Origin of the sequence: Trinickia symbiotica (genome assembly GCF_003028655.1) — a bacterium.
Classification (GTDB): domain Bacteria; phylum Pseudomonadota; class Gammaproteobacteria; order Burkholderiales; family Burkholderiaceae; genus Trinickia; species Trinickia symbiotica_A.
In genome coordinates this window covers 459,190-515,307 of record NZ_PYUC01000001.1, presented here as the reverse complement: position 1 = coordinate 515,307, position 56,118 = coordinate 459,190, and the positions used below count along the sequence as shown (strand labels likewise).

General features: G+C 63.0%; 52 protein-coding genes (2 of these 52 cut by a window edge). 32 read left to right on the top strand and 20 right to left on the bottom strand.

Annotated features, from left to right (window positions below):
* Positions 1 to 631 carry the 5' portion of an IlvD/Edd family dehydratase gene (locus C9I57_RS02275; RefSeq protein ID WP_107149003.1) on the bottom strand. The gene continues 1,109 nt to the left of window position 1, outside the view, so 631 of the gene's 1,740 nt are visible here — the first part of the coding sequence; the start codon lies at positions 629 to 631; its stop codon lies off the left edge, out of view.
* Between the two features lie 125 nt (positions 632 to 756).
* On the opposite strand from C9I57_RS02275, the gene C9I57_RS02270 reads away from it, so the two are divergent.
* The gene (locus tag C9I57_RS02270) at positions 757 to 1,698 is read left to right on the top strand and encodes an SMP-30/gluconolactonase/LRE family protein (protein ID WP_107149002.1); all 942 of its coding nucleotides are present in this window, start codon (positions 757 to 759) and stop codon (positions 1,696 to 1,698) included.
* 22 nt (positions 1,699 to 1,720) lie between these two features.
* On the opposite strand, the gene C9I57_RS02265 is transcribed toward C9I57_RS02270, so the two are convergent.
* A complete protein-coding gene (locus C9I57_RS02265; RefSeq protein ID WP_107149001.1) occupies positions 1,721 to 2,047 on the bottom strand; it encodes a helix-turn-helix domain-containing transcriptional regulator in 327 nt (108 codons plus the stop codon).
* Positions 2,048 to 2,271: 224 nt separating this feature from the next.
* Between C9I57_RS02265 and C9I57_RS02260 the strand changes: the two genes are divergently transcribed.
* Entirely contained in the window at positions 2,272 to 3,135 is an 864-nt protein-coding gene (locus C9I57_RS02260) for a glycosyltransferase family 2 protein (RefSeq protein WP_107149000.1), read from the top strand.
* A gap of 297 nt (positions 3,136 to 3,432) precedes the next feature.
* Positions 3,433 to 4,080: a glycine zipper 2TM domain-containing protein gene (locus C9I57_RS02250; RefSeq protein WP_181321693.1), complete on the top strand. Its 648-nt coding sequence runs from the start codon at positions 3,433 to 3,435 to the stop codon at positions 4,078 to 4,080.
* A gap of 35 nt (positions 4,081 to 4,115) precedes the next feature.
* Here C9I57_RS02250 and C9I57_RS02245 read toward each other — a convergent pair whose 3' ends face one another.
* Both C9I57_RS02245 and C9I57_RS02240 read right to left on the bottom strand, forming a co-directional pair.
* Positions 4,116 to 4,295, bottom strand: a complete 180-nt coding sequence (locus C9I57_RS02245) for a hypothetical protein (protein WP_107148997.1) — start codon at positions 4,293 to 4,295, stop codon at positions 4,116 to 4,118.
* A 156-nt stretch (positions 4,296 to 4,451) separates the two neighbouring features.
* On the bottom strand, positions 4,452 to 5,087 hold the full coding sequence (locus C9I57_RS02240; protein WP_107148996.1) for a LysE/ArgO family amino acid transporter: 636 nt from the start codon (positions 5,085 to 5,087) through the stop codon (positions 4,452 to 4,454).
* A gap of 116 nt (positions 5,088 to 5,203) precedes the next feature.
* Between C9I57_RS02240 and C9I57_RS02235 the strand changes: the two genes are divergently transcribed.
* A complete protein-coding gene (locus C9I57_RS02235) occupies positions 5,204 to 6,103 on the top strand; it encodes a LysR family transcriptional regulator ArgP (RefSeq protein WP_107148995.1) in 900 nt (299 codons plus the stop codon).
* 30 nt (positions 6,104 to 6,133) lie between these two features.
* Here the strand turns inward: C9I57_RS02235 and C9I57_RS02230 are convergent, their stop codons facing one another.
* Complete coding sequence (locus C9I57_RS02230) at positions 6,134 to 6,985, bottom strand: DUF72 domain-containing protein (RefSeq protein ID WP_107148994.1); 852 nt, start codon at positions 6,983 to 6,985, stop codon at positions 6,134 to 6,136.
* 211 nt (positions 6,986 to 7,196) lie between these two features.
* Here C9I57_RS02230 and C9I57_RS02225 point away from each other — a divergent pair, with 211 nt between their 5' ends.
* The 3 genes from C9I57_RS02225 to C9I57_RS02215 are packed head-to-tail and all read left to right on the top strand — an operon-like array spanning position 7,197 to position 10,112.
* Complete coding sequence (locus C9I57_RS02225) at positions 7,197 to 8,021, top strand: MipA/OmpV family protein (RefSeq protein WP_107148993.1); 825 nt, start codon at positions 7,197 to 7,199, stop codon at positions 8,019 to 8,021.
* 10 nt (positions 8,022 to 8,031) lie between these two features.
* Positions 8,032 to 8,706, top strand: coding sequence for a response regulator transcription factor (locus C9I57_RS02220; RefSeq protein WP_107148992.1), 675 nt, complete (start codon positions 8,032 to 8,034; stop codon positions 8,704 to 8,706).
* Positions 8,703 to 10,112 (top strand): sensor histidine kinase, encoded by a 1,410-nt coding sequence (locus tag C9I57_RS02215; RefSeq protein ID WP_308835384.1) that lies wholly within the window; start codon positions 8,703 to 8,705, stop codon positions 10,110 to 10,112. Before C9I57_RS02220 ends, C9I57_RS02215 begins: the two co-directional genes overlap by 4 nt.
* Before the next feature lie 54 nt (positions 10,113 to 10,166).
* Here C9I57_RS02215 and C9I57_RS02210 read toward each other — a convergent pair.
* Positions 10,167 to 10,984 (bottom strand): IS5 family transposase gene (locus tag C9I57_RS02210; RefSeq protein WP_107148991.1). Its coding sequence is split into 2 segments (ribosomal slippage): positions 10,167 to 10,636 and positions 10,636 to 10,984, totalling 819 coding nucleotides; the frame shifts between segments, so codons are not numbered across the junction.
* 580 nt (positions 10,985 to 11,564) lie between these two features.
* Between C9I57_RS02210 and C9I57_RS02200 the strand changes: the two genes are divergently transcribed.
* From C9I57_RS02200 to C9I57_RS02175, 6 genes are all read left to right on the top strand, one after another.
* Positions 11,565 to 13,196, top strand: coding sequence for a peptide ABC transporter substrate-binding protein (locus C9I57_RS02200; RefSeq protein ID WP_107148990.1), 1,632 nt, complete (start codon positions 11,565 to 11,567; stop codon positions 13,194 to 13,196).
* A gap of 13 nt (positions 13,197 to 13,209) precedes the next feature.
* Positions 13,210 to 14,151 (top strand): ABC transporter permease subunit, encoded by a 942-nt coding sequence (locus C9I57_RS02195; RefSeq protein WP_107148989.1) that lies wholly within the window; start codon positions 13,210 to 13,212, stop codon positions 14,149 to 14,151.
* Between the two features lie 9 nt (positions 14,152 to 14,160).
* A complete protein-coding gene (locus C9I57_RS02190) occupies positions 14,161 to 15,066 on the top strand; it encodes an ABC transporter permease (RefSeq protein ID WP_107148988.1) in 906 nt (301 codons plus the stop codon).
* A 1-nt stretch (position 15,067) separates the two neighbouring features.
* Positions 15,068 to 16,060: an ABC transporter ATP-binding protein gene (locus C9I57_RS02185; RefSeq protein WP_107148987.1), complete on the top strand. Its 993-nt coding sequence runs from the start codon at positions 15,068 to 15,070 to the stop codon at positions 16,058 to 16,060.
* Positions 16,009 to 17,064 (top strand): ABC transporter ATP-binding protein, encoded by a 1,056-nt coding sequence (locus C9I57_RS02180; RefSeq protein ID WP_107149251.1) that lies wholly within the window; start codon positions 16,009 to 16,011, stop codon positions 17,062 to 17,064. The genes C9I57_RS02185 and C9I57_RS02180 overlap by 52 nt, the downstream gene beginning before the upstream one ends.
* Before the next feature lie 179 nt (positions 17,065 to 17,243).
* Complete coding sequence (locus C9I57_RS02175) at positions 17,244 to 18,743, top strand: OprD family outer membrane porin (protein ID WP_107148986.1); 1,500 nt, start codon at positions 17,244 to 17,246, stop codon at positions 18,741 to 18,743.
* A 106-nt stretch (positions 18,744 to 18,849) separates the two neighbouring features.
* On the opposite strand, the gene C9I57_RS02170 is transcribed toward C9I57_RS02175, so the two are convergent.
* A complete protein-coding gene (locus tag C9I57_RS02170) occupies positions 18,850 to 19,095 on the bottom strand; it encodes a hypothetical protein (RefSeq protein ID WP_026230355.1) in 246 nt (81 codons plus the stop codon).
* 314 nt (positions 19,096 to 19,409) lie between these two features.
* Positions 19,410 to 19,979: a TetR/AcrR family transcriptional regulator gene (locus C9I57_RS02165; protein ID WP_107148985.1), complete on the bottom strand. Its 570-nt coding sequence runs from the start codon at positions 19,977 to 19,979 to the stop codon at positions 19,410 to 19,412.
* 513 nt (positions 19,980 to 20,492) lie between these two features.
* Here C9I57_RS02165 and C9I57_RS02160 point away from each other — a divergent pair.
* The 3 genes from C9I57_RS02160 to C9I57_RS02150 all read left to right on the top strand — a co-directional run bounded on the left by C9I57_RS02160 (position 20,493) and on the right by C9I57_RS02150 (position 22,149).
* Positions 20,493 to 20,768 carry a hypothetical protein gene (locus tag C9I57_RS02160; protein ID WP_107148984.1) on the top strand — a complete coding sequence of 92 codons (276 nt, stop codon included), beginning with the start codon at positions 20,493 to 20,495 and terminating at the stop codon, positions 20,766 to 20,768.
* A 67-nt stretch (positions 20,769 to 20,835) separates the two neighbouring features.
* On the top strand, positions 20,836 to 21,126 hold the full coding sequence (locus C9I57_RS02155) for an H-NS histone family protein (protein WP_107148983.1): 291 nt from the start codon (positions 20,836 to 20,838) through the stop codon (positions 21,124 to 21,126).
* Between the two features lie 57 nt (positions 21,127 to 21,183).
* Positions 21,184 to 22,149, top strand: a complete 966-nt coding sequence (locus C9I57_RS02150) for a nucleoside hydrolase (RefSeq protein ID WP_107148982.1) — start codon at positions 21,184 to 21,186, stop codon at positions 22,147 to 22,149.
* 241 nt (positions 22,150 to 22,390) lie between these two features.
* Here C9I57_RS02150 and gmd read toward each other — a convergent pair whose 3' ends face one another.
* Together gmd and C9I57_RS02140 are read right to left on the bottom strand one after the other, a co-directional pair.
* A complete protein-coding gene (gene gmd, locus C9I57_RS02145) occupies positions 22,391 to 23,431 on the bottom strand; it encodes a GDP-mannose 4,6-dehydratase (protein ID WP_107148981.1) in 1,041 nt (346 codons plus the stop codon).
* Positions 23,432 to 23,473: 42 nt separating this feature from the next.
* On the bottom strand, positions 23,474 to 24,547 hold the full coding sequence (locus C9I57_RS02140) for an acyltransferase family protein (protein ID WP_107148980.1): 1,074 nt from the start codon (positions 24,545 to 24,547) through the stop codon (positions 23,474 to 23,476).
* Positions 24,548 to 24,798: 251 nt separating this feature from the next.
* On the opposite strand from C9I57_RS02140, the gene C9I57_RS02135 reads away from it, so the two are divergent.
* From C9I57_RS02135 to C9I57_RS02125, 3 genes are read left to right on the top strand one after another with little or no spacing between them, the layout of a single operon-like run.
* The gene (locus tag C9I57_RS02135; RefSeq protein ID WP_107148979.1) at positions 24,799 to 27,048 is read left to right on the top strand and encodes a hypothetical protein; all 2,250 of its coding nucleotides are present in this window, start codon (positions 24,799 to 24,801) and stop codon (positions 27,046 to 27,048) included.
* Positions 27,041 to 28,507 (top strand): flippase, encoded by a 1,467-nt coding sequence (locus tag C9I57_RS02130; protein WP_107148978.1) that lies wholly within the window; start codon positions 27,041 to 27,043, stop codon positions 28,505 to 28,507. Before C9I57_RS02135 ends, C9I57_RS02130 begins: the two co-directional genes overlap by 8 nt.
* Positions 28,504 to 30,957 carry a glycosyltransferase family 4 protein gene (locus C9I57_RS02125; RefSeq protein ID WP_107148977.1) on the top strand — a complete coding sequence of 818 codons (2,454 nt, stop codon included), beginning with the start codon at positions 28,504 to 28,506 and terminating at the stop codon, positions 30,955 to 30,957. The genes C9I57_RS02130 and C9I57_RS02125 overlap by 4 nt, the downstream gene beginning before the upstream one ends.
* Positions 30,958 to 30,965: 8 nt before the next feature.
* On the opposite strand, the gene C9I57_RS02120 is transcribed toward C9I57_RS02125, so the two are convergent.
* Positions 30,966 to 32,171: an acyltransferase family protein gene (locus tag C9I57_RS02120; protein WP_258187454.1), complete on the bottom strand. Its 1,206-nt coding sequence runs from the start codon at positions 32,169 to 32,171 to the stop codon at positions 30,966 to 30,968.
* 250 nt (positions 32,172 to 32,421) lie between these two features.
* Between C9I57_RS02120 and C9I57_RS32610 the strand changes: the two genes are divergently transcribed.
* From C9I57_RS32610 to C9I57_RS02100, 5 genes are all read left to right on the top strand, one after another.
* Positions 32,422 to 32,583 carry a hypothetical protein gene (locus C9I57_RS32610; protein ID WP_181321715.1) on the top strand — a complete coding sequence of 54 codons (162 nt, stop codon included), beginning with the start codon at positions 32,422 to 32,424 and terminating at the stop codon, positions 32,581 to 32,583.
* A 78-nt stretch (positions 32,584 to 32,661) separates the two neighbouring features.
* A complete protein-coding gene (gene galU / locus C9I57_RS02115; protein ID WP_107149249.1) occupies positions 32,662 to 33,543 on the top strand; it encodes a UTP--glucose-1-phosphate uridylyltransferase GalU in 882 nt (293 codons plus the stop codon).
* A 273-nt stretch (positions 33,544 to 33,816) separates the two neighbouring features.
* Positions 33,817 to 34,143 (top strand): hypothetical protein, encoded by a 327-nt coding sequence (locus C9I57_RS02110; RefSeq protein ID WP_107148976.1) that lies wholly within the window; start codon positions 33,817 to 33,819, stop codon positions 34,141 to 34,143.
* 155 nt (positions 34,144 to 34,298) lie between these two features.
* On the top strand, positions 34,299 to 36,407 hold the full coding sequence (locus C9I57_RS02105; protein ID WP_107148975.1) for a phosphocholine-specific phospholipase C: 2,109 nt from the start codon (positions 34,299 to 34,301) through the stop codon (positions 36,405 to 36,407).
* Positions 36,408 to 36,685: 278 nt separating this feature from the next.
* Positions 36,686 to 37,132: an HU family DNA-binding protein gene (locus C9I57_RS02100; RefSeq protein WP_107148974.1), complete on the top strand. Its 447-nt coding sequence runs from the start codon at positions 36,686 to 36,688 to the stop codon at positions 37,130 to 37,132.
* A gap of 100 nt (positions 37,133 to 37,232) precedes the next feature.
* Here the strand turns inward: C9I57_RS02100 and C9I57_RS02095 are convergent, their stop codons facing one another.
* From C9I57_RS02095 to C9I57_RS02075, 5 genes are all read right to left on the bottom strand, one after another.
* Positions 37,233 to 38,699 carry a cytochrome-c peroxidase gene (locus tag C9I57_RS02095; RefSeq protein ID WP_440130168.1) on the bottom strand — a complete coding sequence of 489 codons (1,467 nt, stop codon included), beginning with the start codon at positions 38,697 to 38,699 and terminating at the stop codon, positions 37,233 to 37,235.
* A 162-nt stretch (positions 38,700 to 38,861) separates the two neighbouring features.
* Positions 38,862 to 40,550, bottom strand: a complete 1,689-nt coding sequence (locus C9I57_RS02090) for a phospholipase C (protein WP_107148973.1) — start codon at positions 40,548 to 40,550, stop codon at positions 38,862 to 38,864.
* A 289-nt stretch (positions 40,551 to 40,839) separates the two neighbouring features.
* A complete protein-coding gene (locus tag C9I57_RS02085; protein WP_107149247.1) occupies positions 40,840 to 42,021 on the bottom strand; it encodes a porin in 1,182 nt (393 codons plus the stop codon).
* Between the two features lie 298 nt (positions 42,022 to 42,319).
* Positions 42,320 to 43,240: a YihY/virulence factor BrkB family protein gene (locus C9I57_RS02080; protein ID WP_107148972.1), complete on the bottom strand. Its 921-nt coding sequence runs from the start codon at positions 43,238 to 43,240 to the stop codon at positions 42,320 to 42,322.
* 104 nt (positions 43,241 to 43,344) lie between these two features.
* Positions 43,345 to 44,226: a LysR family transcriptional regulator gene (locus C9I57_RS02075; RefSeq protein WP_107148971.1), complete on the bottom strand. Its 882-nt coding sequence runs from the start codon at positions 44,224 to 44,226 to the stop codon at positions 43,345 to 43,347.
* A gap of 92 nt (positions 44,227 to 44,318) precedes the next feature.
* Between C9I57_RS02075 and C9I57_RS02070 the strand changes: the two genes are divergently transcribed.
* Positions 44,319 to 44,555 carry a hypothetical protein gene (locus C9I57_RS02070; RefSeq protein WP_146166161.1) on the top strand — a complete coding sequence of 79 codons (237 nt, stop codon included), beginning with the start codon at positions 44,319 to 44,321 and terminating at the stop codon, positions 44,553 to 44,555.
* A 107-nt stretch (positions 44,556 to 44,662) separates the two neighbouring features.
* On the opposite strand, the gene C9I57_RS02065 is transcribed toward C9I57_RS02070, so the two are convergent.
* Positions 44,663 to 45,727: a LacI family DNA-binding transcriptional regulator gene (locus tag C9I57_RS02065; RefSeq protein ID WP_107148969.1), complete on the bottom strand. Its 1,065-nt coding sequence runs from the start codon at positions 45,725 to 45,727 to the stop codon at positions 44,663 to 44,665.
* Positions 45,728 to 45,980: 253 nt separating this feature from the next.
* Here C9I57_RS02065 and C9I57_RS02060 point away from each other — a divergent pair, with 253 nt between their 5' ends.
* Both C9I57_RS02060 and C9I57_RS02055 read left to right on the top strand, forming a co-directional pair.
* Entirely contained in the window at positions 45,981 to 47,321 is a 1,341-nt protein-coding gene (locus C9I57_RS02060) for an MFS transporter (RefSeq protein ID WP_258187453.1), read from the top strand.
* 19 nt (positions 47,322 to 47,340) lie between these two features.
* Positions 47,341 to 48,288 carry a dihydrodipicolinate synthase family protein gene (locus C9I57_RS02055; protein WP_107148967.1) on the top strand — a complete coding sequence of 316 codons (948 nt, stop codon included), beginning with the start codon at positions 47,341 to 47,343 and terminating at the stop codon, positions 48,286 to 48,288.
* 28 nt (positions 48,289 to 48,316) lie between these two features.
* On the opposite strand, the gene C9I57_RS02050 is transcribed toward C9I57_RS02055, so the two are convergent.
* Genes C9I57_RS02050 through C9I57_RS02040 form a run of 3 tightly spaced genes read right to left on the bottom strand, consistent with a single transcriptional unit; the run spans position 48,317 to position 50,800 of the window.
* Positions 48,317 to 48,994 (bottom strand): DUF1028 domain-containing protein, encoded by a 678-nt coding sequence (locus C9I57_RS02050; RefSeq protein ID WP_107148966.1) that lies wholly within the window; start codon positions 48,992 to 48,994, stop codon positions 48,317 to 48,319.
* A 10-nt stretch (positions 48,995 to 49,004) separates the two neighbouring features.
* On the bottom strand, positions 49,005 to 49,436 hold the full coding sequence (locus C9I57_RS02045; protein WP_107148965.1) for a RidA family protein: 432 nt from the start codon (positions 49,434 to 49,436) through the stop codon (positions 49,005 to 49,007).
* The gene (locus C9I57_RS02040) at positions 49,436 to 50,800 is read right to left on the bottom strand and encodes a flavin-containing monooxygenase (protein WP_107148964.1); all 1,365 of its coding nucleotides are present in this window, start codon (positions 50,798 to 50,800) and stop codon (positions 49,436 to 49,438) included. Before C9I57_RS02040 ends, C9I57_RS02045 begins: the two co-directional genes overlap by 1 nt.
* Before the next feature lie 255 nt (positions 50,801 to 51,055).
* On the opposite strand from C9I57_RS02040, the gene C9I57_RS02035 reads away from it, so the two are divergent.
* The 5 genes from C9I57_RS02035 to C9I57_RS02015 all read left to right on the top strand — a co-directional run.
* On the top strand, positions 51,056 to 51,976 hold the full coding sequence (locus tag C9I57_RS02035; RefSeq protein ID WP_107148963.1) for a LysR family transcriptional regulator: 921 nt from the start codon (positions 51,056 to 51,058) through the stop codon (positions 51,974 to 51,976).
* Between the two features lie 123 nt (positions 51,977 to 52,099).
* The gene (locus tag C9I57_RS02030; RefSeq protein ID WP_107148962.1) at positions 52,100 to 53,251 is read left to right on the top strand and encodes an SRPBCC family protein; all 1,152 of its coding nucleotides are present in this window, start codon (positions 52,100 to 52,102) and stop codon (positions 53,249 to 53,251) included.
* A gap of 44 nt (positions 53,252 to 53,295) precedes the next feature.
* Positions 53,296 to 54,501, top strand: coding sequence for an ABC transporter ATP-binding protein (locus C9I57_RS02025; protein ID WP_107148961.1), 1,206 nt, complete (start codon positions 53,296 to 53,298; stop codon positions 54,499 to 54,501).
* 2 nt (positions 54,502 to 54,503) lie between these two features.
* The gene (locus C9I57_RS02020) at positions 54,504 to 55,556 is read left to right on the top strand and encodes an ABC transporter substrate-binding protein (RefSeq protein ID WP_107148960.1); all 1,053 of its coding nucleotides are present in this window, start codon (positions 54,504 to 54,506) and stop codon (positions 55,554 to 55,556) included.
* 48 nt (positions 55,557 to 55,604) lie between these two features.
* On the top strand, positions 55,605 to 56,118 hold the 5' portion of the coding sequence (locus C9I57_RS02015; RefSeq protein ID WP_107148959.1) for an ABC transporter permease subunit. It continues 743 nt past the right edge of the window; the window shows 514 of its 1,257 coding nt (coding positions 1–514); it begins with the start codon at positions 55,605 to 55,607; its stop codon lies beyond the right edge, outside the window.

Genomic DNA, 56,118 nt, shown 5'->3' with positions numbered 1-56,118 from the left:
TGCAGGCCATCGTGCTGGCCGTGCCCATCACGGAACAGGTTCCGACAGTCGGGACGAGTTGGTCGTTCACGTCCTCGATTTCGCGCGCGTCGATTTCCTCGCCGCGAAAGCGCGCCCAGAAGCGACGGCAATCAGTACACGCGCCAACCCGTTCGCCGCGATGCGAGCCTGTCAGCATCGCTCCGGTGACGAGCTGAATGGCCGGTACGCCCGCCGCCGCCGCGCCCATCAGCTGCGCTGGCACCGTCTTGTCGCAACCGCCGATGAGCACGACCGCGTCCATCGGCTGCGCGCGAATCATTTCCTCGGTATCGATCGACATCAAATTGCGCAGATACATGCTCGTCGGATGAGAGAAGCTCTCCGCAATCGAGATCGTCGGGAATTCGACAGGCAAGCCACCCGCCAGCATCACGCCGCGCTTGATGGCTTCGATGAGCTGCGGCGCATTGCCGTGGCACGGGTTATACGCGCTGCCCGTGTTGGCAATCGCGACGATCGGGCGCGAGAGCGCATCGTCCGTGTAGCCGGCCCCCTTGATGAACGCTTTACGCAAGAAGAGCGAGAAGCCCTCGTCGCCATAGCTCGTCAACCCCTTCTTGAGCCCAGCGTCTTTCACCGATTTGCTCATGGCATTGTCAACAAGATTATCGATAATATTGACGTCGATCGTATCGACTTTTATAGTGAGCCGCAAGCGGAGCGGGCGGTAACCTGTGCCGGCGATGGGTTTTCAATAAGCGAGGGCTTGATCCGATGTGGCAACAGAGCGAGCGTTATCCCGATCCGCGGGTTCAGGTGCTCGATCCCGAATTCGAGCAGTTCAGGCTGCCCGCCGCGGCGGTCGAGCGCATCGCAACGGGTTTTCGCTGGTGCGAAGGTCCGGTTTGGTTCGGTGACGGACGTTATCTGCTCTGGAGCGACATTCCGAATAACCGCATCATGAAGTGGGAGGAAGAAACCGGTGCGGTGAGCTTATTCAGGAGTCCTTCCAATTTTGCGAACGGCAATACGCGCGATCGCCAGGGGCGCCTCGTAACATGCGAGCATGGTGGCCGGCGCGTGACGCGGACCGAGTATGACGGGTCGATCACCGTCGTTCTCGATAGCTTTGACGGCAAGCCGTTGAATTCGCCGAACGACGTCGTGGTGAAGTCGGACGGGTCGATCTGGTTCACCGATCCACCGTTCGGAATTCTCGGGCACTACGAAGGGCACAAGGCTGAGCCGCAATTGCCGCAAAACGTCTACCGCGTCGATTCGGCGACGGGGGAGGCCAGTGTCGTAGCGGGCGACGTGTTGGGGCCCAACGGGCTTTGCTTTTCGCAGGACGAGAGTCAGCTATACATCATCGAATCGCGTGGCAAGCCGAATCGCAAGATACTGGTTTACGACGTGGCGCCCGATGGGAAGACAATCTCCAACGGCCAAGTATTTCTCGATGCGGGCGCCGGCACGATCGACGGATTGCGCTGTGACATCCACGGCAATCTCTGGTGCGGGTGGGGGATGGGTAGCGACGAGCTCGACGGCGTGATGATCGTATCGCCGCGGGGCAAGCTGATCGGGCGTATCGCGCTGCCCGAGCGCTGCGCGAATCTCTGCTTCGGCGGGCTCAAGCGCAATCGGTTGTTCATGGCTTCGTGTCAGTCGGTCTATGCGCTTTATGTCAATACGCAGGGGGTGGCGGGGGGGTGAACTGTCAACGCGGACGCACAGGCTATGTTGTGGCGTGGTCCGGCTCCACGGAAAGCCTCATTCCGACCGTCTTCAATACGGCAATCAGGGTCTTCAATGTCGGGTTACCTTTCGGCGAAAGCGTTCGGTAAAGTGTTTCCCGGCTTATCCCCGCGTGTGCCGCAACCGCCCCGAGGCCGCCATAGGCTTCGGCAATCGCACGCAGCGCTAGCAGCGCGCCGCCGCGTTCGTCAGGGTCGTCAAGTCCTTCCATCGCCGCCTTCAAATATTCGACGGCCAATTCACGATCCGCTCGAAGCTCGGCGACTTCTCTATCGTGGTGAGACACCGCGCCCTTACGCTTGCTCAAGTTACACCCTCCTTTCCTGATGCCGAAAGACGCTGATACTGGCTGTCATTGCAGACAGACGGACAACACGCCCACAAAATCAGACCCATGGCCATTGCCCGGGCTGGCCGCGTGCTTGGTTAGCGATGGGCAAGTTCGCCGATTCGGATATTTTTGTGGCTTTTTGTACGGGTTAAGGTGACGCGGATGTTGGGGCAATCGATTCAACGACCGTGGAGGAAGGTATGACGACCGTCAGCGTGGTGATTCCCACACGCAATCGCCCTGAGAAGTTGCAGCGCTGTCTGGCAGCGCTATCGGTCGCACGATCGCGGATGCCATTTGACGTCGTCGTCTGCGATTCGACTCCCGATCGAGATTTGCAAGCGAAAGTCGTCGAAGTCTGCAGCCAGCACGACTTCGTCAAACTTCGCTTTCACGACGGCAAGAACGTCGCCGCTGCGCGGAATTTCTGCGCGCGCTCTGCCGATACCGACCTCATCGTCAATGTCGATGACGATATCCGTGTCGAGCCCGATGCGATTCAACGGCTTTTCGAGGCTTACGAGGCTGCCTCGGGCCATCGCGTCGTTGCTGGAAGCGTCCAGTGGGGCGACTCCTGGAGCAGCCCCGTCGTCATGCGTTCGATCGGATATGGACGGGCCGCGCGTCCCGGCGAGTCTCCCGATTTCCTGATTGGCGCGTTTTTCGTCTACGCACGCAAGCTTGCACTTGCGAAGCCATGGAACGAGGGTATCCGAACATCTGATGACCGTTTCATGGGAGCGCTATGGCGCAGCAGCGGGGTGAAGCTGCTGTTCGAGCCCGGTGCGCGCGCCGTGCACGACCATGAGCACGTGAGCTACGGCGTCGAGCATCAAAGCTCGCACATCTACGTCAATCTCTTCGACGCGGTAATCGCGAATCCCAGGCCGCTTCGGGCGCTCTCGTATGAGTTCCTGGGTTTCGTCTGGGGTGCCAAAAAAGCGGTGTCGTCGGGGCCGCATCTGTTCCGCTTTTTATCGGCTTGGGGGAAGGGGCATAGCGCACTGCTGCGCGACTATCGCTATTTGAGCCGTCTCGTGGCTGATCGACTGCCGCCGGCATGAGCGAGTGGCAGACCTGCGCGCGCTGCGGCGATCAAGGCTGTCGGGAACGCCAAAGCCGTCGCTTGTAACCACTCGTAAAAGATGCGATGAAAAGCGCCGCGTATCGCGAGGTAGCCGCGGTTGACGATCAGGCGCCGGTCGCACTGACGGCCGACCTTCGGCAGAGACCGCGCGAATTCACTCGTCGGCGTCACCATGCGGAAAACACACGGCGTTACAACTCGATAAAGATTCCGATCCTTTGCTGACGCACACTGCGATCCAACGATAAAGATGTACCACCGCTTGGAGATCGCAATGGAAACGACAACGCAACAATCCAACCGTATTCATCCTCTCGTGGCGACGGCGGCCGGCGCCGTCATCGTCGCCAGTGCCGTTGCAGTGGCCGCAATGACCGGCATCCTGCCGAAAGCGCACGGCAACGACAATCCTTCGGCTCAAGCGGTTATCGCCCAGGCTGCATCTGCTTCGGCACCCGCGGCTCTGCCGGTCCAACAAGGCGCCGTCCAGGTCGAGTCGCGTGCGCCGACGCGTCCGCGAGTCGCGACTCGCCCTGCGCGCGCCGAGCCTCGTTATATGGGCGAGGGTCAGCAGCAGGCCGCGGTCGACCGCAACGTGGGAACGGTGGAGGCGATCACGCCTGTCACGCAGCAGGGTCACGGTACAGGTATAGGTGCGGTCGGAGGCGCCGTAGCGGGCGGGTTGCTTGGCAACCAGATCGGGCGCGGCAACGGACGTACCGCCGCGACGATCATCGGTGCGTTGGGCGGTGGCGTTGCCGGTAACGTCGTCGAACAACACTTGCGAAGCGAGACGGACTACGAAGTCAGCGTGCGAATGGGGGACGGCTCCGTCCGCACGATGACCTATCACCAGCAGCCCAACCTCGCCGTTGGCCAACGCGTCCGCGTTGATGGCGATACGATCGTCGGTGCGGTTTGACGTCGGCGGTTGGGCGCAATCCCAGAAGAAGTCGCTTACTGCTTCGTGGAAATGCTCGGCGCGGCGGCGGTTACGGTCGACCGAACGCCGCTGTCGGGCGCCTGGCCCCGCACGCTGATGTCGTGCCTGATGATGCTGTCGCGCAAGATCGCACACATGGCGATCAATAGCGCAAGGGCGACCGCCCAAAGCGCACAATAGCCCACGATTTTCATGACCGCGCCCCCCGGAATAAAGACGACTGTCTGCGCAATGCATGTCGCTGCGCGGCCACATATATACCACGCGGGACGCGGCTTTCAAGTGAAGGCTAGTTGAAAGCTTCCGGGGCCGATGCCCTCTGATCGCACGATCGAAGCGGGCGGCGATCGTCAACGCAACTGTGCGGCCGCCACGAGCAACACCATGCTGCCGATCGCGCCGTCCAGCAGCCGCCACGCCGTCGCCTTGCGAAACAACGGCGCAAGCAACTGCGCACCATATCCGAGGCCGGCGAACCAGATCGGACTCACCACCATTGCCCCGAGCGCGAACGATTCTCGCGCTCCCTGTGGCTCACGCGCACCCGCCGTGCCGATCAGCAGGACGACGTCGACATAGACGTGTGGATTGAGCCACGTGAATGCAAGTGTCATCAGCACGACGGACCACGCCGTCTGGCGGGCCCCCGGAGCCGCGTTGCCGCGCGTTTGCGATCCGTCGACGTCCATGACCGCATGCCCCGATCGCAACGCACGCCGCAACGCCGAGAGCCCGAACCACGCGAGATAGGCGAGGCCCGCATAAAGGACGAACTCGACGAACCGCGGATAGCGGGCGGCAAGCGCCGACGCGCCGCCGACGCCGGCAGCGATCAGGATGAAGTCGGAGAGACTGCAAATCGCCACGATCTTGCCGATATGCGAGCGCATGATCCCCTGGCGCAGCACGAACGCGTTCTGCGCGCCGATGGTGACGATCAATGACGCCGAAAGGGCGGCGCCGTGCGAGAAAGCGGTCCAGTTCATGAGAGCGAGCGATGCGATGCGGTAAGCGATGGACGAACGATGCGAATGCGCGTAGTCTGCCGTCTCGTGCCATCGTAAGAGAAGCTAATTTTCTTAAACGGGATTAAGAATCGCTAATGTTCGACTACGCTCTGCTCGATGCGCTTGCCGCCGTCGTCCGACATGGCTCGTTCGATCGCGCCGCGAGCGAACTCAACGTCACCCCTTCCGCGATTTCACAGCGCGTCAAGCTGCTCGAGGAGCGCATCGGCAGCGTGCTCGTGAAACGGGGTCAGCCCTGCGTGGCCACCGCTTCGGGTGCGCTGCTGTGTCGCCATACGGAGCGCGTCCGCTTGCTCGAGGCGGAGCTGTCGGGACGCATGCCGCTGATGCCGGGCGGCGCCGCGCTCGCCGACGTCTGGCCGACGCTGCGTGTCGCCGTGAACGACGACAGTGTCGGCAGCTGGTTCGTCGATGCGGCATCGGCGTTCTGCGTCGATCGACAGGTGCTGCTGGATATCGTGATCGACGATCAGGACTACACGGCGCAGCGCATTCGCGATGGCAGCGTGCAAGGCGCCGTGACGACGCAGGCCGAGCCGGTACAGGGCTGTCGCTCGACGCGGCTCGGCACGATGCGCTATCGGGCCGTCTGTGCGCCGACGTTTTTCGAGCGGTATTTCGCCGACGGCGTGAACCGGGAAGCGTTGCGTCGCGCACCTTGCGTTGTCTTCAACGCGAAGGATGCATTGCAAACGCGCTTCATGCGCCGCATCACGCGCGCGCAAGTGGATCCGCCCGTGCACTGGGTGCCGCACGTCAGCGGTTTTTTGCGCGCCTGCATGGCGGGTCTTGGCTGGGGAATGTGTCCGGCGCAGACGATTGCCGCGCCGCTCGCGGCCGGCGATCTCATCGAATTGCTACCGGGCCGGCACCTCGATATCGACCTTTACTGGCAGAGCTGGCGGCTCTCGATCGGCTTGCTCGACGAGTTCACCGCCGTATTGAAGAAGCGTGCGGGACAATACCTGAGTTGAGCAGGCGAACGCCCTGTCGATTCTTGCTGCTCACTCACTGCCGCTCGCAACGGTTCGGCCGACGCGCTCGATGAGCGCCATGCTCGCCAACGGATTGTGTGCTTTGAAGCCGCTGATCACGTAAAGGTAGACATCCCTTGCCGACTTCTTCGCTCGATGCGCTTCGTTCGGTTCGGCGACGGTTTCGAGCCCCGTCGGCGCGCTGCCGGACGCCCAGTGCCGTATATGGTCGGCCCAAAGGTCAAGCTCGCTCTCCGAGTATCCACAGCGCTCGGATTCTCGCGTCCCCATGATTCGCGCGTAGACGAAAGGCGCCGTCAGATCGGCGATCTGCGGATACTTGCTGTCGCCCGCCACCACCACGGCCACGCCATGCTCGCGGGCCAGCGCGACGAACTCGGCGCTGCGAAAACTCGGATGCCGCACTTCGACCGCATGACGAACCGGTTGACCGTCGACACGATCGGGCAGCAGTCGCAGGAATGCGTCGAAATCGTCGGCATCGAATTGCTTCGTCGGGGCAAACTGCCAATTGATCGGGCCGAGCTTCTTCTTCAACCCCATCACGCCACTCGAGAGGAAACGCTCGATCGAATCGCCGGCTTCGCCGAGCACGCGCCGATGAGTGGCGAAGCGCGGCGCTTTGACCGCAAACACGAAGTCGTCGGGCGTTTCGTCGTGCCACTTCGCAAACGTCTCGGGCTTCTGCGTGCCGTAGAAGGTACCGTTGATTTCTATGGACGTCAGCTTGCGGCTCGCGAATTCAAGCTCGCGCTTTTGCGCAAGTCCCTCCGGGTAAAACGGCCCGCGCCATGGTTCGTACGTCCAGCCGCCGACTCCGATGCGGATTTCGGCACGGGCTTTGCGATCTGCTCGATTCATCGCCGTTTTCTCCGGTTTCGAAATACCAGACGTCACTGTAGTCGATGGACGTCGTTCGTGAACAGTGCGCGCGTCGCTTGTCGAGTGCGCCACTTCGCCTGTTGCCGCCGATCGCCGCGTGGCGGCCGGGACACTTTTTTGGCCGGTAAGTGAGCGGTAAGTCGATCGGCTTTACATTCGGCGTCGTTTTGTCCACCGCCCTCCCAGGAAAATGATCGTGAAAAAATCGCGCGGCCGCGAACGCCAATCATTGTTGCTCTTCGTTTGTTTGCTGTCATTGTCGGCCCCGGCGTGGGCTGACGGTGAAGGCGCCGGCCAGCCCGAAGCCGACGGTACCGGTTTGGCGATCTTGAACAACGCCACGAATGTGACACATTGGGGCCTTGGCGCGGGAGTCGGCATCGAGCAGTCGCCGTACAAGGGGTATGGCAGCAAGGTATCGCCCATTCCGTTACTCTACTTCGACGACAAATGGGTGCACGTTCTCGGCACGACGATCGATTTGAAAATCGGGAGTTGGCGCGGCGTCAGCGTCGCATTGCGCGGGCAGTTCGCGCTTTTCGACGGATACAAGGGCTCCGATGCGCCGATCCTGAACGGCATGCAAAACCGTAACGGCGCATTTTGGTACGGGCCGGCGCTCGCATGGAACACGAGCTTCGGCACGCTGTCGGGCAACTTTCTTCTCGGAGGAAATAAGGGTGAGCGAGCGAAAATCGACTATGGAAAGACCTTCGCGTTCGGGAGCTTTGCGATCGAGCCGCACGTAGGGGTGGAATGGCTGGGCAGCAAATACGTCGATTACTATTACGGCGTCCGGCAATCGGAAGTGCGGTCGGGCCGCCCCGCCTACAACGGGACGTCGACCTGGAACGTATCGGTCGGAAGCCGCGTCGGCTATGCACTGACTCGACATCAGAAGATCATCCTGGACGTCGGCGTGTCGCATCTCGGCAGCGGCATTACCGATAGCCCGCTGGTCGGGAAGCGATTCATTCCGGAGGCCCGGATCGGCTATATGTATCAGTTCAAATGAGCGTACCGTCATGCCCCGAGTTGCCATCATCGAAGACCACGAGCGCCTCGCCGGCATGTTGCGCCAGGCCTTGGCCGGAGCAGGGATCGAGGCCGATCTGTTCGGCAATGTTGGGGAAGCGACTTACGGCCTGCACCGTGCGGACTACGCGGCGCTGATCATCGACCGCGGCCTGCCGGATGGAGATGGTCTCGCGTTGTTGCGGACGTTGCGCGCGGCGGGACGAATGACACCATGCCTGATGCTGACTGCGCGCGATGCGCTGCATGACCGCATCGACGGACTCGAGAGCGGCGCGGACGATTACGTGACCAAGCCGTTCGAAATGAGCGAGCTCGTTGCACGCGTGCGCACGCTGATGCGCCGGCCCGCTGTACTTGCTACGCTCATCGCATCGTTCGCCGACATCACGGTGGATCCTCTGCAACGCGCGATGAGCTGTGACGGCCGAACAATCCTGCTCGCGCCTGCCGAACTCCAAGTCATGCTATGCCTCATAGAGGCGGCGGGCCGGACCGTGCGGCACTCGATACTCGAGCACGCAGCCTGGGGCCTGGGCGAAGCGGTGACGCCGAATGCACTCGAAGTGACGGTGCACCGCCTGCGCAAAAAGCTGGCGTCGATCGGTGCAACGACGCGGCTCACAAATATACGCGGGGCCGGCTTCACGCTGAGGGAAGCGTGAAGCCGGTTCGTCACCGCACGCATGCTGCCGCCAAGACGCGCAAAAAAGCCATCATGCTCAGTCAGTGGGTCCGGAGCCTTTCGACGCGACTATGGGTGACGAACGTCGCGGCGTTCGCGATCAGCTTGGCCTTGCTTTCCGCCCTGGCAATCTATGTCCTGGATCATTACCCGGAGGTCTTCGGGCGGCGGATGCAGACGGAAATCACCCGCCATATCGCGGCCGGATTGAAATTCGACAACGCGGGCCGGCCCGTTTCGGTACAGCTCAACGATCGCATAGCGTTGGTCCTCCGGCTGTTACCTAACGAGGTGAAGTACCGCGTGCTGGATGCGTCGGGGCACCCACTGCTGTCGTCCGCCGCTGTCAGGGACGATGGTCCATGGTTGAAGGAAGGGCCGGCTCGAGCGGCGGGCACGATTGTGCATGCGACGATCGAAGGCAAAGAATACGCGGTCGCCACCCAACTTGTATCGAGAGGAGAGGCTCATTTCTACGTGCAGCTTGCGACGAGCAAGCAATTCGTCGATGTGCTCGTCATTTCAAAGCTCGAGCCGATTCCGGGTACGGCGCGGTCCGTGCTCCTCATTGCGACGATCATTTTCGGGCTGACGCTGCCGCTCACGATTCGCCACGTGCTGAGGCCGTTGCGAGAGGCGTCGAGCGCGGCGACACAAATCGAGCCGCGCAACTTGAAAACGCGGCTTTCGACGAGAGGCATTCCGAGCGAAATCAAGCCGCTCATCGACGCCTTCAACGAAGCACTGACCAGACTCGAAAACGGCTTCATCGTTCAGCAACAGTTCCTTGCCGCGGCCGCGCACGAGTTGCAGACGCCGCTGACGCTGGTAAGAGGGCAGATCGAGTTGCAGCCGGAAATCAGGCAAAAGGAGCTCTTGCTTCGCGAGATCGACTTGATGGCTCGTCATGTCAGGCAACTGCTGCACTTGGCCGAAGTCAGCGAAGCACAGAACTACAGCTTCGATCAGGTCAGCAGCGTCGAAGTCGCGCGGGAAGTCGTCGACTATTTGGACGGCAAGGCCAATTCGAAGCAGGTGACGCTCCATGTGGAAGCGAGCGACGCGCAGCCGAACGTATGGGCGGATCGCAGCGCGCTCTTCGTTCTCCTAAAGAATCTCGTCGAAAACGCGATCAACGTTTCACCGGTGAGCGGCGTGGTCGTCCTGACGATCGAGGAAGCGTCGATCCGGGTCGAGGACGAAGGGCCCGGTATCCGGCTGGAACATCTGCCGTTCCTCTTTGATCGATTCTGGCGAGCGCCGGATTCCCAATACGATGGGGCAGGCCTCGGCCTCGCGATCTGCCGGGAGATCGCGGTTGCACACCAATGGCGATTGACGGTCAACGTGCTGAGAACGGGCACACGGTTTAGTGTCTGGCTGTAGCCGGTGTTGATTGAAACATCCGATAATTTCCAATCGCCTTACTTAGAGACGGTTTCATAAAGACTGTTGAACTCGCTGAAGGGTATTCCAGCAGATCAAGCAACAGCCGAGTTTGAGGAACGCTTCGTGAACGTCGGCGCGACGTTCAAAACGAATACGTAGACGGCGGAAATGATGCAGCCAAGCAGGAGTACGTTCGACAACCCAACGGACTTTTCCGAGGCCACTACCGTGAGGGTGGCCGCGCCTTGCAATGCTGGTTGGGATGTTGCGCTCGTGAAGGATGCGCCGGTGTTTGTCGTAGTCGTAACCACGGTCAGCGTAGACGCGGCCGGGGCGGCTCAGAGGCCGCCCACGCACGCCGCCAATCGGCACGATGGCCTCAACCAGCGGAATGAGTTGTGTGACATCGTGGCTGTTGGCGCCAGTCAGGATTGCCGCGATCGGCGTTCCGTTGGCGTCGGTGGCGATGTGGTGCTTGGAACCGGGTCGCGCTCGATCGGTGGGGTTCGGGCCAGTTTTTCGCCCGCCCCAACCGCGCGAATCGACGAAGAGTCGACGACCACGCGTGAGAAGTCGATCTTGTCGGCTGCTCGCAGTTTGGCTAATAGCACTGCGTGCAGTCGATCCCACACACCGGCTTGCTGCCAATCGCGCAGCCTGCGCCAGCAACTTACGCCGGAGCCACATCCCATTTCGGACGGCAAGTCGCGCCAACGAATGCCCGTCTTCAGCACAAATAGGATGCCCGTCAATGCCGCGCGGTCCGCTACTGGCTTGCGACCGGGATACTTGAAACGGCGCGGCTTTGGCGGTGGTAGCAGTGGTTCGATCAGTGCCCACAGTTCGTCATCAATGATTGGCTTACCCATCTCCTTGACCCGTCTGTCACGACGGCCAAGGTTAACAGGATGCTGAAAAAGTTAACAGCCCCTCTGGATCTTTTCGAAACCGTTTCTTATAACGAAAACGCCTCGCGCATTAAAACACGACCGCTATTACATCTGCGATTCTGCGACGAGCGCCAATACCCTGCCCGCATCCGCCGGCTGCGTGAGTTATGCAACAAGACGATGCGATTCACGTTTCCGGAATTTTGATCAAGGCCGTCGCTGAACTACCCTAGCAGGGGCGTCAAAAACATGGCGCGCCGCGCTGATCGCGCTTTCCGCCCATTTAGAAATACGAAAAACCCAATTGAAACCGGCGACGGTGGTCATTCTTTGACGGCTGGCCGATGGCTATGCGGCGCGACTCGCGAACTTGTCCACACACCGATCGTCCTCGATCCGGGCGATGCGAGGCACTCCGACGCGCGCGAACGACGCACCCCCTCATTGTTGATAGCTGCACACGGCAAAGCCCGCGTGCTTTGATGCGGGCTGTCGCGACCGAACCGTCACGGTTTCGTGGCAAACACAAGTTCCCTTCACATTGCGCCGCTCATCGCTTATGAAAGCTTCGCGTTTTTCCTTGTTCGCGGCCGCGTTGGCCGTGCTCGTATCGGTGTCGATACGGGTGCCCGGCGCTGCACGCGCCGCTGAGATTCCGGCCGGCGTCGAACTTGCGCCCGTTCAAGAACTGACCCGGCAAGTGCCGTCCGAAGTCGAATCGCTCGACCCCGCGCATGTCGAATCATGGAGCGCGAATACCATCGCCCTCGACCTTTTCGAAGGGTTGACGCGCATCGACGCGGCCGGCCACGTCGCCCCCGGCGTCGCACAGACTTGGACGCGCACGGCGCCCGATACCTGGGTTTTCAAGTTGCGCGACGACGCGCGATGGAGCAACGGCCAGCCCGTGACCGCCGACGATTTCGTCTACGCGTGGCGGCGCGTCGTCGATCCGAAGACCGGCTCGAAGTACACGATCCTTGTCGAATTCGTCAAGAATGCCAAGGCAATCATCGCTGGGAAGGTGCCGCCTTCGAGTCTCGGCGTGCGCGCCGTCGATCGTCACACGCTCGAGGTGAAAACCGAAATACCCGCGGCGTTCTTCCCGGAGTTGACGGCCATGGCGACGATGGCGCCCGTCTTGCGCGCAGCTGTCGAGAAAGGCGGAGACCTTTGGACGCGCCCGGGCTCGTTGGTCGGAAACGGTGCCTATCTGCTTGCCGACTGGCGGCCGAACGACCGGCTCGTTGCCGTGAAGAACGACAAGTACTGGAATGCACATCACGTCGTGATTTCCAAAGTGACGTACCTGCCCGTCGAGGACGACCAGACCGCGATGCGCATGTATCAGGCGGGTCAGGTCGACTACACCTATCGCATTCCTTCCGGCATCCATGAGCTGATCGCTCGTCAATTCGGCGGCGAATTGCGCAGAGGGCTGCAAATCGCAACCTACTTCTACAGCATGAACAACGACGATCCGGCGTTCAAGGATGAGCGCGTGCGTGAAGCGCTGTCGATGGTGATCGACCGCGATCTTCTGACGTCGAAGCTGCTGCAAGCGGGCGAGCTGCCGCTATACGGGCTCATTGCAAAGGGCACGAAAGGTGCCCTGCAATTCCGTCCGGAATGGGCGGATTGGCCGATGCCAAAGCGCATCGAGCGCGCACAAGCGTTGATGCGCGAAGCCGGGTATTCGGCTGCGAAGCCGTTTTCGTTCACGCTCACCTATAACACCAACGATCTGAACAAGAAGGTGGCGCTATTCGTGACGTCACAGTGGCATACGAAGCTCGGCGTGAATGCGAGACTCGAGAACGTAGAGTTCAAGGTATTGCTGAAGGAACGTCACGAAGGCACGCTGCAGGCATCGCGCGACGGCTGGTTCGTCGATTACAACGACGCGATGTCCTTTTTCGATCTGCTTCGGTGCGGCGGCGTGCAAAACGATCAGCGGTACTGCAATCGCCGCGTCGATGCGCTTGTCGACGAGGCGAACCGTCAACTCGACGATGGCCGCCGAACCGAGCTGCTCACGCAGGCTCACGCGCTCGCGATGCGCGACTACCCGCTGATTCCGCTCTTCCAGTATTCGGCCGACCGTCTCGTGAAATCGTATGTGGGGGGCTACCTGCCCACGAACTACGTGGACATGCGGGCCTCGCAGGACCTCTACATCGTCAGGCACTGAGCCGGAGGCAGCGATGCTTGCGTATACGTTGCGGCGAGTGCTTTGGGCGATCCCGACGGTACTCGCGGTGATCACGATCTGCTACCTGCTGCTGCACCTCACGCCGGGCGGCCCGTTCGATTCGGAGAAGGGCCTGTCGGCGGCTGCGCAGGCCAACCTCGAGGCGAAATATCATCTGCGTGAGCCGCTTTGGCGGCAGTACCTGCTCTATCTATCCTCGCTCGCCCACGGCGATCTCGGGCCGTCGTTTCGCTATGTCGACTGGAGCGTCAACGACCTCGTGGCCAAGGCACTGCCCGTCAGCCTGCGCGTCGGCGGCGCCTCGATTCCTCTCGCGCTCGCACTAGGCGTGGCGCTCGGCGTCATCGCGGCAGTGCGCCGCAACGGGGTGATCGACCGAACGGTCATGCTGCTCGGCAACGTCGGTAACGTGCTGCCGCCTTTCGTGCTCGGGCCGCTTTTCGTCTGGGTCTTCGCCATCCTGTTGAAGACGAGCGGCGGCGCGCACGGCTGGCTGCCCGCCGGCGGATGGGGCGACGGCGACTGGCGCTACCGTGTGCTGCCGATCGCACTTCTGACGGTCATCAACCTGTCGACGATCGCGCGCGTCATGCGCGCGAGCATGATCGAAGTCCTCTCGAGCAATTTCATTCTGACGGCGCGCGCGAAGGGGCTCCCGACTCGCCGAATCGTCGTGCGTCATGCGTTGAAGCCGGCGTTGCTGCCCGTGGTCTCGCTGCTTGGCGCCATCGCCATTTCGTCGATCACGGCGGCCGTCGTGACCGAGTCGGTCTTTTCGCTGCCGGGGCTGGGTCAGCTTGTCGTCAACGCGGCGATCAACCGCGATTACACGTTGATGCTCGGCCTCGTCATCTTGACCACGGTCGCGGCCGTCCTCTTCAACCTCCTCGTCGATCTCGCCTACGCGGTGCTCGACCCTCGTATTCGATATTGATCACGGATCATGGCTATTACGACCTCACTCGCGCGAGACACCGATGACGGTTTGCTCCATGCCCCCACCGCGCGCAGTCCCCTTGGGCAAGCACTGAGCCGGTTCGTCCGCAATCGGGCTGCGCTCGCCAGTCTGGCGATCCTCACGTTGATCGTCCTCGCCTGCTATGCGGGGCCGCCGCTCCTCGGACGCGATCCGGCGGCGAGCGACTGGGCGGCAATCGCCGTCGCACCGACGCTCGCTTCCGGCCATTGGTTCGGCACCGACGAACTCGGCCGCGATTTGCTCGTGCGTACGCTCGTCGGCGGGCGCGTTTCGCTCGAGATCGGCTTGCTCGGAACGCTCGTGGCCGGGGGAATCGGCGTCGGCTACGGCGCTTGCGCGGGCTACTTCGGCGGCCGGGTCGATGCGGTCATGATGCGCATCGTCGACATGATGTACGCGATCCCATACATGCTGATCGCGATCCTGATGATGACGCTTTTCGGCCGTGCGTTTTATTTGGTAGTCCTGACGATCAGCGCTTTCTCCTGGCTCGACATGGCCCGCGTGGTACGCGGCCAGACGCTGTCTTTGCGCACGCGCGAGTTCGTCGACGCCGCCCGGGCGATCGGCGTAGCCCCATCGTCGATCGTCATGCGGCATATCGTGCCCAACCTCGTGGGCGTGGTGGCCGTCTACCTCACTGTCATGGTGCCCGGCGTCGTTCTGACCGAGTCCGTGCTTTCGTTCCTCGGGCTCGGCGTGCAGGAGCCGATGACGAGCTGGGGCGTGCTGATCGAAGACGGCGCCCAGAAGCTCGAGGCCATGCCCTGGCTGCTTCTCGCGCCGGCCTCGATGCTTTGTCTCTCGCTCTACTGCATCAACTTTGTCGGCGACGGTCTTCGCGACGCCTTCGATACTAAGGACTCCTGATATGCCTCTGTTGGAAATCGAACATCTGAGCGTACGGTTTTCGCGGGCCGACGGTCCGGCGATCGATGCCGTGGATGACGTCTCGTTCACGCTCGATGCGGGCCGGGTACTCGCTATCGTCGGAGAATCGGGCTCGGGAAAGAGCCAGACCGTGTTATCGCTGATCGGCCTGTCGGCGCGCCATGCCCGCGTGAGCGGCGTCGCACGCTTCGAAGGGCGCGATCTGCTGACGCTCGACGAGCGGGCGCTGAACCGGTTGCGCGGCAATCGGATTGCCGTCGTCTTTCAGGATCCGATGACGTCGTTGAACCCGTTTTTGACCGTCGGGCAGCAACTGATCGAGTCGTTGATACTGCACCGGAGAATGTCGCGCCGCGATGCGCGCAGACGCGCCGCCGAAGCGCTAGAGCGCGTGCATGTGCCCGATGCGGCGGGGCGCCTCGACATGTATCCGCACGAGTTCTCGGGCGGGATGCGGCAGCGTGTCATGATTGCGATGGCGCTCATCACCGAGCCTCGTCTCTTGATCGCGGACGAGCCGACGACAGCGCTCGACGTCACGGTCCAGGCGCAGATCGTCGAGCTGCTGCGCGAGCTCAATCGTGAGCACGGCACGGCGATGATTCTGATCACGCACGACATGGGCGTTGCGGCCGGGCTCAGCGACGAAGTCATGGTCATGTACGCGGGCCGCACCATGGAGCATGCGAGCGCGGCGGAGCTCTTCGCCGCACCGACTCATCCGTACACGATCGGTCTCATGAACGCCTTGCCGCGACTCGACGACGAGGGTGGGCGCCCGCTCACGACGATTGCGGGGCAGCCGCCGTTGCCGGGAGAAACGATCGCCGGTTGCGCATTCGCCAAGCGCTGTCCCCATGTCGCCGAGCGCTGCTTGACCAGGCGCCCGCCGTTGGAGCGCCGGGCGGACGACGGCCGGGCCTGGCGCGCTTGTCATCGGCCGGTGGCGGTCGTCGCGGAGGGACTGGCGTGAACGATCCGCTATTGTCGGTCCGCGATTTGCACGTGCACTTTCGTGTCAAGCGCCATTCCGAGGCCTGGGCGGCATGGCGTCCCACGGCGTTGCTGCGTGCCGTCAACGGTGTTTCGTTCGATATCGCTCGCGGCGAGACGCTCGGGCTCGTCGGCGAGTCGGGCTGCGGCAAGTCGACGCTTGCGCGCGCGCTCGTCGGCCTCACGCCGGTGACCGGCGGAAGTATCCGCTGGCGCGGCATGGAAACCGTCCGCGGTGGGCGCCGCCCCGAGCCGGCACTCGCTCAGTTGCGCCGGGGCGTGCAGGCGATCTTTCAAGATCCGCTCGCGTCGCTCGATCCGCGCATGACGATCGAACGAATCGTTGCCGAGCCGCTCCTCGTCCATCGTCCTCATATGAGTCGCGGCGAAGTGCGCGTGCGCGTCGCGACGATGCTCGAGCGCGTAGGTCTGAGTGCCCACTATCTCGGCCGCTATCCGCACGAATTCTCGGGCGGTCAATGTCAGCGAATCGGGATTGCACGTGCGCTTGTCGGCGAGCCGCAACTCGTCGTCTGCGATGAACCGGTATCGGCGCTCGACGTGTCGATTCAGGCGCAAGTCGTCAATCTGCTGCGCGATCTGCAACGCGAGCTTTCGCTATCGATGCTTTTCGTGGCGCACGATCTCGCTGTCGTTAAGTCGATCAGCCATCGCGTGCTCGTCATGTACCTGGGGCGCGTGATGGAGGTCGCCGAAAGTGAGGCGCTTTATCGGGCGCCGAGACATCCCTATACGCGCGCGCTGCTCTCGGCAGTTCCCATCCCCGATCCCGCAATCGAGCGCGATCGCGGCCGTCTCTTGCTGCAGGGCGATTTGCCGTCGCCGCTTGCGCCGCCCACGGGTTGTGTTTTCCGCACGCGATGTCCGGAGGCAATCGAGGCCTGCGCGCAGCGCGTGCCGCCGCTTCAAACGCTCGACGACCGATGTAGACGCGTGGCCTGCGTTCGCGTGGCCCGCGGCTAGCTTCGCGCCAGGCGCGCCGATAGCAGGGCGTCAGCAATCCATTCGAAGACCGGTTCTTTCGGCGCGACGTGTGTCGCGCCGAGGAAAGCGCTCGTCCATTTCATTTTCGATGGGCGCGTAAAGACGCTTGCGGCCATGAGCCGGCAAGCCATGTTGAACGCCTACAACAAGAGACTGGGATGAAGAGAGACACATCATCGCTTGCCGCGGCCAAGCGGCTTTTTGCATTGACGCTGACCCTCCTGGTAGTGGCGGGTACCGGTTACGTTCATGCGGACGAACGGCCCGCGCCCGACGGATTCGCTCCGCTCCCGGCAACGGCGCCTTCCGCGAGCGGAGCCGCCGCCTCGTCATCGCCACCCGTGCCGGCGCCCACCGACGTGGCCAACATTGACGTCATTCAGGTGCCGCCGGTCGCGGCGCCGCCATCTCCGACAAGCCAGCGGAACAGCAAAGGATTGATCGGCGACAGCCATTTCGATCTGGAGTTTCGCAACTACACCGACTACTTCCACGACAACGACGGCAGCCACCGACACGCTTGGGTCGACAGCGTCCAGGCGCGGTTCCAGTCAGGATTCACGAAAGGGCTCATCGGTCTCGGGTTCGACGCATCGCTTTTCGGCGCCTTGAAGCTCGACGGCGGCAACGGCGCAGGCAACATGGTTTTCGTCGGCAAGCACGGCGGCGGGTCGAATCGTCTGGCATGGGCGTATCCGGGCACCTACGACGTGAAGGCGCGCTTCTCCGAGACCGTGTTCAAGTATGGCCTGCACAACGTTTCGAATCCGTTCCTCGATCCGCACGACAATCGCGCGCTGCCGCCGGCGTTTCTCGGCGCGTCGATGCTGAGCCGCGAGATCGCTCCGTTGACGTTGCAGGCAGGCAGCTTCACGAAGGTCGATGCGCGTGGACACACGAACCTCATGGGACTCAGCACGTCGTACGGAGGCACCGGGTTCAAGCGGGTCAGCTACGCGGGCGGCACGTGGGACTATTCTTCGAGCGGCTCCGCGTCGCTCTTCGCGGACCAGGCCGACGACGTCTGGCGGCAATACTATGCTTCGATTCAGCACAGTATCGGTCGCGTCGATACGATCAAGCTCACCGGATCGGCCAATCTCTATTCGACGCACGATACCGGCGCCGCGCGCCAAGGACCGATCGACAACAACGCTTACAGCCTCGCGCTGTCGGCGCAACATGGCCCGCATGCATTGCTCGTCGGCTATCAGAAAATTGTCGGCGACCAGTTTTTCGATTATGTGAACGAAACGGCCGGCGACTACCTGACGAACTCAATGGATGTCGATTACAACGCGCCGCATGAGCAGTCATTGCAACTGCGCTATACATTCGACGGCAAGTATGCGGGCGCCCCAGGCTTTTCCGCCATGGTTTGGGCGCAGCAAGGATGGGGAGCCGACGCGTCGTCCACGGCGAACCGCTACGGGCCCGGTGGCCCCGCGTTCAGCTCGATTTACTTCAGGAACGGTCAGCCGGTGCATGGACGACATCACGAGTTCGGTTTCATCCCTTCGTACGTTCTGCAAAGCGGCCGGCTCAAGAACACGAAGGTGACGGTTCTCGCGATGTGGCATGTCGGATCGGCCTACTACTCGGATCCGACGAGTCAGGTCTATCGGCTCGTCGTGACGGTGCCGATGAACGTGTTCTGAAAGAGGGGAATCGAGCCGGCGGCGGGCGTGCGAAAGTGGCACGCGCCGCCGGCGTGCTGGAAGCTGACGCGACTAACGAGCGCGAATTGCGCCTGGGCGCTGCCCATCAGCGCGCATGCTGCTCGCCCGAGAGCTCCGCGCCATGCGCGCGGATCGCGGCGATCAGTTCGGCCGCCGTGATTTCATAGCGTACCTCTCGATGGATGCCGGGCTTGCGCTCGTCGATTTCGATCAGAAGAATGCTTTTGCCGTCTTCTGACGCTTCGAGCCGTAACGAGCGTACTTCGCGTCCGCTCGCTTCCTCGATTTCAGTGAGCAGGGTCATCGCCCCGGAAGAACGGGTGGTGCGCATCGAACGTTTCCTCGTGTCGTCAATGAAGCCATTTTACGGGCCTAGCATGTCAGCGCACACGACGGTTCTCAGTGCGCGCGAGCACTATCAGTGCGCGCCAGCACACACGTCCCATAGCGGCGGCGGTGCGGCCGGCATTCGCCCGTTTCCTGTCGATGAGTTTAACGCGAACCGCCGGCGCTTCAGTGGCTTTTTAAAGTGCGCGAACAGGCGTCGACGCAGATGCAACGGTGCACGACGAAGCCTTCCGATCACTCACCCCAGCCATGGCGTGAAGTGGATAGAAACCGCTCGCGCCCGGCGGTTCGGCCTGCTCAGGCCAAATGCAAACGCTCGTTCTCGATCAACGTCTGCGCCATCTCCCAGGCATCGCGGGCCGCGTCCACTCGTCCGCTCAACTGCCGCGCGAGCGTGGCGCCATCGAGCAGCAGCGCACAGCGGCGAGCGAGCCGGACGGCGGCCTCGTGATCGAAGCTTTCGCCAAGTATGCGTTCGAGCACATGGGCGAATGCTCGACGTTGCGCAGCCGAAGCGGCGAGGATCTCATTCTCCTCGGCGTGGAATTCAGCCGCCGCATGAATGAAGATGCTGCCGGTAAACGATTCCGAGCGGAACCAGGCGTCGTGCCAGAGAAAAACGGCGTGAAGCTTGTCGAGCGCATCCGAATGCGGCGCGGCCGCCGCGGCGATTCCCGCTGCGAGCGCGGCGCCTTGCTCGTTGAGCACCTCCACGACGAGCTTGCTTTTCGACGGAAAGTGTTTATACATCGTCATCTTCGCCACGCGCGACTCGGCGATGATGCGATCGATTCCGACCGCATGAAAGCCGAACCTCGAAAATAATCGAGTGGCGGTCTCGATCAGCGCTTTCTTTTTTTCGCTCATTTTTAGGCCCGCTTGATAATGTCAAAGTTATGCGTTCTCGCGCCGAAGTCCGTCTGCCGAGGCGTTTTCTGCGAGGAAAGCGGAATTTTCGGAAAAGCTTCCCGCCGGCAGGCGATACCAATCGGTCGCCGCGCACTCTCTCAATGCGCGGCGATGAGCGGAACCTCTGCTATTCAAATCGAAGAGCGTCTCGAAATCAAGCCCTTCCTTTTATTATTCGAGCAAGTGGTCGGTTTATTTATTGCTCGCCGAACGCTTGCGCCGCGTGGCACTCGCGCTCTGGCGGGCGAGCGAAATGGACGTTGCAAGATGATTCTTCGCGGATTCGGTGTCATGTGCCATAACGCGTCAATTACCGGCATTGCGCCCGTGCGGCTTCCGCTCGCCGCGACGGGCACGGGCAGGGATGGACGGGCTGGGCGGCTTCGGGCTCGAAATGCCGGTTTCCCCGTAACAAGATGACGGCAGCGTGGCATACTCCGGCCATTCGAAAAAGAATGAAGGATTCATTCGATGACACGCACGCTTCGCTCCGTTGTCCGAGAAGGCGCGGCCTCGCGCGCCGTTTTTGCCGCCGCGCTCTGCTCGGCTCTCGCCGGCTGCGGCGCAAGCTCGCCGCTCTTTACGCGCGACGGCCGCCCCACGACGCTCGTCCAATGTCCCGCGCAGGGCCCGCTCACCGCGTGCACCGACAATGCGCGCGGTATCTGCGGAGGCGGCATCGACATCGTCAAGGAATCGACGGATAACGGCACGCGCAGCCTCGTTTTTGCCTGCAAGCCGCGTTAGGCCGCACTTTTGCTCGCGCCACCGGTCATACCCATACCTTTTGCAATCACTTAGGAGGCAATGCTTTATGGCGACATACAGGCAACTTACGGAGCAACTGGCGAAAGTGCAGGCGCAGATGGCGGCCGCGCGTGAAAAGGAAATGGCCACGGCCATTGCCCAGATCAAGGAGCAGATCGCGGAATATGGGATTACGGCCGAGGAGCTCGGCTTCTCGGACAGGCGCTCGCGCGGGACAAGAGCGGCGAAATCGGCGCCGAAATACCTTAACCCGCAGACAGGGCAGACCTGGAGCGGCCGCGGGCGCAGGCCGATGTGGCTCGGCAAGCGCCCGGAGAAATTCCTGATCAAGGACTGAAAGTGCGCGGAAATGACGAATTGGGCGCCCGAGCATACCGTTTGACGAGCCGGCGCGATGGCCTTACATAAAGTCATCTACGACACGGATCCCGGCGTCGACGACGCGATGGCGTTCGTTCTCGAGACGCTGCATCCCGAGATCGAACTGATCGGCGTCACGAGCGTATTCGGTAACGCGACCATCGATACGACTACGCGCAATGCTTGCTATCTGGCGGGGCGTTTTGCTCCCACCGTGCCGGTGGCGAGAGGGGCGGGCGCTCCGCTCGAGGGTGAGGCGCCGACGCCGCTCGCCGCGATTCACGGTGACGATGGGCTCGGCAATATCGGCCCGAGCGAGGACGGCGCCGTATCGCCCGATGCGCGCGCCGCGTCGCGGTTCATCATCGACAGCGTGCGTGCGCATCCGTCCGAGGTGACGATCGTCGCGGTGGGGCCGCTCACCAATCTCGCGCTCGCGCTTGCCGAGGATTCGTCGATCGTCCCGCTCGTCAAGCAAGTGATCGTCATGGGCGGCGCATTCGGCATCGCCGGTGTGAATGGCAACGTCACGCCGGCCGCCGAGGCGAATATGTTCGGCGATCCTCACGCGGCCGATCTCGTGTTCGGCGCGGCGTGGCCGCTCACCATCGTCGGTCTCGACGTGACGCATCGAGTCGTCATGTCGACGTCGTACCTCGCGTCGATTCGCGATCGCGGCGGCGCTGCCGGGCGCTTCGTCTGGGACGTTTCCCGGCATTACGAAGCGTTTCATCGGGATACCGAGAATATCGAGGGTATTTACGTCCACGATGCGTCGGCCGTCGCGTATCTGCTCGCTCCGGAGCTATTCACGGTACGCAAGGGACCGGTGCGCGTGCTGACCGAGGGCATCGCCGCCGGTCAGACGATCCAGAAACCCGAAGGCATGCCGTGCGCGGCGCCCGCGTGGGATGCCCGCCCTTCCTGCAATGTCTGCGTCGACGTCGATGCCGACGCGGTGCTTGCGCTCTATGAGCGCGCGCTGTGCGGCGCGCAGTGAGCTGCGCGGCAACGCCCGTACGCATGGCGGTCGTGGCGCACTGAGCAGGCGGTTGCTTTCCGTCGATCCCGAAAACGCTCACCTTTGAGCGTGTGTGGGCGTACATGAAGCGCTTGCCTCGCGAGCTCGACGACGAGTTTGCGGCATGGGTGCCGACCGCCGCGACGAGCGGAACGCCGGCACCGCCATGGCGGGGCAACTGAGCTATCGAGGCGTTTCAGTTGGTCCGATGCGGACCGCGCTACGCCGCAACGCGTGCGAGGTCTGCCTCGACCATCATCTTGCAGAGGCCTTCGAGCGAGGTGTGCGGCCGCCAGCCGAGCTTGTCGCGAGCTTTGTCGGCGCAGCCGATCAGCAGATCGACTTCGGCCGGACGATAGAAGCGCGGGTTGACTTCGACGAGCAGGTCGCCCGTTTTCATATCGACCCCGCGCTCGCGTTCACCTTTGCCGGCCCATTCGATTCGATGGCCGGCCGCCTCGAATGCCATGCTGACGAAGTCCCGCACGGTTTCCGTGCGCTGCGTCGCGAGCACATAGGTGTCGGGCTCGTCCGCCTGCAACATGCGCCACATGCCTTCGACATACTCGCGCGCATAGCCCCAGTCGCGCTTGGCGTCGAGGTTGCCGAGCTCGAGCTTCTCGAGCTTGCCGAGCTTGATGCGCGCGACGGCGTCGGTGATCTTGCGCGTCACGAATTCGAGGCCACGCAATGGCGATTCGTGATTGAACAGAATGCCGCAAGCGGCGAAGATGCCGTACGACTCCCGATAGTTGATCGTCGTCCAATGAGCAAAGAGCTTGGCGGCGCCGTACGGGCTGCGTGGATAAAACGGCGTGCTTTCGGTTTGCGGGATCGCTTGCACCTTGCCGAACATTTCCGACGTGGATGCCTGATAGTAGCGAATGCCGCGATCGACGATCCGGATTGCTTCGAGCAGATTCAGTGCGCCGACGCCGGTGACTTCCGCCGTCGTCACCGGTTGGTCGAACGACACTCCGACGAAGCTTTGCGCGGCGAGATTGTAGAGCTCCTGCGGCCGCGCTGACTCGATGAGGCGCACCGTGGAGCCGAAATCGGTCAGATCGTGCTCGACGAGCGTGAGGTTGGGATGGCGATCGATACCGAGCTCGGCCATGCGCCAGAAATTGACGGAGCTTGTGCGCCGATACGTGCCGACAACTTGATAACCGCGCTCGAGCAGGAATTGGGCGAGATAGGCGCCGTCTTGCCCGGTGATGCCGGTGATGATCGCCTTGTGCGCAGAGTGGGTCGCGTGCATGATGTTTCCCTTTCAAGTCGTTCGAGGAAATGGCCGTTCAGTTCAGTCGCGAGCGAACGCGACAGGCAAAGGCGAGCGGTGCGCCTGGCCACGTACCAGGCGCTTTTCGATCAAAAACCAGCTGGCGCTCGCATAGGCGAGCGTGGCCGCGGCGGCCGCCAGCGCGCTTTCGTAGCGCCCCAGGTCCATGCGCCAGGCGAGACCGATGAAGCTCACGTGCGCGAGATAAATCGTGTAGCTGATCGTGCCGATGTAGACGAGAACGGGGTTCGAGAGCACGCGCGCGACGACTCCTTGCTTTCGCAGCGCGAGCATAACGACCGCCGTGGACATGAGAAGCGTCAGCGTATAGAGCGCCGCATTCCAGAACGGCTCGTTGGCGTCGCGGATCGTCGCGAAGTTCTGGTGAAGCCAGGCGAGAACGGCGAGTGTGCCGACGAGCGTCGCCCACGCTACGATCGACAGGCGTTCGGGCAAGTCGGGCCGGCGTCGCAACAAAATCGCGAGCAGCGCGCCCGCGCATAGCAGATCCATGCGAAAGGGCGTCAGGAAATAAATCGGCCAGAAGGAATCAAAAAACGGTGTCGCGGCCGCGCGCAGCACCGGAGCGATCACGATGCCCGCTCCCGCGACTACGGCGAGCTTGCGCTCGGATACGAACCAGACGATGACCGGCCACACCAGATAGAACTGTTCCTCGATCGCGAGCGACCATAGGACGCCAAAGCCGGGATTCCCCGATTCGCCGAACGCATAGCCGATGTTCGTCGCGAAAAACGCGTACCACCACCAGTGAGTGAGCCATCCGACGCCGAAGAGGAGCGACGACAGCACGAGCAGCATGACGTACGGCGGCAGGATGCGGCGCGCGCGGCGTGCGTAGAAATAACCGAAATAGGATTGCTTGCGCTTTTTGCGCTCGAGCAGAATGCCGGTGATCAGAAAGCCGCTCAAGACAAAAAACAAGTCGACGCCCATCCAGAGCGAAACGCCGAGCGCGTGCGTGAGAAATACGGCCAATACGGCGACGGCACGAACGCCGTCGAGCTGAACGATGCGTCCAGTCTGGCAAGCGGTGTCGATCTCGGGACGGCTCGACTCGATCAGTCGGAACATAGGCTCCTTTCCTTGGCCGGCGAGGCGTGCCGGGCAGTGCGTTCGGATCGGCTCATTCTAGGAAAAAGAAATTGATGAAAAACCCGTAAAGCGCATCGGAAGCGTGGCCGATCCATTTCGGATGCCGAGAGGCGCAACGGCATTTTTTTAGAAAAATTTGGCCTTTACGGGCAATAGTTTCACCGTACGCTGAAGGCGGCTGAACGACGACAGATAAGGCGTTCGTAGACGGAGAGGGGGAATGGATGGGTATGTCGACTCGGCGAGCGATCCGTTGCGTTGTCATGAGCGTCGCGCTGCTCGCTGAATGCATATGGGCTCAGGCTCAGGACTCGCCGCGGCCTCTCGTTCGCGCGCCCGGCAGGCAGCTCACCGTCACCACGTCGTGGATCGGCAATACCTCGGGCTTCGGCCACGGTGAATGGACGCAGATCGACATCACATCGATCGCCGTCTCGCCCGATGGCCGAGTGTTCACGGATTCGCCGTGGGACGAGAGCGGTGCCGAAGCGAGCGTCTATCAGAACGGCCGGCGGCTCCAATTCGCGGGCGGCACGCACGGCTGGGGCAACGCGGGAGGCAACGCCGTTGCGATCAATAGCCGCTATGCGTTCGTTGCCGTCGCGCGAGGCAACGAGAACGGCAAGCTGGCGGCCGAAGGCGTCTGGCCGCCGAAAGGGAGGCAATGGTTTGGCATCACGCGCCGCGCGATCGGCGACGTCACGCGGGTCGAGCCGTTTCGCCAGGTGTCAGGCGCGGACCCGCACGCGGTGCTTGCATCGGCTTTTCTGCCCGTCAACGACGTGGCCGTCGGAACGGGCGGACGGATCGATGGAATGGCCGCGACCGATACGATGCTCTATGCGGCCACTGCGAAGCGCGACGCGATCGATGTGTTCGACGCCGAGTCGATGAAAAAAGTCGCGACGTGGCCCGTGCACGAGCCCGGGCGGATGTCGGCCGCACCCGACGGCACGCTATGGGTATTGACCGATACGGTGACCGGGACGTCCTCGAATCTCGCTCACTATGGCGCCGACGGCAAGAAGTTGCCCGACGTCGTGGCATTGCCGGAGGACACGCGAGCCGTCGACGTCACCGTCGACAAGAACGGGCGTTTGCTGATCGCGGACAACGGATGGCGTCAGCAGATCCTCATTTTTGCGGCCGCGAAGCCGGGCCGATATGAACTGAGCGGCACGTTCGGACAACGCAACGGAATCTGGGGCGGCGCGCCGAGCGAATCGGGGCGGCCCGGACCCTTGCGATTCAACGGACTGACGGGCGTCGGCGTCGACGCCGCGGGGAACATCTATGTCTCTATGAACGGCGTCGGACCGCATCTTGGCACCATCGGGGCCGGGCTCGGCGCATCGCTGCAGAGCTACTCGCCCGACGGCCGGCTGCGATGGGAGGTGGACGGGCTCTTGTTCGTCGATGGGGCATGCGCCGATCCGGGCCGGCGCGACAGTGTCTTCACGGGCAACAAGCGCTTCGTCCTCGATTTCTCTCAGCCGTCGGGCCACGAATGGAAATACGCTGGATTCCTCTCGAACCGGTTCAAGTATCCCGAGGATACGGTCTTCCATATGGATCAATGGCCGGGCACGCCTCTCGCGCGGCGCGTGAACGGCCGTACGTTCCTCTATCTGACCGATATGTACGCCGATCACTTGAAGATTTATCGCTTCGATCCGCCCCATGACGGCGAGACGGCCATTCCGTCGGGCTTCATCGCCGGGCGGGCCTCGGCGGTTCAATCCGTGCCGAATGCACCGCCGGGCGGGGAGTGGATCTGGCGCAACGAGAAGGGCGATGGGCAGTTCAATCCTGAGGAGTTCGAACGAAACACTAGCGGCGAAAAGCTCGCAGGCGGGTGGGGCTGGTGGATCGATACGAAGGGCGATATCTGGCGCGCCAACGATACGGCGATTCATCGCTTGCGCTTCGGCGGTATCGACTCGTCGGGGAATCCGGTCTACTCGTACGCGAAGATGGCGACGTTTCCGATTCCCGCGCCTTTCAGGTACGTCAAGCGAGCGATCTATGACGCCGGCGGCGATACGTTGTTCGTCACCGGCTATACCGCCGACGCGATGCCGGAAAGTAAGGATGTGCCGAAGGAAATCGGCCGTGTGCTCGCGCGCTACGACCACTGGTCGAGCGCGAAGCCGACGTTGCGGTATGCGACGAATCTGCTCTGGCAGCCGGGCGGGAACCCGCGCCGCACGCTCGTCAGCGTGACGGTCGAAGGCGATTATCTCTTCGCCGTCGAATTCATCGGGGCGGTGCACGTATTCGACAAGAACACGGGCGCCGAGGTCGGCGTCATCAACCCGGGCGCGGAGGTCGGCAATACCTCGGGTCACATCGACGTCGTCAATGCGATCACGGCGCATCGGCGCGAGAACGGCGAATACCTCGTATTCGTCGAGGAGGATGCGCGCGGCAAAGTCATGATGTACCGCTGGACGCCATCGCGGGTGAGCACCGATGGATAAGGGGATGCTCAGAAACGTCGCGATCAACTTCTTCGGGCTGATCCTGCCGACGTTCGTATCGCTGGTCACGGTGCCGAGCTATATCCGGCTGCTCGGCGTGGAGCGGTACGGCGTCGTGAGCCTCGTCTGGACGTTCATCGGCTATTTCGGCGTGCTCGACCTCGGCATGAGCATGGCTGCCCAGAATCACATCTCGAAGGCGCGCGCAGCCAACGATGGTGAGCATAGCGCGCTCGTTTTCTGGAGCGCGTTTTGGCTCAATCTCGTGACGGGTGTCGCGGGCGGACTGCTGATCTATGCGGGCGGGTTCGTCTACACGGCCTACTTCACGCATGCTGCCCCGCTGCTGCGTGAAGAGGTCTATCACGCGCTTCCCTGGCTTGCGCTCGCCATTCCCATCGCCAACGTCTCGTGGGTCTGCGCCGGCGCCATCAACGGGGCCGAGCGCTTCGGCGTCTACAACGCGAACCAGACGCTCGGGACGTTTCTCTTTCAGCTGTTGCCGCTCGGCGCGGCATGGCTCATCGCGCCGACGTTGCCGAGCGTGCTCGCGGCCGCCGTGCTCGCGCGCGCGATCGGAGCGGTGCTGCTCGCACGCGCCGGTATGCGCGTGCTCGGCATCGATCGCATCCTCATGCCGCGCTTGCGCGTGGCAAAGGACCTGTTTCGCTTCGGCGGGTGGATGCTCGTCGCGAGCGTCGCGATCATGATCGGCGATACGCTCGATCGCGTGTTGCTCGGCGCGGGGCTCGGCGCGCGCTTCGTGACCTACTACACGGTGCCGCAAAACCTCGTGACGCGGCTCAATATGCTGCCGAATGCGCTCGTGCGCACGCTGTTTCCGCGCTTGTCGGCGATCGAGCGCGATCACGCGGACGTGCTCGTGCGGCAGGCGCTCGAATTCCTCAACGGCGTCTTCACGCCGATCATGATCGTCGCCATGCTCGCGCTCGGACCGTTTCTCGACCTGTGGATCGGCAACGAGCTCGCGTCGGCCTCGGTCAACGTGGGGCGCGTCCTGATCGTGAGCGTGTGGCTCGTCGGACAGGCGGGCGTCACGCGGCTTTTGATCCAGTCGCAAATCGATCCGGCGCGCGCGGCGTGGATCGGCATCGTCGAGCTACCGTTTTTCGCGGGCGTCCTGATGCTCGGCATCACGCACTTCGGGCTGACCGGCGCCGCCGTCGTCGTCGTGATGCGCTCGCTCGTCGATTACGGCGTGCTGCTTCATTTGTCGTCGATACGTGCTCGCCCGATCGTGCTCGACATGCTCGGCCATCTGGCGTTTCTCGCTGTCAGCGCTTATTGCGCCCACGCCGTCACGAATCTCGCCGCGCTGGCGGTATTGGCCACGGGCCTGGCCTGCGCGAACGTCTCGTGGTCGATGACGACTTCGCCCGCCCTGCGCGGCATCGTCCGCAACCTGTTGCTGCGCCTCGATCCAAGGAGAAGCGCATGAGCGACGAAGCGCTGATCACGAGCGAGGCAGCTTCGCTCGTTTCCACCCCGATATCGTGGCGGACCGCTCCCGCGACGGCAGCGCGAACGCCGCGCGTGGCCATCGTTCACGACTGGCTCGTGACTTACGCGGGCGCCGAGCGCGTACTGGAGCAGATCATCGCCTGCTTTCCCGAGGCCGATCTGTTCAGCCTCATCGATTTTCTCGAGGATCGGACGTTCCTGCGCGGCAAACGTGCGACGACTTCGTTCATTCAGCATCTGCCGTTCGCGCGCACACGCTATCGCGCCTACCTGCCGCTGATGCCGCTCGCGATCGAGCAACTCGACGTGAGCGGATACGATCTCGTGATATCGAGCAGCCACGCCGTGGCGAAAGGGGTGTTGACGGGCCCGGATCAACTGCACGTCAGCTACGTTCATTCGCCGATTCGCTATGCGTGGGATCTCCAGCATCAGTACCTCGAGCAATCGCACCTTACGCGAGGTCTGCGCTCGGCGCTCGCGCGCGTCGTGCTTCATTACATTCGCAATTGGGATATCCGCACCGTCAACTCGGTCGACCACTTCGTCGCCAATTCGGAATTCATCGCGCGTCGAATCAAGAAGGTTTATCAGCGCGAGGCGCGTGTCGTGTTCCCGCCGGTCGACGTCGACGCATTTGCGCTCGGCGAGCAGAAGGAGGATTTCTATCTGACCGCTTCGCGACTGGTTCCGTACAAGAAGGTCGAGCTGATCGTCGAGGCGTTCGCGCGCATGCCGGAGAAGAAGCTCGTCGTAATCGGCGATGGGCCGCAGATGCATGCTGTGCGCGCGAAGGCGTCGGCCAACGTCGAAGTCATGGGCTATCAGCCGTTCTCGGTGCTGCACGAGTACATGCGCAGGGCCAAGGCGTTCGTCTTCGCGGCGGAAGAGGATTTCGGCATCGCCCCGGTCGAAGCACAGGCCTGCGGAACGCCCGTGATCGCGTACGGAAAGGGAGGCGCGCTCGAAACGGTGCGAGGCTTGTCACAATCGTCGCCTACGGGGCTCTTTTTCGACGAGCAGAGCGCCGCAGCCATCGTCGCCGCGGTCGGCGAATTCGAGCGAGAGGCGCGGCGGTTTTCAGCACGCGATTGTCGCGCGAATGCCGAGCGCTTCTCGGTCGCTCGTTTCCGCGAGCGGTTCCTCGCCTACTTGGACGAGGTGCGCCCGGGGACCTCCGCTCTCAGGGATAACGGTCGCGTCGAGACGGCGCCTGCCGTCGCGCCTCATGTCGTGAATCGCGCGGGCGGCCGCGTGCCCGCGCCGATCAAAGTGCTTGCGGTCGACCAGAGCGGCGTACTCGGCGGAGCGGAGCTGTCGCTGCTCGAACTCGGCCGCCATATGAGCGATAGCGTCGAAGTCGTCCTGTTCGACGACGGGCCGTTTCGCCTTGCGCTCGAGCACGCCGGCGTCTGGGTCGATGTGCTCGACGCGCCGCCGCTGCGCGGGATCACGAAGGGCGGCGGCCTGCCGAGGATGGCGTCGTTGCGCGGCATCGGGTTGCTCGTGCGCGAGACGGCACGTCGGGCGCGGCACTTCGACGTGATCTACGCCAACACGCAGCGGGCCATGGTGGTGAGCGCGCTCGCAGGCGCCATCGCGCGGCGGCCCGTCGTCTGGCACCTGCGCGATATCGTCAGCGCCGAGCACTTCGGGCGTTTTCAGCGGATGGCGATCAAATGGTGCGGCAAGTTCGGGCTCGATCACGTGATCGCGAATTCGGCCGCGTCCGCCAAGGCGTTCATCGATCTGACGGGCGTGCGAAAGGAGCGCGTCGACGTCGTCTTCAACGGCATATCGGAGACGCCGTTTCGCCGTTACGACAACGTGCCGAGGGACGTATTGCGGGAGCGCCTCGGATTGCCGCTCGATGCGTTCATCGTCGGCTCGTTCAGCCGCCTCGCGCATTGGAAGGGGCAGCATGTGCTGCTCGAGGCGGCGCTGCGCGATCCGGAGATGCATGTTGCGCTCGTTGGCGCGCCGCTCTTCGGCGAGCACGACTACGAGGCCTCGTTGAAGGCCTTCGCGCAAGTGCACGGCATGGCATCGCGTATCCATTTCCTCGGCTTTCGCGAAGATATACCGGCTTGCATGCGCGCCGTCGACATCGTCGCGCATACGTCCATCGCGCCCGAGCCGTTCGGCCGCGTCATCGTCGAAGGCATGCTGGCGAAGCGGCCCGTCGTCGGCATGCGGGCGGGCGGCGTGACCGAGATCGTCGAAGATGGAACGAGCGGCCTGCTTTGCGAACCCGGCGATGCGACCGCGCTGGCCGAAGTGCTCGCCCGGTTACGCACGGATGAAGGCCTTCGTGCGCGGCTGATCGAAAACGGCTACGAAGCCGCGCGGCGCCGGTTCGGCGATCAGGCGTACGCCGACGACGTGCGGCGCATTCTAGGTCGGACGGCGGCGCGCGAGAAGCCGTGAGCGACGGCTCAAGCGGCGCTGCGCGGCGCTCGCCGTTTGATGCTGGCTGACCAGCCGATGGCCGGCAATTCCACGCATTGATAGAAGAGATAAGCGGCAATGACGGCGACGGGCATGAAAGCGATCGACGGCCAGATCGAAGCCTGCAACGCCGAGCGGAAGAAGACGGCCTGCAGACAAATGAAGATGGGCAGGTGGATGGCATACAGCGAATAGCTGAATGCGCCGAGGCGAGCGAACGACTGCATGACGATGCCGGACGAAGCGCGCCGGTCGTCCGGTCTCAGGGCCGTGCGCAGGAGGCATGCGAAACCGATAGCCCAGAGCTGGAACGCGACGTACTGACTGACATTGAACGCCGCGCATCCCAGCACGGCGCCCGCGACCGCGGCGCCGCGCCAAACGAGGACGCCGCGCTTGCTGAGCGCCAAGGCTCCGGGCTGAGCGCGAATTTCGGCGAGATAGGCGCCGATCGCCCACGAGAACCAATACGAGGTGAAGAAGGAGATGAACTTCGGTTCGAGCAGCCAACCGGAAATGACGTTCAAGACGGCAATGCATCCGAGGACGATTGGCATGCCGAACCGTCGGCGCGCGGCGAAAAGAAGAGGGTAGACGGCGTAGAACTGAACTTCGATGGCGAGTGTCCAGAGCGCGCCGTTCGAACCGTAGGTATGGCCGAATACGCCCTGCAACGAGAAAAGATTGACGAGAAAGGCGCGCGGACCGTTATCGAGAATCTTGTGATTGACGGGCGGCAACCCGCGACTGATCGAATCGAGCGCGAGCGTCAAAAGCAATGCCGCGATCAGGACGGGATAGATGCGGGCGAAACGGCGTGCCCAGAAGATGCCGGCGTCGAGCCGGTAGAACGGGTCAGCCGCGAGCCGCAGTGCCGCATTGCGATGAATGCAATAGCCGCTGACGACGAAGAAGATCGATACGCCGGCCGAGCCGTAGGCGATCGGCAGCGTCAAATAACCGATCACGACGCTCGGGTCGAGCGAGAATCCCGCCAGCTCATGAAAGCGGTGCATGCCGATCCACGCAACCTGTCTGCAGTGAAAGTACGCGACGAGCAGCGCGGCGACGCCGCGCATCGCGTCGATGAAAGCTTCCTTGGAGGCAACGACTGACGGCGACACGCCGAGTAAGCCGGCCGCGGGGGCCGCCGGCGCGGCGCCGTCGACGGGGAGGGCGGGCGATTCGTTCATGCGTGAGCCTGTCGGAATGGTCGATTGATCGCGGCGGCACCGGCAAACACCGGTATCCCGCATTCAAATCGCATCGTAGGGTGAAAAAAATCGACCAAAACGGCTAGCTGGCGAACCGACCTGTCGAGCGCGATAGGGTCCACGCCTTCTGTCATTCGGTAAAAAACATCGGCCGCCCGGCGGCGGATTATTGTTCGGTTTTTTTGATGTTAGCTTGCACGGTATGACAGGTCGCCAAGGGAGGCGTCTCATGGACTTGCATTGGATAGCGGGGGGCGCCGTGCTGCTGATTCTCGTTGCCGTATCGGCCTACCGGGAGGCCGTCGAGCGCGATGAAGCGGCGCGCTTCTCGGCGGTTCGAGACAAGCGCCGGGACGCCCGCGGCAGCGAGGAGGCAGTCGAGCGCGTCTAGCTTTTTCTTTTGGATAGCTTTTTCTTTCGAATAGCTTAATAACGCTTCATATAAAGGACTGACAGAGAGGGGTTGATGATGTTGAAAGTCACCAAAGCGGTATTCCCGGTGGCTGGCTTGGGTACGCGGTTCTTGCCCGCTACGAAGGCGAGCCCCAAGGAGATGCTGCCAATCGTCGACAAGCCGCTCATCCAGTATGCGGTGGAGGAGGCAATCGAGGCCGGAATCACGGAGCTCATTTTCGTGACGGGCCGCAGCAAGCGCGCGATCGAGGATCATTTCGACACATCGTACGAGATCGAGGCGGAGCTCGAAGCGCGCGGCAAGGAAAAGCTGCTCGACCTCGTGCGCAACATCAAGCCGAGCCATGTCGACTGCTTCTACGTGCGTCAGCCGACCGCGCGCGGCTTGGGGCATGCGGTGCTGTGCGCCGAGAAGCTCGTGGCGGACCACCCGTTCGCCGTGATTCTCGCGGATGACTTGCTCTACTGCGAGCGGCCCGTCATGAAGCAGATGATCGACGTCTTCAACCACTATCACAGTTCGATCGTCGGCGTCGAAGCGATCGCGCGCGAGGACACGCGTTCGTATGGCGTGGTGGAAGGCCGCGAATGGGAGGAGGACATCTTCAAGCTGTCGGGCATCGTCGAAAAGCCGGCGCCGGACGATGCACCGTCGAACCTCGGCGTAGTCGGCCGCTATGTGCTGATGCCGAGCATCTTCGCGCACTTGCGCAAGCTCGAGCCCGGTACGCTCGGCGAGCTTCAGCTGACGGACGCCTTGCATTCGCTGCTGGCGGAGGAGCAAGTGCTGGCTTATCGGTACTACGGCACGCGCTACGATTGCGGCAGCAAGCTCGGCTATCTCAAGGCGACCGTCGAGTTCGCGCTGCGCCACCCCGAGATCGGCGACGCGTTCGATGCCTACCTGCGCGACTACGTGGCGCATCTCACCGTCTGATCGTCCGCCGGCCGCGCGTGTCGCCCAGGCACGCGCCTTCGCCTTCCTTGCGTTCATCCAAGCGTTCGTGCGGCGAGCGGGCCGCCGCGCGTGTCCCTGCTTCGGAATCGCTCTTCCAATGCGAGCGCGTTACGAGAAGTTACGCGTGATTCCGGCTCCGTAAGATCTTCATCTGTCCGACACGATTCGTTCCTATGCTGACCGCCATCCGGCTGTTGGCAGACATTGGCGTGCTCATGCGTGTCCGGCATTGAGCTCGGTCAGGGAGGAACGGTGTCGACGAACAAGTGGCGCGAAGGCGCGCTTTTGGGCAAACGTTTGTGGCTCGGCGCGTTTGTGAGGCGGTGGCGTGTGTTCCCGGTGTATGCCGCCATCGCATTGACGGCTTGCGGCAATCGCGGCGGCAGTGTGGCAGCGGAAACGGCGACGCAATCGTCCGAATCCACGCCTATGTTGCCCGGCGCGCGCGCCGGCCTGCTACAAGGTGCTGGCCAGGCGGCGAGCGGCTCGCTCGCTCAGGGCTTCGATACGACTCCCGGCCGCGAACAAACGCCCGCTTCGAACCCGTTGCTGCCGCCTGTCATGCATTCCGCCGATTGAGTTCGATCGCGGCATCGGAAAGACCGTTTCGAGCAATACCGTCGAGATTTCTCGTTGTCCTCGTTTTTTCAGCGTTTGTTGTCTGGCAGTACTCGCCGACGCGCTTCGTCCGCACGAGGCCGTCTCGTTCCACTTTCGCCCAAGACGAACCGAATATGACTTCGAAAAGCCGCCGTGACTTCCTGCGCGCTGCCGCCCAAGCGGCCGGCGCGGCCACCGCGATGGGCATCGTGCCCGCCGGTATTCGCAACGCCCTCGCGCTGCCCGCCAACGATGCGACGCGCAGCATCGAAGATATCGAGCACATCGTCATCCTGATGCAGGAGAACCGCTCGTTCGACCACTACTTCGGCACGCTGCGCGGCGTGCGCGGATACGGCGATCACCGCGCGATCACGCTGCCGAACGGCAATCCCGTCTGGTATCAGCCGCTTGCCGCCGACGCGGGTTACGTCCTGCCGTTTCACCCGAGCGCGCCGGACCTCGGCCGGCAGTTCCTGCAGGACCTGCCCCATGACTGGACGACGACGCATGCCGCGTGGAACGGCGGGCGCTACGATCAGTGGGTGCCGGCGAAAGGCACGACGACGATGGCCTACCTCACGCGGCAGGACATTCCGTTCCACTACCAGCTCGCCGATGCCTTCACGATCTGCGACGCCTACCACTGCTCGGGAATGACGCCGACCGATCCGAACCGCTACTACATGTGGACGGGCTGGGTCGGCAACGACGGCAACGGCGGCGGGCCCGTCATCGACAATGCCGAAGCGGGCTATTCATGGTCGACATATCCCGAAGTGCTGCAGGCAGCCGGCATCTCCTGGAAGGTGTATCAGGACATCGGCACGGGACTCGACGCCAACGGTTCGTGGGGCTGGACGCAGGACGCCTATATCGGCAACTACGGCGACAACTCGCTGCTCTACTTCGACCAATACCGCGGCGCTCAGCCCGGCAATCCGCTCTATGACCGCGCGCGCACCGGCACGAACGTGGCCGTGAGCGGCGACTATTTCGACGTGCTGAAGGCCGATGTGCAGAATGGGACGCTGCCGCAGGTTTCGTGGATCGTCGCGCCGGAGGCGTATTCCGAGCATCCGAACTGGCCGGCGAACTACGGCGCATGGTACGTGGACCAGGTCCTGCAGGTTCTCACGTCGAACCCGGCCGTGTGGAGCAAAACGGCGCTTCTCATCACTTACGACGAGAACGACGGCTTCTTCGACCATGTGGCGCCCCCGTTTGCGGCCTGGTCGACGACGTCGGGACGCTCGACGGTCGACACGGCGAACGAGTATTTCGCGGGTAACGGCACCTATGCGGCGGGACCGTACGGACTCGGCCCGCGCGTGCCGATGATCGTCGTTTCGCCGTGGTCGAAGGGCGGCTGGGTTTGCTCCGAGACGTTCGACCATACGTCGATCATCCGTTTCATCGAAAAGCGCTTTGGTCGCCACGGCAACCTGCGGGAGGCCAACATTACGCCATGGCGCCGTGCCGTCTGCGGCGACCTGACCCGCGCGTTCGACTTCGCGAATCCGAACGCCGCATTCCCGGTGCTGCCGGCGACGACGAGCTATGTGCCGCCCGATCGGCAGCGGCACCCCGACTATGTGCCCGTGCCTCCGCCCGCTCAGTCGATGCCGAGCCAGGAGCCGGGCGTGCGTCCGGCGCGCGCGCTGCCCTATGAGCTTTTCGTACGCGCGCACGCCGAGGCGGCAAACAGCACGCTGCGCCTCGAGTTCGTCAATACCGGCGAGGCGGGCGCCGCGTTGCTCGCCTATCAGCCCGCATCCGTCAATGCGCCGCGCTCGTACACCGTCGAGGCGAAAAAGCGGCTCACCGACGATTTGCCGCTCGGCGCGGATGGCAGCTACCGATACGTCGTGCATGGACCGAACGGCTTCGCGCGCGGTTTTGCGGGCAAAGCGGCGACGCTGCAGGTGTGGCACGCGGATACGGCCGTGCCCGAAGTGACGGAGTCCTACGACGTCGCGAACGGCAACATCGAGCTGCATCTGAAGAACGCCGGCACGTCGGCTTGCACGTTCAAGATCGCCAACGCTTACGACGGCGGCAGCGTCGCGCGCCAGGTGGCGGGTGGAAAAAGCGTGGACCTGTACGTCGATTTGCGCGCGTTCCATGGCTGGTACGACCTGACGGTGACGGTCGATACCGATGCATCGTTCGCCAGAACGCTGGCCGGTCACGTCGAAACCGGCCACAGCAGCATGAGCGATCCGGCGTTGGGCGCGTCGTGATCGCCGGGTAGTTCATCGTCGAAGCACAGGGCTCGCCCTATGAGGGCGAACCCTGTACCCCCGCGGCTTTTTGCTTCCGACGTACCCGTTTCTGCCTGTTCGAAGCGGCGCCACGAGTGCCGATAGTCTGACGGACGCAACGTTTTTCGGCCGGTGCAGCGGCTCGCGCGCATAAAAAGATGCATTAAGCCGCGCGGCGCTTGTAGAATCCGGCGTTGAAGCGGCGCGCTACCTTGGCGCGCGCTTCCTGCGTTCAACGACCAACAGGTAGGAGAAACATGTCGACTTCCGCAAAGAAGGTTGCGAAAAAGGCTGCGGCCGCACCGGCCAAGAAAGCAGCTGTCAAGAAAGTGCCCGCAAAGAAGGTCGCGGCTAAGAAGGTCGCCGTGAAGGCGTCCGGCGCACCCGCGCCGATCAAGGACACCTTCACGAAGGCCTCGCTGGCTGCCCACCTTGCCGAGCGTGCCGCTGTCGAGCCGAAATCGGTCAAGGCCGTCCTCTCGGCACTCGAGGACACGATCCTCGGCTCCGTGCACAAGAAGGGCGCCGGCGAGTTCACGCTCTCTGGCCTTCTGAAGATCGTCGTGCAGGCGGTTCCGGCGAAGAAGAAGCGCTTCGGCAAGGATCCGTTCACGGGCGAAGAGCGCTGGTTCCCGGCGAAGCCGGCCACCGTGCGCATCAAGGCACGCGCGCTCAAGAAGCTGAAGGATGCCGCCTCCGCCTGACCGAGTTCAGTCGGGCGGTTCGACGAGCGAATCACGCTTCGTTGCAAAAACCCCGTGAGGTAGAGAGCTTTCGAGCTCCCGCGCCTCGCGGGGTTTTCTTTTATTGCGGACTGTACCCGTCGCTCAAAGTCTTCAGGAACGCGATCAGATCGGCGATGTCGTCTTTCGACATGGCAGGCTCGTCGCCGCGCTTTCGATCGAATGGTGCGTCTTGCTTGTCGATGTTCGCGTGGTACTTCGCGGGCAGGTCGTCGTATTGCATGATGCGGCCATGCGCGTCGCGCGGATAGATCTTCGCGGGATCGACGTCGCGCAGATTATAGAAGTCGATGACTTCCTCGAGCGTGCGATAGACGCCGTTATGAAAAAACGCCTCACGTGTGGCGGCGTTACGCAGCGTCGGCGTGAGGAACATCCCGCAGTACTGCGTTTGCGTCGCGAGATCGCTGCGATAGGGGCCGCAAACACCCATATCGAAGTAGCGCGGATTGCGATTGGCCGCGATGCGCCGGTTGCGCGGCACGCCGAGCGCTTCGTATTGATAATCGGTGAACATCGGCGGTAGACCGTCCTTGCTCGGTTGCGAGAGATGGCATCCCGCGCAGTTCGCCTTTTTCGAATCGTTGAAGATCCGCAATCCCTGCAGTTCGGCCGGCGTCAAACGCGCTTTGCCCTCGAGCCAGTAATCGTATTTGCTCGTGTACGGATGGAACGACGGTTCTTCGACCTGATAGCGAGCCACCGCGAAGAGCGCCTCAGACAGCAACAGCCGGCGGTTCTTGAAAATTCCTGGCCCAAAAAGCTGCTCGAATTGGGCTCGATAGGGGCTTCGTTCGATCTTCTCGGCCGCTTCGTCGATGCTTCCGTTCGCCATCTCGGCGTGATCGAGCAACGGACCATAAGCTTGCGATTGGAGCGTGTCGGCGCGTCCGTCCCAAAAGAGGCCGCCTTGCGGCACGAGTGCAGGTGCGGCGGGCGCGACGCCGGCGGTTTTCTGCGCGCGGACCGCGCCTGACACTTGGGCCGCTGCCTGCGTGAGATCGACGGGCGCGTCGGCATCGGCCTGATCCGGGCCGATGCTGAAATTCGGCTGGCGATAGAGGTACATCAGCGACGGCGGCGTTCGCACGCCCTGCAATTTCAACGAAGGACCGCCGAGCTGGACCGACAGCGCATTCGGCGGACCGTAGGCGCGTTGCGGGCTATGACATGACGCGCACGAGATCTTGCCCGAGGCCGATAACGAGGGATCGTAGAAAATCAGTTTGCCTAGTTGCGCCATTGCGCTCAGCGGCGCTACGGCCGGGCGTTGCAGGTGGACCGGATGCGGGTTCCATCCGTCGTGCCCGAGGCCGTCATCGGCCGGCATCGCCGCGTCCCTGGCTGCGGCGTTTTGCGGTGGGTCTTGTTGCGCTTCTGTTTGCGCATGCGCATGCATCGCCACGCCCGCGCCGATTCCGACGGCGGCGAGGATGAGCGCGACAGTCGCGCAGGCGCGCACGAGCGACGCGCGCGGCCGCGTTACGCGCGGTCGGTTAGCGGTCCAATTGGATTTGGGCGAGTGCATCGTTGGTAAGAGTAGGGTGGCGATCGATCGACCTGACTGAGCGAGCGATAGGATCGGCCCGCCGGGATCGATCGATAAAAACGGCCACAGCCCGGCAAAAGCCGGGCTGTAGTGCGCTAGCCGTCTAGCGGAACAACTGCATCAGTGCCTTGGCACCGCGCTTCAGATCCCGGCTTCCGAATCGACGGGCACGCCCGTGTTCGGATCGAGATAGAGCTTGGCCGACTCGCCATGCTCTTCGTCGCGGCGATTGAAGTCGAACATGCCCATGACGCTGCCGGCGCGAGCGTCGAACGAGCCGCCGCCGATGCGCTCGCCGTCGAGCCAGTTGTCCTCGATGAAGCGAACGACGGACGACTGATCGATGAGCGTATGGTCGATGTGGTTGCGCTTCGCCCACGGCGAAATCACGAGGAACGGGATGCGCGTGCCCGGACCGCAACGGCCGTTGACGGGCTTGCCGTTCAGGCCGGCCGGCGCCGTACCCGAGCCGCAGATGCCGTTGCCGTTGAGCTGGTCGGCGACGGAATCGAACGAAGCGCTCGTCGGCAACGCATAGGCGTGGTCGTACCAACCGTCGGAGTCATCCCAGGTCACGATGACGGCCGTATCGCGCCATTCCCGTTGCTGTTGCAGGAAGTTGAGAACCTTGACGACGAAGGCCTGCTCGTCGAGCGGATCGGAGTAGCCCGCATGGCCGTCCTGATAGGCGGGCGCCTTCAGGAAGCTGACCGACGGAAAATTCCCGGCGCGCACGGCGGCGAAGAAGTCATCGATGTCGTACTGGTGATTGGCCGGGTCGAGCGTCTTGCTGTGCGGGTCATAGGTATGGCCGATGGCCTTCACCGAGCTCGGACGCAAGTGCTGCGGGTTCGACGTCGACGCGTAGTACTGGAACCAGTTGTGGTGCGGAATGTAGTCGGACGTTGCCGAGCCGACCACCGTCGAGAACGTGCTGCGCTGGCAGTTCGTCGTGCCGTTGGCGTTCGTCGTCTGCAGGTTGAAGCCGCCCATGAACCCGCCCCACGAGATGTCGCGCGCGTTCAGCAAATCGCCGATGTTCTTGCCGGTCATCAAGGCCTGGTCAGTCTTGCTCGAGCAGACGTCGTAGGCGGGATCGACGTCGTTGATCATCGTGAAGCCGCCCTGGCCGTCGTTGACGTAGTAGGAGCCAGGCGCCGACGGTTTCTTCGTCGTCAAGATGGGCTTCATGCCGTTCGTCTGTCCCGCGATGACCTCGAGCGCGCCGGGCGTCGACGGACCGTAGGTCGACGTGTAGGCGTTGTCGCTCATCGCATAGTGCTGCGCGTAATTCCAGAGCGCGGTCACGGTGTTGCCGTCGTAGTAGCCCATGACCTGACCGCTCGTGCCGAATGCGCCGGCTCCGCCGCTCGAGCCGCGGCCCGTGTATTTCGGAAAGAGGTCGGCCGCGCCGTTGTCGTTTGCTTGCTCTTCGGCCGTATAGGCGTGGTTCTGGTCAGCCGTGGCCGCTTGCGAACGGTCGAGGCGGAACGGGTTCGTCGCACCGATGCCGTTGGCCGGATTCGTCGCGTTCGGGTTGTCCGTCAACAATGCGCCGGAGAGACCATTGCCGCTCGGCGTGCCGGCGGCGGCCGTGAAAGTCGGCTCTCCGGTCGGGTTGGCCGCCTGCGGGTACGTCGCGAAGTAGTGGTCGTACGAGACGTTCTCGTTGAAGATCACGACAAGGTGCTTGATGGGCGTTGCCGTACGGACCGCTTCCGCATGCGAATCCGAATGGCCGTTGTCGTGGTCGTCGCTCGCGCTCCACGCAACGGTGGACGCGAGCGCGATGGCCGAAAGAGAAAGAAGAGCAATCTGACGCCGAAGCATTGGGGGGCTCCTGGTTATTGGTAACCGCGGCGCCCGCGCGAGACAGATCGACCCCGCATGAACGGATCTCGATCTGACGAAGGAGGGCTATGCGGTGGAGGGTGTGAAGCGCACGTATTCCATCATGCGTAGATGAACGCTAAGGGAAGGAAAGCTTTCTGTTCGTTTACGAGGCGTGCGCCGGGCAACGGAGCGCGTCGATGACCGCAAAAAAAACCAGCCGAAGGACTGGCCTTCGGCTGGCTCGGTGCTGCTTTCGAAGCGTTGCTTCGGACTGCTTAGCGCATCGTCAGAACTTGTGGCGCAGGCCCAGGCTGACGAGGGTTTGGTTCGACGTGCCGGCGTAGCCGTATGAGCCGACCGATGCTTGAGCTGCCACCTTGCCGCCCGCGCCGTCGCCCGTATCGCCGCTTGCATGTTGCCACGCGCCGACCAGATACACGTCCGTGCGCTTCGACAGGTTATAGTCGGCGCCGGCGGAAACTTGGTGATACGTCGCCGACGTGTCGCCGCTCGACTTCGTGTAGCTATAGCCGAGGCCCAAGAGCAGTGCCGGCGTTGCCTGGTAGTTCAGGAAGCCTTGGCCCGTGTTGTACTTCTCGGTCGAATGGAACGCGGAGAATCCATCAGCCTTGTACTGCGCGTTGCTGTAGCCCGCGCCGAACGTGAAGGCGCCCAACGTGTACTGCGCAGCCACTCGAGCGATGCCGATCGACTTCGCCGTGGCATAACCGCTGTTGACCGGGCCGTCGAACGTGCCGTCAGACGTCGACGATACCGCTGCGGACGATCCCGTCGACGTCCACGTATTGCGCGCCGGGCTGTTCGCGTTGTCGGTCAGCAAATAGCCGGCCGCAACGCCAATCGGGCCGTTGTTGTAAGCTGCCGCAAACGACCAGGTTTGGCCACTGCTCGTCTTGCCGGCCACGCCGCCAAACGCGTACAAAGCTTCGACCTGGAAGCCGGCATACGTCGGCGACGTGTACTTGATCGCGTTGTTGACGCGGAAGCTGTTGTCGTAGTTGTCGACGTCACCGGCCGTAGCAAAGACGCTGCCGAAGTAGTTGTCGGCGGTGATACCTTGCACGAGGTCGATGAGCGGATCGTACTGACGGCCGAGCGTCACCGTACCGAACTGGTTGCTCTGCAGGCCGACGAAGGCTTGACGGCCGAATTCGCGCTGACCTTGACCGAGCTTGCCGTTGCCCGGATCGAAGCCGTTTTCCAACTGGAAGATCGTGGCGAGGCCGCCACCGAGATCTTCCTGGCCCTTCAAGCCCCAGCGCGTCCCCGACAGGTCACCCGAGTTGCTGTTGCTGACGGACCACTGATTCTTGCCGCCGTCGGCATGGTTCACATACGTGATCGACGTATCAATGATGCCGTACAGCGTCACGCTGCTTTGCGCGTGCGCCACTCCAGCTGCACCGATAAGCGCGAGCGAGAGGCTCGACAAAGCGATTTTTTTCATCATTTCTCCACGCGGATGAGTTATGAGTTTGTTGCGGAACGCAGAATAGCTCAACGCCTCGGAGACGACGAACGGAAAAAATAAAGTGTCTCGAAAACGTAACAACGCGTTGTGCGGCGCTGGACAACGGTCTCCCCGTTATCTCGATCGAAGGTGGCCTGAGCCGATGGCTCGTTTTATTTCATATTCGGAAATAGCTAATTAGCCGCCCTGCAATAATTCATTCTTTGCATCTCTTTTGGGCTTGATGTCCCATGCAGGTGCGCGCCGACCGCTGAATGAGCAATGAACTGACGATTCAATGCGCCGAATGCGAGCCGCCGTGCGCGGGTTCGGTGCGTGCCGTGGAGATGCGACGCGTTCGCCCGCGGGCCGCGGCGTATTCCGCTCCGAAAAGCAGCACCGCCGCCGAAAAGTAAAGCCACATCAACAGCACGGCCAGCGAGCCGGCCGCCCCGAACGCGTTGGCCATGCCGGCATGGGCGAGATAAAGCGCGAAGACCTTCTTGCCGCCGGAAAAAAGCACGGCCGCGAGGATTCCTCCGATGATCGCATCGCGCCAGGCGACATAGGCGTCGGGCAGGAACTTGAGCAGCGCGGCGAACGACAGCGAGAGTACGCCGAGGCCGAACGCGAGTTGCAGCGCGTCTCCGACGATCACATAAGTTGAGTTCCCCCAAAGCCATGTCCCGATGTAGGTGATGAACGTATCGAGCACGAGCGAGACGATGGCGAGAAACGCCACACCGAGCACGAGACCGAAAGAGATGAGGCGAATCTTGACGAGCATGAGTACGCTTGCGAAGCGGCCGCCCCCGCTTTGCGGCCATATGATGGAGAGCGCGGTGTTGAGCGAGGCGAACGTGGCGGAGGCGCCGAACGCCAACGCGATGAAAGAGACGAATGCGGCGAAGCCCCCCGTGTCGCTATGCTTGCGCGAGTTGATGACGATCATCTGAATGGCGGCGGCCGCCTGATCGCCGATCAGCTGGTGCGCATCCTGGTAAATCTGTCCTCGTATCGCGTCCGTTCCGAAAAACCACCCGGCGACGGCGATGACCATCACGAGCATTGGCGCCAGCGAGAACGCGGAATAAAAGGCGATGCCCGCCGCCATCGTCGAGCAGCGATGTTGACCGAAACGCATAACGGCATCCACGAAGCGCGCGCCTTCGCGACGCGTCGCAGTGAAGACGGTTCGCAGCGCGATGGCAGACATCTATCGCCTCCAAACCCATGCTCGGTTGCGTCGATGAGGGAGATGCAGAAGACGTGCCTGTTTGGGCTGCCACGCCGTTTAATCTGGTGGCGCGTCGGCGCCGTTCAGGTCTCGATCCCTTTCGTTGCGTCGCGCACGAAGGAGACGAAGCGGGAGGTCACGGCGTCCTCCCGTGCCGAGGGCCACGCGAGCCCGACGCGCCATGTCGCCGGCCTGCCACGCAGCGGCAGAATCGTCGCGTCGCGCAGCAGATGTTGCGCGCGCGAAGGAACGAATGCGATGCCGACCCCGGCCGCGACCGACGTCAGTACTGATTGAATATCCTCGGCTTGCTGCGTGACGTTCGGCACGAAGCGGTGCTCGCCGCACCAGCGATCGATCTGCGCGGCGAGTCCCGGGCCGCGCGAACGCGACAGTGCGATGAAGCCGATCTCATTGAGCGCGCCGAGGTCCGACGGCAGCCGCTTGTAGCGAAGCTGTGGAGGCAAGGCCAAGGCGAGCGATTCGTCCATCACCTTGAACGACGAAAGCCCCTCTCCGACCGGCAGGCGCAAGAAGCCCGCGTCGAGCTTGCGCGCAAGGAGCCGGCGCGTCTGCTCGGCCGACGAGAGATCGCTGAGCGTAATTGCAACGCCTGGATGTTGACGACGGAAATCGGAGATGAGCTTCGGCACGAGCGTGAGCACGGAGATGCAGATGCCGACGCGCAGATGGCCGCGCCGGCCGCTGCTCGCTTCGCGGGCTCGCACGAGCACTTCATCCGCGTCGTGAACGAGCGCCTGCGCATCGGGCAGAAATTCCTCGCCGAACGGCGTCAGCTCGGCGCCGTGCCGTCCCCGTTCGAAAAGCTTGCCGCCGAGGCTCGCCTCGAGCGCGCCGATCTGCTTGCTGAGCGCCGGCTGGCTCATATGGAGCGCATCGGCGGCGCGACTGAAATGGCGCAGCTCGGCCACGGTCAGGAACGTCTTCAGCAGTCGGATTTCCATTCTATGCGGTGATCGAAACGGTAGAAACATTCATTTTACTTATCGATCGCCGCGACGTTCAATGACTGCATGCAGTCTCACGGACCCGCGAAATGTCTTCTCGAACGATTCTCGATGCGGCAGCAGGGGCCGGTGCGGTCATGGAGCCGACAGCCGAAAGCGGCGACGCCGCACCTCCCCGCGACGACCGCGTCGATTCGCGCCGCGACTCGACGCGCCGGCGCGACTACGCGCAGCTCGCGGGGCAGGCGCAATCCGATACACGCCGGGCAATGGGCTCCATCGCAGTGAGCTTTGCTGTCGTCAGTCGTAGCCGATGGCCGCGTTGAAGCCGGCCGCGCGGACTCGTCGTCTGAGCCGCACATTCGGGCGGCAGCGGCAATCTAGAAAACGCCGGTGGCCGGCGCGACATCGCTCGGCGAGGTACTGAAAATCGTCAGGCTCGATGACAGGGTCCCGTTGAATCGCGAACTTTCAGCTCCGCAGGCACTTCGTGGCCTGCGGCATCGGTGCCGCCCGCCAGCAGGCCAAGCAGCGCGGAGGCTGCGATTCTTCCGATGGCGTCCGTGTCCACCCACATCGTCGTCAGCGAAGGGCGCAGCTCGCGGGCGAGGGCGATATCGTCGAACCCTGTTATCGATAACTGTCGAGGCACTTCGATCCCGAGCGCCTGCGCTTCGAGCAGTGCGCCGACAGCGAGGTTGTCGTTGCCGCAGATGACGGCCGTCGGCCGGGCGGTTGGCTTATCCCATATCGCCCTCAGGCTTTGCCGGCCGAACTCGATCGTCGCCGGACCTTCGCGCAGATTCGTGGGCCGAACGGCGAGCCCTTGCGCCGCGAGCGCCTCATGAATTCCTCGCAGACGTGCCTGCACGCGATCGTTATCGGTCGATGGTTGCACGATCACGCCGAAGTCGCGGTGGCCGAGCGCCAGCAAGTGCTCCGTCATGGCGGCGAAAGCGGCGCGATTGTCGAAACCGATGCAGCAATGCGGACTGCCTTCGCGATACGCATAGGTGACGACATACGGCACGCCTCGATTCGTCAGGAATTCGAACAATTCGGGCGGATGCGCCTCGCCCACTACCGATACCGCCTCGACGCCGCGCGCGAGCATCGCGCCGACTTGCGTGAGCGCTTGCGCGGGATCGTAGTTCGAGCAGCCGAGAAAAAGCGTGATGCCGTGCTCGGCCATCACGGTCTGCATGCCGGCGACCTGCGATGCGAACACATGATTGTCGAGCGTCGGGATGATCGAGCCGACGATATGGGTGCGAGTCGATGCGAGCGCGCGGCCCGCGGCATTGGGAATCCAGTTCAGTGCTCGCGCTGCATCGCGCACGCGCTGTTGGACTTCGGCCGATACCTTGCCGGGATCGTTATAGACGCGCGAGACGGTAGCCGTGGAGACACCGGCCAACTTGGCGACATCGCTGAGCACCGGGCGCCCCGTGCCGCGGCGCTCGCGCATCACGACCGTGTCCGTGGTGTCATGCAGCATCGTGGTTTACCCTCGGTTCGAGCAGTGGGCCTTGCATAACGAGCGATGCCTGTGAGAATGTAAGCGCTGACAGTGCGCCGGTCGTTGCCATTATGCCAGTAACGCAGGTGTGCTGTATCCCCGCATGTTCCACGAGATTCACAGCAGCTGGCCGTTCGCTGTTTGCTGATGTAAGCGATTACACGCAACGCAACGCAATCTGCGCTGCGCCACCATGGACAGGCCAGCCGATCACTATATGGAGACAACGTCGATGAAAGAGACCTCATCCGAGCCAAGCGCGTCGCCGCGCATTCGCCGCGCGCAGCGCGTGGCGCTTGCGTTGCTGGTAGTGAGCGGCGCCGTCAACTATCTGGATCGCGGCACGCTTGCGGTCGCGAATGCTTCGATTCGCGGCGATCTCGGATTGTCGATGGGGCAGATGGGCGTCTTGCTGTCGGCGTTTTCGTGGAGCTACGCACTCTGTCAGTTGCCGATGGGCGGGCTGGCCGACCGCATCGGACCGCGCCGGCTGCTCGGCGCGGGCTTGATTCTCTGGTCGCTTGCGCAGGCCGCCGGCGGCCTGGTGGCGACGTTCGGCTGGTTCATCGTCGCGCGCATCGCGCTCGGTATCGGCGAAGCCCCGCAGTTCCCCTCGGCCGCGCGCGTCGTCAGTAATTGGTTTCCGCTGCGCGAGCGCGGAACGCCGACCGGCATCTTCAACGCGGCGTCGCCGCTCGGCACCGCGCTTGCGCCGCTCGTGCTTTCGATTCTCGTCGTCTCGTTCAGCTGGCGCTGGGCGTTTATCGCGACCGGCGCGGCGGGCATCGTCGTCGCACTCGTTTGGTTCGCGCTATACCGTGATCCTGAGCGCTCGCGGCTTTCCGTCGACGAGTGCCGCTACCTCGATGCGGGTGCCGAGCGGGGTGTCATTGCGCCCAAGGTGACTTTCGCGGACTGGCGCGAACTGTTTTCGCACGTCACGACTTGGGGCATGTTGATCGGCTTTTTCGGCTCCGTTTACTTGAACTGGGTCTATCTGACCTGGCTGCCGGCCTATTTGACGACGGAACGTCACATGAGCCTGCTGCGCACGGGCTTCGCCGCGTCGGTCCCGTTCTTCTGCGGGTTCATCGGCGCCCTGTCCGCGGGCTGGTTTTCGGACTTGATCACGCGCGGCAGTCGGAACGCCGTCGCGAGCCGGCGCAACGCGGCGGTGGTCGCCATGCTCGGCATGGTCGCCTTCACGATCCCCGCGGCGCTCGCGCAAAGCAATACCGTGGCGATCGCCTGCATTTCGGTCGTCATTTTTCTGGCCAACGCGGCATCAGCGTGCTCGTGGGCGCTCGCGACGGCCGCCGCTCCGCCGAACCGCGTCGCTTCGCTCGGCTCGATTCAGAACTTCGGCGGCTTTATCGGCGGTTCGCTCGCCCCAATCGTCACCGGCTTCATCGCGCAAAAGTGGTCATTCGTCCCGGCGCTGCTCACGGCCGCCGCGATTGCGTTTATCGGCGCGATGGCCTATCTGCTGCTCGTCAGAAAGCCGATCCCCGAGCAGTCGGCGCATGCCGCGGCCGCCGCGCCGTCGGGCGAAGCGCCCGCTGCCCAATCTTGAAAGATCAAAGGAGGATGTGATGGTCCATGCAGTGCAGTCCGGGAAATCGATCGAAGGCATCGTGCCGGTCATGCTGACGCCGTTCGACGATAGCGGCGCAATCGACTACGGCGGGCTCGAGCGCCTTATCGAATGGTACCTGCAGCACGGCACGGACGCGCTCTTCGCCGTCGCGCAGTCGAGCGAGATGCAATTCCTCAGTCTCAGCGAGCGCTATCAGTTGGCGCGCTTCGTCGTCGATCGCGTAGCCGGCCGCGTGCCCGTCGTCGTGTCGGGCCATATCAGCCACGCGCTCGATGCGCAGGTCGAAGAGTTGACGGTGGCCGCGGAGTCGGGGGCGCAGGGAATCGTCCTCGTCACGAACCGTCTCGATCCGCACCGGCAGGGAAGCGAGACGTTTCTCGCGAATTTGAAACAGCTGCTCTCGCGCCTGCCGTCCGACGTCCCGCTCGGCCTTTATGAATGTCCCGCGCCTTATCGCCGGCTCTTGAGTGACGACGAATTGAAAGCCTGTATCGATAGCGGCCGCTTCGTCATGCTGAAGGACGTGAGCTGCGACCTCGAAACGGTGAAGCGGCGTGTCGCACTCGCGCGCGGCTCATCGCTGAAGATTCTCAACGCGAACGCGGCGATCGCCTGGGACGCAATGAAGTCGGGTTCAGCGGGGTTCAACGGGGTATTCACGAACTTTCACCCCGACCTCTATCAGTGGCTGCGCACGCGCAGCGCGACGGCCCCCGCGCTGGCCGAGGAACTATCGGCATTCCTCGTCGTCGCCGCGGTATCGGAAGCGCTCGGCTATCCGGCGCTCGCGAAGATGTACCACCAGCGCATCGGCACGTTTCAGTCGATTCGTTGTCGTGCGATCGACTATGACGTCCGCGAGCGCTTCTGGGCGCTTGACGCTGTGCTCGACAAGATCGTGGCCGGCACGGAGCAGTTTCGCGCACGCATCGCGGCGTTGTAGCCCGCCGCGCCGCATGCGGCTCGATCGTTCACTCGTCGCCCGGCACGCCGTAGCTCGGGGCCGCGGTTGGGTTGAGCGCGCGCACGACGTAATCGTGCATCTGTGGCCGGTAGGCTTGCCATAGCGCGTGGAGTCGGGCGATCGGGTCGTCGTCCGCCCAGTCGACGCGCAGATCGACGACAGGCCAGATAGGTGCGTCGACGATCGTGAGCGCGGCCGAATGCACCGGTCCCGCTTCGCCGCCGGCTTCGACCGCGGCGTGCATGGCCTGCATCAGCCGATCGGCGAGCGCGCCTTGCGTCTGCTCGAAGGCTTTCACCATTGCATCGATCACGTGTCGGTCGGCAAGCAGGTTACCCGCCGCGACACACTGATCGCCGGCCACCGCGTGATGCACGCCGAGTGCTTCCTTGCCGGTGAACATCGCGGTTCGGCCTTGACTGTCGACCACCGTCACCTGTCGGTACTCGCTCCATTCGCTTTCGCTCAACGCTCGTTCGAGCGCCGCATCGGGCGCGATCCGCTCATGTTCGAGCAGATCGAGAATCCGCGGGCCGAGCGCGGGCAGCGTGACATTCTGCGTCGCCACCGCGCCGACGCCCGCGCGCGCCCATGGACACCGCGCGCCTACCGCGATGCTCGACGAACTGATCGCAACGCCGAGTTGGCCCGTTTGTCGGCAACGTCCGACGATCGAGAAAGTCATGATCGGCTCCCTACACCTGAGTGGGGTTCCAGCTATCCGGAATTACCGCGATGACGTCGATCTCCATCAGCCATTGCGGCTGGCCGAGCGCGCTGACGACGAGCCCCGTCGAAATCGGGTAGACGCCCTTCAGCCACTTGCCGATTTCCTGATACACCGGCTCGCGATAGCGCGGGTCGATGAGGTAGGTGGTCGTCTTGACGATGTGCGAGAGGTCGCTGCCTGCCTCTTCCAGCAGTTGCTTGACGTTTTTCATTGCCTGCTCGGCTTGCGCGCGAGGATCGCCGAGCCCGATCAGGTTGCCGTCGAAATCGGTGCCGACCTGGCCGCGTACATAGACCGTGTTGCCCGCGCGGACGGCCTGACAGAGATCGTTGTCGAGCGACTGGTTCGGGTAGGTGTCTTTCGTATTGAACATGCGGATGCGAGTATGCGTCGGCATCAATTCACTCCTATTTCGTTGGCTCGATGTGAGTGCGATGCGCCACCGTCGCACTCGGCGCCGCTGGAGTCGGCGGTATGCGCGTTGCCTGCGTCCTGCCGACGCTGCGACGCGTCGTGATAGGCGAAGTAGCGGCGCTGCGTGACGATGTGATCGGCGATGCGCTTGGCGTCGTGCCAGACGCCCCAGATGAACGACGATCCGCGGTGCGACAGGTAGGGCAAGCCGAGGAAATAGAGACCGGGCTCCTTTGAAACGCCGCGCTGATGTCGGGGCTTGCCCTTTTCGTCGAACGTATCGACGTGCAGCCAACTGAAGTCGATCGAATAGCCGGTCGCCCAGATGATCGTGTTCACGCCCGCCTTCGTCAGGTCGAGTTCGGCGAGCGGATGCGTCACGCATTCCGGATCGGGTGGGATGATGCGCGCCGCGGGGTCTTCCGGCAGATCGATGCCGTTACGGATGACATAGGCATCGGCCGCGTCGAGCAGGGACATCAGATTGTCGTCGCCGCGCTTCAAATTCGCGGCGAGATCCTGCTCGAACGTCGCGACGCCCATCTCGAACGATTTCGTCGTACCGACGAGCGTCATGCCCTGGTGCGCGAGCCCGCGGAAATCGATCGTTTTGCCGCCGTACGCGCCGCTCACCGCGATCGTCACGTGCTCGCGCCCCGGACCCGCGGCTTCCTTGTCCCATTCGCCGAGCACGCCGAGCCACCAGCAGAAATCGCGATTGCGGTAAGCGCGCGGCGGACGATCGTGCGCGCCGACCGACAAATAGACCCTGCGGCCCGCGCGCAAAAGCTCGTCCGCGATCTGCACGCCCGACGAACCCGCGCCGACCACGAGCACGGCGCCCTCGGGCAATTGCGCGGGATTGCGATAGTCGGCCGAATGAAGCTGCGTGAGATTCGCGTCCCGCGGTGCGATCGGCGGAATGACCGGACGCTGGAACGGCCCCGTCGCGACGACGACGCGATTGGCCTCGATCGTGCCGTCGGAGGTTTCGACCGTAAAGCCCGGCCTGCCGATCTGCCGAACGACGCTCGTCACTTCGACGCCCGTGCGGATCGGCGCGTTGAACTTGCGCGCATAGGTCTCGAAGTAATCGGCGACCTGATCCTTCGTCGCGAAGGCGTCGGGATCGAGGCCTTCGAATTCCATGCCGGGAAAGCGGTCGTGCCAGGCCGGGCCATTGGCGACCAGCGAATCCCAGCGGCACGTGCGCCAGCGCTCCGCGATACGGTCGCGCTCGAGCACGAGATGCGGCACGCTCAGCCGGGTCAGATGTTCGCTCATTGCCACGCCAGCCTGACCGGCCCCCACGACGAGCGTGTCGATCGACGATTTGTCAGCCGTCATGGCTGTCTCCTTCCGAAAAGCAGTCCGGTTCAGATCCGTCTTCCACGACGTCTCCGTCGTCGAGGCGCGTCGACGATCGCTTCGCTGGAACTGGCAACAGCGTGTCACGATTTGCCCGGCCGCGTTCCGACAGAATCTACGCTCCGTCGGGGCTACGGAAAAATATATTTAAAAAATGCTTTGCATCGGTTTTCGCTATGCAAACGGGCGATCGACGAGAGACAATCGAACGCGACAGGCCAAGGGGGGAAGCAGATGGATGGCAACTCGGTGCGCTATTCGTTGCGTCAGCTACGGTATTTCGTCGTCACGGCGGAGACGCTTTCTTTCACCGCCGCGGCGAAGCGGCTGCACATTTCTCAGCCATCGATATCAACGGCGCTCGCCGATCTGGAGGAATCGTTCGGTGTGCAGCTCTTCGTTCGCCACCACGCGAGCGGGCTTTCGCTCACGCAACCGGGCCGCGATCTGCTCGGCCATGCACGCAACCTGTTGAAGAACGCCGAAGAGCTGCAGTTAGCGGCGAAAGAACTGGACGGCGGGATGTCGGGCTCGATCTCGCTGGGTTGCATGGTATCGCTTGCCCCGCCGCTGATGCCCGGCATCATCAGCCGCTTCGTGCAGGATCACTCCGCGATCACCTTTCGCACCACCGAAGGCCATCAGGACACGCTGCTCAACGGACTGCGCGACGGCTCGCTCGATATCGCGCTCACCTACAGCCTCGATATCAGCGACGGCATCGCGTTTACCCCACTTCTTTCTCTGCCGCCTTATGCAATTCTGCCCAAGACACACCGCCTCGCACGGGCACGCAAGGTGTCGTTGGCCGATCTGCTTTCGGAGCCGTACGTGATGTTGGACCTTCCGCATAGCCGGGAGTACTTCTCCGCGCTCTTCGATGCGGTCGGCAGCCGCCCGAGCGCGGCCTTCCGTTCTTCACAGCCGGAAGTCGTGCGTGGCATGGTGGCCAACGGGTTGGGCTACAGCATTCTGAACTTCCCGTTGAAGTCGAGCCGAACCGTCGACGGTGAGGACTTCGTCATTAAGCGTTTCAAGGAGAACGTCAATGCAACGAACCTTGGCATTGCGTTGCCGAGCGCCGTGAAGCCGCGCGAGGTCGTCAAGCGTTTCGCGGCGTTTTGCGAGACCTACATCCGCCGTCTGCACATCTGACGGGCTCCGGAGCAGCTTCGCATAGGCTCGGGCTATTCAATGCATCCAAAAACAATATTTTACCTAGTAATTTGGATTGTTAGATTGGTGCTCATCGCATGCACGCACCGCTAGGAGGCCCGCATGGCAGCCTTTCCACTTTCGCCGGACGCTGGATTCGACCTTGTCCGCGCCTTGCGCGAAAACTGCGAGCGCCCGTTCGAGGATGCACGAGCGATGCCGCCTGGCGTTTATACGTCGGAAGCGTTTCTGACGCTCGAGCAGCGGGATTTGTTCGAGCACGAGTGGTTGTGCGTGGGCCGGGCGAGCGCGCTCGCGCAAAGCGGCGACTACCTGACGGCGCGCATCGGCGACCAGCCGGTGGTCGTGCTGCGCGATACGGACGGCGCTTTGTGTGCGCTTTCGAACGTCTGCCTGCATCGGATGTCGGTGCTGCTTGAAGGGCGCGGCAACGTGCATCGCATCGTCTGCCCGTATCACGCCTGGAACTACACGCTCGACGGCAAGCTCGCCGGCGCCCCGTTGATGGATCGCCAGCCGGGCTTTTGCAAAGAGCACTACGCGCTGCCCGCCATCCGCTGCGAAACGTGGCAAGGCTGGATCTATGTGACGCTCAACGAACATGCGCCGCCCGTCTCGGCCCAGCTCGCCGAGCTGAGCGCGCTCATCGAACCGTACGGGATGACCGATTACGTCGAGACTTTCCACGAAGAGCACGTGTGGGATACCAACTGGAAGATCCTCGCGGAAAACTTCATGGAAAGCTATCACCTGCCGATGCTGCATCGCGCAACCGTCGGCCCGCACTCGAAGCTCGACGAAATGGAGTGCCCGCCGGGCCACCGGGCGTTCAACTATCACTGGATCACCAAGGAGGCGACGCTGCCGATCGGCAACGCGCATCCGGCCAACCAGCGCCTGCAAGGCCATTGGCGCCGCACGACCGCGCTGCTCGCGATCTATCCGACGCATCTCGTCACGCTCACCCCCGGCTACTTCTGGTATCTGATACTGCAACCGATGGGCGTCGGGAAAGTGCATATTCGTTTCGGCGGCGGGCTCGCGCCGGAATTCATCGACGATCCGAAAGCCGCCGACTACATGGCTACGTTGAAGACACTGCTCGACGAAGTGAACGCCGAGGACCGGCGCGGCGTCGAGGCGGTATTTCGCGGCGTGCACGCGCCGCTCGCCAAGCCCGGCCGCCTGAGCCCGCTAGAGCGGCCGAACTACGACTTCGCGCGCTACCTCGCGGGTCGCCTCGGCGCAATGTGACCACGTCGCCGCGTATGGACAGCCAACAAACCGCCGACCTTCTCATGTCAAGCGATCCGTTCATTTCTTTCTCGGGCGTCAGCAAGTCGTATGACGGCGTAGCGAACGTCGTCGAAGGGCTCGACCTTGACGTGGCGCGAGGCGAGTTCGTGTCGCTGCTCGGGCCGTCCGGCTCGGGCAAGACGACGACGCTGATGATGCTGGCGGGATTCGAATCGCCGACGCGCGGCGAGATTCGCCTCGCCGGCAAGCGTCTGGACAATAAGCCGCCGCATCAGCGCGACATCGGGATGGTGTTCCAGAACTACGCGCTATTCCCTCATATGACGATCGCCGAGAACGTGGCGTTTCCGTTGTCCGTGCGCAAGATCGCCCGCGGCCAGCAGAAGACACGCGTCATGCGCGCGCTCGAGATGGTGGAGCTGTCGCATCTGGCGGGACGGCGGCCGGCGCAGTTATCGGGCGGCCAGCAGCAGCGCGTCGCGCTTGCCCGTGCACTCGTGTTCGAGCCTAGCGTGGTGCTGATGGACGAGCCGCTCGGTGCGCTCGACAAGCGGCTGCGCGAAAGCATGCAGTACGAAATCATGAGGCTTCATCGTGAGCTCTCGCTCACGATCGTCTATGTGACGCACGACCAGAACGAAGCGTTGACGATGTCGGATCGGGTCGCCGTGTTCTCCGACGGACGCATTCAGCAGGCCGCCACGCCGACGGAGCTCTACGAAAACGCGGCCAATGCATTCGTGGCGAACTTTGTCGGCGAGAACAACGGATTGACCGGCCGCGTCCTCGCGGGCGGCGGCGAATGGGCCGCGCTGCAACTGCGCGACGGCAGCACGGTCTACGGTCGAGTGGGCGCGGGGCTCGCCACCGGCGATACCGCGATGCTAGCGTTGCGTCCTGAGCGCGCGCATATCGCGGCGACGCTCGAAGCCACCCAGGAAGCGGCACGGCAGAGCATGAACATCGTGCAGGCGCTCGTCGAGGAACTCGTCTATTGCGGCGACCATCACCGCGTGCATCTGAAGCTCGGCCATGGCGAAACCGTCGTGGTCAAGGTGCCGAACACCGAGCGCCACGATCTGCCCGCCCTCGGCAGTCAAACGGCCGTCACCTGGCGCCGCGACGACTGCAAGGTGCTGCCCGCCGCGGCGGCCACGCCGCATGCCGCTGCATCGACCGACGGCGCCGACTACTCCGCTGCTTCCCCTTCTTCATCCGCCTCGCCACTCATCGCAGGAGCCAACTAGAAATGAAAACCATCTCGTCATTCCGGACCACCGTCGCAACCTGCGCGTTTGGCTTATTTGCCGCGGTCACGGCTCATGCCGCCGATACCATTTCCGTCGTGACCTTCGGCGGGGCCTATGAAGCTGCCGCGAAAAAGGCCTGGTTCGAGCCGTTCACGGCGAAGACCGGCGACCAGTTCGCGACCGAATCGTACGACGGCGGCCTCGCCAAGTTGCAGGCGATGGAACAAGCGAAGAATCCGACCTGGGATCTGATCGATCTCGAAACCAACGATGCGATCACCGCCTGCGACGAAGGCCTGATCGCAAAGTTCGACAAGAAGTTGCTCGGTAAAACCAGCGATTTCCTGCCGGGCTCGATCAGCGACTGCGCGGTCGCGGCGATGGTGTGGTCCACCGTTTATGCGTACGACACCAGCAAGCTGAAGACCGCGCCGACGACCATCAACGATTTCTTCGATTTGAAGAAATATCCCGGCAAGCGCGGAATGCGCAAGTCGCCGAAGGTGGCCATGGAGTGGGCGCTGATCGCCGACGGCGTCGCGCCGAAGGATGTCTACAAAGTACTCGGCACGCCTGCCGGCGTCGATCGCGCGTTCAAGAAACTCGACACGATCAAGTCGAGCATCGTTTGGTGGGAGGCGGGTGCGCAGGCCCCGCAGCTTCTTGCCGACGGCGCGGTCGTGATGACGCAGGCTTATAACGGTCGTATCGACAATGCAGTGCATCAGGACAAGAAGCCGTTCAAGATTGTCTGGGATGCGCAGGTGTACGACTACGAATGGTGGGCGGTGGTCAACGGCGCGAAGCATGCCGACGCGGCGCAGAAGTTCATCATCTCGTCCTCGACGCCCCAGGCGTATGCCGATCTGTCGAAGTACATCGCCTATGCGCCGCCGCGCAAGGACGCTATTCCGCTGATCGACAAGGCGCGCCTCAATGATCTGCCGACGGCGCCGGACAACTTCAAGCGTCCGCTGCAGATCGATGCAACGTTCTGGGCAGACAACGCCGATGCGATCAACAAGCGGTTTCAGAACTGGCTGACGCAATAAGGCAGTCACATCCGCCTGAAAAGTCGTGATCGGAGAGACAGGAATGCGATGAACACGCCGCTGCCCGCCACCGTCCGTTTTGATCGCGGCCCGCAGGCCGCGGACCGCGAGTCGTTCCGCGCCGCGCGCCGCAAGGCTGCGGCGCGCGCACTGCTGCTGGCATTGCCGCTGCTCGTGTTTCTCCTCGTCACGTTCGTCGCGCCGATTGCGAGCCTGCTCGGCCGTAGCGTGCGGAACCCCGAAGTGCGCGTCGGCATGCCGGAGCTGAGCGCGGCGCTCGCTGGATGGAACGGTGCGGGTGTCCCCGGCGAGCCTGTATTCGCCGCGCTCGCGCATGACTTGAAGGATGCGGGCGAGAACGGTCAGCTCGGCAACATCGCACGACGCATGAACTTTTATCAGCCGGAGTTCCGCAGCCTGCTCTTCAAGACGGCGCGCGCCACACGCTCGCAGACGTTCGCGCAATGGAAGCCCGCGCTGATCGAGCTCGACCCACGGTGGAACGCGCCCGAAACGTGGCGCTTGCTCAAGCGTGCGTCCATCTCGCCGACCCCCGACTATT

What these genes read in the sequence shown, in the direction of transcription:
- C9I57_RS02270 (WP_107149002.1), top strand. Translation starts at nt 757, where the DNA reads ATGTGGCAACAGAGCGAGCGTTATCCCGATCCGCGGGTTCAGGTGCTC.
- C9I57_RS02260 (WP_107149000.1), top strand. Translation starts at nt 2,272, where the DNA reads ATGACGACCGTCAGCGTGGTGATTCCCACACGCAATCGCCCTGAGAAG.
- C9I57_RS02250 (WP_181321693.1), top strand. Translation starts at nt 3,433, where the DNA reads ATGGAAACGACAACGCAACAATCCAACCGTATTCATCCTCTCGTGGCG.
- C9I57_RS02245 (WP_107148997.1), bottom strand. Translation starts at nt 4,295, where the DNA reads ATGAAAATCGTGGGCTATTGTGCGCTTTGGGCGGTCGCCCTTGCGCTA.
- C9I57_RS02240 (WP_107148996.1), bottom strand. Translation starts at nt 5,087, where the DNA reads ATGAACTGGACCGCTTTCTCGCACGGCGCCGCCCTTTCGGCGTCATTG.
- C9I57_RS02235 (WP_107148995.1), top strand. Translation starts at nt 5,204, where the DNA reads ATGTTCGACTACGCTCTGCTCGATGCGCTTGCCGCCGTCGTCCGACAT.
- C9I57_RS02230 (WP_107148994.1), bottom strand. Translation starts at nt 6,985, where the DNA reads ATGAATCGAGCAGATCGCAAAGCCCGTGCCGAAATCCGCATCGGAGTC.
- C9I57_RS02225 (WP_107148993.1), top strand. Translation starts at nt 7,197, where the DNA reads ATGATCGTGAAAAAATCGCGCGGCCGCGAACGCCAATCATTGTTGCTC.
- C9I57_RS02220 (WP_107148992.1), top strand. Translation starts at nt 8,032, where the DNA reads ATGCCCCGAGTTGCCATCATCGAAGACCACGAGCGCCTCGCCGGCATG.
- C9I57_RS02200 (WP_107148990.1), top strand. Translation starts at nt 11,565, where the DNA reads ATGAAAGCTTCGCGTTTTTCCTTGTTCGCGGCCGCGTTGGCCGTGCTC.
- C9I57_RS02195 (WP_107148989.1), top strand. Translation starts at nt 13,210, where the DNA reads ATGCTTGCGTATACGTTGCGGCGAGTGCTTTGGGCGATCCCGACGGTA.
- C9I57_RS02190 (WP_107148988.1), top strand. Translation starts at nt 14,161, where the DNA reads ATGGCTATTACGACCTCACTCGCGCGAGACACCGATGACGGTTTGCTC.
- C9I57_RS02185 (WP_107148987.1), top strand. Translation starts at nt 15,068, where the DNA reads ATGCCTCTGTTGGAAATCGAACATCTGAGCGTACGGTTTTCGCGGGCC.
- C9I57_RS02175 (WP_107148986.1), top strand. Translation starts at nt 17,244, where the DNA reads ATGAAGAGAGACACATCATCGCTTGCCGCGGCCAAGCGGCTTTTTGCA.
- C9I57_RS02170 (WP_026230355.1), bottom strand. Translation starts at nt 19,095, where the DNA reads ATGCGCACCACCCGTTCTTCCGGGGCGATGACCCTGCTCACTGAAATC.
- C9I57_RS02165 (WP_107148985.1), bottom strand. Translation starts at nt 19,979, where the DNA reads ATGAGCGAAAAAAAGAAAGCGCTGATCGAGACCGCCACTCGATTATTT.
- C9I57_RS02160 (WP_107148984.1), top strand. Translation starts at nt 20,493, where the DNA reads ATGACACGCACGCTTCGCTCCGTTGTCCGAGAAGGCGCGGCCTCGCGC.
- C9I57_RS02155 (WP_107148983.1), top strand. Translation starts at nt 20,836, where the DNA reads ATGGCGACATACAGGCAACTTACGGAGCAACTGGCGAAAGTGCAGGCG.
- C9I57_RS02150 (WP_107148982.1), top strand. Translation starts at nt 21,184, where the DNA reads ATGGCCTTACATAAAGTCATCTACGACACGGATCCCGGCGTCGACGAC.
- gmd (WP_107148981.1), bottom strand. Translation starts at nt 23,431, where the DNA reads ATGCACGCGACCCACTCTGCGCACAAGGCGATCATCACCGGCATCACC.
- C9I57_RS02140 (WP_107148980.1), bottom strand. Translation starts at nt 24,547, where the DNA reads ATGTTCCGACTGATCGAGTCGAGCCGTCCCGAGATCGACACCGCTTGC.
- C9I57_RS02135 (WP_107148979.1), top strand. Translation starts at nt 24,799, where the DNA reads ATGTCGACTCGGCGAGCGATCCGTTGCGTTGTCATGAGCGTCGCGCTG.
- C9I57_RS02130 (WP_107148978.1), top strand. Translation starts at nt 27,041, where the DNA reads ATGGATAAGGGGATGCTCAGAAACGTCGCGATCAACTTCTTCGGGCTG.
- C9I57_RS02125 (WP_107148977.1), top strand. Translation starts at nt 28,504, where the DNA reads ATGAGCGACGAAGCGCTGATCACGAGCGAGGCAGCTTCGCTCGTTTCC.
- C9I57_RS02120 (WP_258187454.1), bottom strand. Translation starts at nt 32,171, where the DNA reads ATGAACGAATCGCCCGCCCTCCCCGTCGACGGCGCCGCGCCGGCGGCC.
- C9I57_RS32610 (WP_181321715.1), top strand. Translation starts at nt 32,422, where the DNA reads ATGGACTTGCATTGGATAGCGGGGGGCGCCGTGCTGCTGATTCTCGTT.
- galU (WP_107149249.1), top strand. Translation starts at nt 32,662, where the DNA reads ATGTTGAAAGTCACCAAAGCGGTATTCCCGGTGGCTGGCTTGGGTACG.
- C9I57_RS02105 (WP_107148975.1), top strand. Translation starts at nt 34,299, where the DNA reads ATGACTTCGAAAAGCCGCCGTGACTTCCTGCGCGCTGCCGCCCAAGCG.
- C9I57_RS02100 (WP_107148974.1), top strand. Translation starts at nt 36,686, where the DNA reads ATGTCGACTTCCGCAAAGAAGGTTGCGAAAAAGGCTGCGGCCGCACCG.
- C9I57_RS02095 (WP_440130168.1), bottom strand. Translation starts at nt 38,699, where the DNA reads ATGCACTCGCCCAAATCCAATTGGACCGCTAACCGACCGCGCGTAACG.
- C9I57_RS02090 (WP_107148973.1), bottom strand. Translation starts at nt 40,550, where the DNA reads ATGCTTCGGCGTCAGATTGCTCTTCTTTCTCTTTCGGCCATCGCGCTC.
- C9I57_RS02085 (WP_107149247.1), bottom strand. Translation starts at nt 42,021, where the DNA reads ATGAAAAAAATCGCTTTGTCGAGCCTCTCGCTCGCGCTTATCGGTGCA.
- C9I57_RS02080 (WP_107148972.1), bottom strand. Translation starts at nt 43,240, where the DNA reads ATGTCTGCCATCGCGCTGCGAACCGTCTTCACTGCGACGCGTCGCGAA.
- C9I57_RS02075 (WP_107148971.1), bottom strand. Translation starts at nt 44,226, where the DNA reads ATGGAAATCCGACTGCTGAAGACGTTCCTGACCGTGGCCGAGCTGCGC.
- C9I57_RS02070 (WP_146166161.1), top strand. Translation starts at nt 44,319, where the DNA reads ATGTCTTCTCGAACGATTCTCGATGCGGCAGCAGGGGCCGGTGCGGTC.
- C9I57_RS02065 (WP_107148969.1), bottom strand. Translation starts at nt 45,727, where the DNA reads ATGCTGCATGACACCACGGACACGGTCGTGATGCGCGAGCGCCGCGGC.
- C9I57_RS02060 (WP_258187453.1), top strand. Translation starts at nt 45,981, where the DNA reads ATGAAAGAGACCTCATCCGAGCCAAGCGCGTCGCCGCGCATTCGCCGC.
- C9I57_RS02055 (WP_107148967.1), top strand. Translation starts at nt 47,341, where the DNA reads ATGGTCCATGCAGTGCAGTCCGGGAAATCGATCGAAGGCATCGTGCCG.
- C9I57_RS02050 (WP_107148966.1), bottom strand. Translation starts at nt 48,994, where the DNA reads ATGACTTTCTCGATCGTCGGACGTTGCCGACAAACGGGCCAACTCGGC.
- C9I57_RS02045 (WP_107148965.1), bottom strand. Translation starts at nt 49,436, where the DNA reads ATGCCGACGCATACTCGCATCCGCATGTTCAATACGAAAGACACCTAC.
- C9I57_RS02040 (WP_107148964.1), bottom strand. Translation starts at nt 50,800, where the DNA reads ATGACGGCTGACAAATCGTCGATCGACACGCTCGTCGTGGGGGCCGGT.
- C9I57_RS02035 (WP_107148963.1), top strand. Translation starts at nt 51,056, where the DNA reads ATGGATGGCAACTCGGTGCGCTATTCGTTGCGTCAGCTACGGTATTTC.
- C9I57_RS02030 (WP_107148962.1), top strand. Translation starts at nt 52,100, where the DNA reads ATGGCAGCCTTTCCACTTTCGCCGGACGCTGGATTCGACCTTGTCCGC.
- C9I57_RS02025 (WP_107148961.1), top strand. Translation starts at nt 53,296, where the DNA reads ATGTCAAGCGATCCGTTCATTTCTTTCTCGGGCGTCAGCAAGTCGTAT.
- C9I57_RS02020 (WP_107148960.1), top strand. Translation starts at nt 54,504, where the DNA reads ATGAAAACCATCTCGTCATTCCGGACCACCGTCGCAACCTGCGCGTTT.